General features: G+C 32.7%; 52 protein-coding genes and 2 riboswitches (1 of these 54 running past the window's edge). Of the genes, 48 read left to right on the plus strand and 4 right to left on the minus strand.

Annotated features, from left to right (window positions below; genetic code table 11):
• The first annotated feature begins 318 nt into the window (after nt 1–318).
• Together KQI85_RS12670 and KQI85_RS12675 are read left to right on the plus strand one after the other, a co-directional pair.
• Nucleotides 319–2,730 (plus strand): GH36-type glycosyl hydrolase domain-containing protein, encoded by a 2,412-nt coding sequence (locus KQI85_RS12670; RefSeq protein WP_216576449.1) that lies wholly within the window; start codon nt 319–321, stop codon nt 2,728–2,730.
• A 49-nt stretch (nt 2,731–2,779) separates the two neighbouring features.
• Nucleotides 2,780–5,488, plus strand: a complete 2,709-nt coding sequence (locus KQI85_RS12675; protein ID WP_216576450.1) for a GH36-type glycosyl hydrolase domain-containing protein — start codon at nt 2,780–2,782, stop codon at nt 5,486–5,488.
• Nucleotides 5,489–5,696: 208 nt separating this feature from the next.
• On the opposite strand, the gene KQI85_RS12680 is transcribed toward KQI85_RS12675, so the two are convergent.
• Entirely contained in the window at nt 5,697–6,437 is a 741-nt protein-coding gene (locus KQI85_RS12680) for an AraC family transcriptional regulator (RefSeq protein WP_216576451.1), read from the minus strand.
• 225 nt (nt 6,438–6,662) lie between these two features.
• Between KQI85_RS12680 and KQI85_RS12685 the strand changes: the two genes are divergently transcribed.
• The 6 genes from KQI85_RS12685 to KQI85_RS12710 all read left to right on the plus strand — a co-directional run bounded on the left by KQI85_RS12685 (nt 6,663) and on the right by KQI85_RS12710 (nt 14,805).
• Nucleotides 6,663–8,066 carry an ABC transporter substrate-binding protein gene (locus KQI85_RS12685; protein WP_216576452.1) on the plus strand — a complete coding sequence of 468 codons (1,404 nt, stop codon included), beginning with the start codon at nt 6,663–6,665 and terminating at the stop codon, nt 8,064–8,066.
• A gap of 206 nt (nt 8,067–8,272) precedes the next feature.
• Nucleotides 8,273–9,235, plus strand: a complete 963-nt coding sequence (locus tag KQI85_RS12690; RefSeq protein ID WP_216576453.1) for a carbohydrate ABC transporter permease — start codon at nt 8,273–8,275, stop codon at nt 9,233–9,235.
• The gene (locus KQI85_RS12695; protein ID WP_216576454.1) at nt 9,235–10,083 is read left to right on the plus strand and encodes a carbohydrate ABC transporter permease; all 849 of its coding nucleotides are present in this window, start codon (nt 9,235–9,237) and stop codon (nt 10,081–10,083) included. The genes KQI85_RS12690 and KQI85_RS12695 overlap by 1 nt, the downstream gene beginning before the upstream one ends.
• An 80-nt stretch (nt 10,084–10,163) precedes the next feature.
• On the plus strand, nt 10,164–12,503 hold the full coding sequence (locus KQI85_RS12700) for a glycoside hydrolase family 3 N-terminal domain-containing protein (protein ID WP_216576455.1): 2,340 nt from the start codon (nt 10,164–10,166) through the stop codon (nt 12,501–12,503).
• Nucleotides 12,504–12,631: 128 nt separating this feature from the next.
• The gene (locus KQI85_RS12705) at nt 12,632–14,482 is read left to right on the plus strand and encodes an EAL domain-containing protein (RefSeq protein ID WP_216576456.1); all 1,851 of its coding nucleotides are present in this window, start codon (nt 12,632–12,634) and stop codon (nt 14,480–14,482) included.
• Nucleotides 14,483–14,502: 20 nt separating this feature from the next.
• The gene (locus KQI85_RS12710; protein ID WP_216576457.1) at nt 14,503–14,805 is read left to right on the plus strand and encodes a Dabb family protein; all 303 of its coding nucleotides are present in this window, start codon (nt 14,503–14,505) and stop codon (nt 14,803–14,805) included.
• Nucleotides 14,806–15,030: 225 nt separating this feature from the next.
• Here the strand turns inward: KQI85_RS12710 and KQI85_RS12715 are convergent, their stop codons facing one another.
• The gene (locus tag KQI85_RS12715) at nt 15,031–17,076 is read right to left on the minus strand and encodes a methyl-accepting chemotaxis protein (RefSeq protein WP_216576458.1); all 2,046 of its coding nucleotides are present in this window, start codon (nt 17,074–17,076) and stop codon (nt 15,031–15,033) included.
• Nucleotides 17,077–17,490: 414 nt separating this feature from the next.
• Between KQI85_RS12715 and KQI85_RS12720 the strand changes: the two genes are divergently transcribed.
• The 12 genes from KQI85_RS12720 (at nt 17,491) to KQI85_RS12775 (ending at nt 32,269) form a co-directional block, all read left to right on the plus strand.
• Complete coding sequence (locus tag KQI85_RS12720) at nt 17,491–18,768, plus strand: M28 family metallopeptidase (protein ID WP_216576459.1); 1,278 nt, start codon at nt 17,491–17,493, stop codon at nt 18,766–18,768.
• 41 nt (nt 18,769–18,809) lie between these two features.
• Nucleotides 18,810–19,547: an ABC transporter ATP-binding protein gene (locus KQI85_RS12725; RefSeq protein WP_216576460.1), complete on the plus strand. Its 738-nt coding sequence runs from the start codon at nt 18,810–18,812 to the stop codon at nt 19,545–19,547.
• Nucleotides 19,548–19,550: 3 nt separating this feature from the next.
• Nucleotides 19,551–21,146: a hypothetical protein gene (locus tag KQI85_RS12730; protein ID WP_216576461.1), complete on the plus strand. Its 1,596-nt coding sequence runs from the start codon at nt 19,551–19,553 to the stop codon at nt 21,144–21,146.
• 237 nt (nt 21,147–21,383) lie between these two features.
• Nucleotides 21,384–23,015 (plus strand): M20/M25/M40 family metallo-hydrolase, encoded by a 1,632-nt coding sequence (locus tag KQI85_RS12735; protein ID WP_216576462.1) that lies wholly within the window; start codon nt 21,384–21,386, stop codon nt 23,013–23,015.
• A 237-nt stretch (nt 23,016–23,252) separates the two neighbouring features.
• Complete coding sequence (locus tag KQI85_RS12740; protein WP_216576463.1) at nt 23,253–24,089, plus strand: dimethylarginine dimethylaminohydrolase family protein; 837 nt, start codon at nt 23,253–23,255, stop codon at nt 24,087–24,089.
• A gap of 228 nt (nt 24,090–24,317) precedes the next feature.
• Nucleotides 24,318–25,418: a histidinol-phosphate transaminase gene (hisC, locus tag KQI85_RS12745; RefSeq protein WP_216576464.1), complete on the plus strand. Its 1,101-nt coding sequence runs from the start codon at nt 24,318–24,320 to the stop codon at nt 25,416–25,418.
• A 91-nt stretch (nt 25,419–25,509) separates the two neighbouring features.
• Nucleotides 25,510–26,625 (plus strand): C-terminal binding protein, encoded by a 1,116-nt coding sequence (locus tag KQI85_RS12750; protein ID WP_253293891.1) that lies wholly within the window; start codon nt 25,510–25,512, stop codon nt 26,623–26,625.
• 12 nt (nt 26,626–26,637) lie between these two features.
• Nucleotides 26,638–27,549 (plus strand): AEC family transporter, encoded by a 912-nt coding sequence (locus KQI85_RS12755; RefSeq protein ID WP_216576465.1) that lies wholly within the window; start codon nt 26,638–26,640, stop codon nt 27,547–27,549.
• Between the two features lie 140 nt (nt 27,550–27,689).
• Nucleotides 27,690–28,364 carry a response regulator transcription factor gene (locus KQI85_RS12760; protein ID WP_216576466.1) on the plus strand — a complete coding sequence of 225 codons (675 nt, stop codon included), beginning with the start codon at nt 27,690–27,692 and terminating at the stop codon, nt 28,362–28,364.
• A gap of 160 nt (nt 28,365–28,524) precedes the next feature.
• Nucleotides 28,525–29,277 (plus strand): HAMP domain-containing sensor histidine kinase, encoded by a 753-nt coding sequence (locus KQI85_RS12765; protein ID WP_253293892.1) that lies wholly within the window; start codon nt 28,525–28,527, stop codon nt 29,275–29,277.
• Nucleotides 29,278–29,502: 225 nt separating this feature from the next.
• A complete protein-coding gene (locus tag KQI85_RS12770; protein WP_216576468.1) occupies nt 29,503–30,273 on the plus strand; it encodes an ABC transporter ATP-binding protein in 771 nt (256 codons plus the stop codon).
• A complete protein-coding gene (locus KQI85_RS12775) occupies nt 30,263–32,269 on the plus strand; it encodes an ABC transporter permease (RefSeq protein WP_216576469.1) in 2,007 nt (668 codons plus the stop codon). Before KQI85_RS12770 ends, KQI85_RS12775 begins: the two co-directional genes overlap by 11 nt.
• A 65-nt stretch (nt 32,270–32,334) precedes the next feature.
• Here the strand turns inward: KQI85_RS12775 and KQI85_RS12780 are convergent, their stop codons facing one another.
• The gene (locus KQI85_RS12780) at nt 32,335–33,732 is read right to left on the minus strand and encodes an MATE family efflux transporter (protein WP_216576470.1); all 1,398 of its coding nucleotides are present in this window, start codon (nt 33,730–33,732) and stop codon (nt 32,335–32,337) included.
• Nucleotides 33,733–33,869: 137 nt separating this feature from the next.
• On the minus strand, nt 33,870–35,024 hold the full coding sequence (locus KQI85_RS12785; RefSeq protein WP_216576471.1) for a diguanylate cyclase domain-containing protein: 1,155 nt from the start codon (nt 35,022–35,024) through the stop codon (nt 33,870–33,872).
• 250 nt (nt 35,025–35,274) lie between these two features.
• Between KQI85_RS12785 and KQI85_RS12790 the strand changes: the two genes are divergently transcribed.
• From KQI85_RS12790 to KQI85_RS12925, 28 genes are all read left to right on the plus strand, one after another.
• Nucleotides 35,275–36,072 carry a hypothetical protein gene (locus tag KQI85_RS12790; RefSeq protein WP_216576472.1) on the plus strand — a complete coding sequence of 266 codons (798 nt, stop codon included), beginning with the start codon at nt 35,275–35,277 and terminating at the stop codon, nt 36,070–36,072.
• A 71-nt stretch (nt 36,073–36,143) separates the two neighbouring features.
• Nucleotides 36,144–36,232: riboswitch (glycine riboswitch) on the plus strand.
• Nucleotides 36,233–36,546: 314 nt separating this feature from the next.
• A complete protein-coding gene (locus tag KQI85_RS12795) occupies nt 36,547–37,245 on the plus strand; it encodes a DUF5058 family protein (protein WP_216576473.1) in 699 nt (232 codons plus the stop codon).
• An 18-nt stretch (nt 37,246–37,263) separates the two neighbouring features.
• Nucleotides 37,264–38,019: a hypothetical protein gene (locus KQI85_RS12800; protein ID WP_216576474.1), complete on the plus strand. Its 756-nt coding sequence runs from the start codon at nt 37,264–37,266 to the stop codon at nt 38,017–38,019.
• A 20-nt stretch (nt 38,020–38,039) separates the two neighbouring features.
• Complete coding sequence (locus KQI85_RS12805; protein WP_216576475.1) at nt 38,040–39,212, plus strand: M20 family metallopeptidase; 1,173 nt, start codon at nt 38,040–38,042, stop codon at nt 39,210–39,212.
• A 397-nt stretch (nt 39,213–39,609) separates the two neighbouring features.
• Nucleotides 39,610–40,998 carry an MATE family efflux transporter gene (locus tag KQI85_RS12810; RefSeq protein WP_216576476.1) on the plus strand — a complete coding sequence of 463 codons (1,389 nt, stop codon included), beginning with the start codon at nt 39,610–39,612 and terminating at the stop codon, nt 40,996–40,998.
• Between the two features lie 92 nt (nt 40,999–41,090).
• Nucleotides 41,091–42,158 (plus strand): hypothetical protein, encoded by a 1,068-nt coding sequence (locus tag KQI85_RS12815; protein ID WP_216576477.1) that lies wholly within the window; start codon nt 41,091–41,093, stop codon nt 42,156–42,158.
• 522 nt (nt 42,159–42,680) lie between these two features.
• Nucleotides 42,681–43,685 carry a ribosome small subunit-dependent GTPase A gene (gene rsgA / locus KQI85_RS12820; protein WP_216576478.1) on the plus strand — a complete coding sequence of 335 codons (1,005 nt, stop codon included), beginning with the start codon at nt 42,681–42,683 and terminating at the stop codon, nt 43,683–43,685.
• A gap of 149 nt (nt 43,686–43,834) precedes the next feature.
• Nucleotides 43,835–43,937: riboswitch (THF riboswitch) on the plus strand.
• 73 nt (nt 43,938–44,010) lie between these two features.
• Nucleotides 44,011–44,565 carry a GTP cyclohydrolase I FolE gene (gene folE, locus KQI85_RS12825; RefSeq protein ID WP_216576479.1) on the plus strand — a complete coding sequence of 185 codons (555 nt, stop codon included), beginning with the start codon at nt 44,011–44,013 and terminating at the stop codon, nt 44,563–44,565.
• Nucleotides 44,562–45,044, plus strand: coding sequence for an HD domain-containing protein (locus KQI85_RS12830; protein ID WP_216576480.1), 483 nt, complete (start codon nt 44,562–44,564; stop codon nt 45,042–45,044). Before folE ends, KQI85_RS12830 begins: the two co-directional genes overlap by 4 nt.
• Before the next feature lie 98 nt (nt 45,045–45,142).
• Complete coding sequence (gene folP, locus KQI85_RS12835; RefSeq protein WP_216576481.1) at nt 45,143–45,949, plus strand: dihydropteroate synthase; 807 nt, start codon at nt 45,143–45,145, stop codon at nt 45,947–45,949.
• Nucleotides 45,950–45,970: 21 nt separating this feature from the next.
• Nucleotides 45,971–46,786, plus strand: coding sequence for a 2-amino-4-hydroxy-6-hydroxymethyldihydropteridine diphosphokinase (gene folK / locus KQI85_RS12840; RefSeq protein WP_216576482.1), 816 nt, complete (start codon nt 45,971–45,973; stop codon nt 46,784–46,786).
• A gap of 370 nt (nt 46,787–47,156) precedes the next feature.
• Nucleotides 47,157–48,221, plus strand: coding sequence for a macro domain-containing protein (locus KQI85_RS12845; protein ID WP_216576483.1), 1,065 nt, complete (start codon nt 47,157–47,159; stop codon nt 48,219–48,221).
• Nucleotides 48,222–48,396: 175 nt separating this feature from the next.
• A complete protein-coding gene (locus KQI85_RS12850) occupies nt 48,397–49,203 on the plus strand; it encodes an ADP-ribosylglycohydrolase family protein (RefSeq protein WP_216576484.1) in 807 nt (268 codons plus the stop codon).
• A 99-nt stretch (nt 49,204–49,302) separates the two neighbouring features.
• On the plus strand, nt 49,303–49,965 hold the full coding sequence (locus KQI85_RS12855; RefSeq protein WP_216576485.1) for an SIMPL domain-containing protein: 663 nt from the start codon (nt 49,303–49,305) through the stop codon (nt 49,963–49,965).
• 161 nt (nt 49,966–50,126) lie between these two features.
• Nucleotides 50,127–50,462: a DUF3784 domain-containing protein gene (locus tag KQI85_RS12860; RefSeq protein ID WP_216576486.1), complete on the plus strand. Its 336-nt coding sequence runs from the start codon at nt 50,127–50,129 to the stop codon at nt 50,460–50,462.
• A 48-nt stretch (nt 50,463–50,510) separates the two neighbouring features.
• Complete coding sequence (locus KQI85_RS12865; protein ID WP_216576487.1) at nt 50,511–50,903, plus strand: pyridoxamine 5'-phosphate oxidase family protein; 393 nt, start codon at nt 50,511–50,513, stop codon at nt 50,901–50,903.
• Between the two features lie 42 nt (nt 50,904–50,945).
• Nucleotides 50,946–51,095 (plus strand): hypothetical protein, encoded by a 150-nt coding sequence (locus KQI85_RS12870; RefSeq protein WP_216576488.1) that lies wholly within the window; start codon nt 50,946–50,948, stop codon nt 51,093–51,095.
• Complete coding sequence (locus KQI85_RS12875; RefSeq protein ID WP_216576489.1) at nt 51,095–51,688, plus strand: rod shape-determining protein; 594 nt, start codon at nt 51,095–51,097, stop codon at nt 51,686–51,688. Before KQI85_RS12870 ends, KQI85_RS12875 begins: the two co-directional genes overlap by 1 nt.
• 342 nt (nt 51,689–52,030) lie before the next feature.
• Entirely contained in the window at nt 52,031–52,921 is an 891-nt protein-coding gene (locus KQI85_RS12880; RefSeq protein ID WP_216576490.1) for an Abi family protein, read from the plus strand.
• An 858-nt stretch (nt 52,922–53,779) separates the two neighbouring features.
• Nucleotides 53,780–54,214, plus strand: a complete 435-nt coding sequence (locus KQI85_RS12885; RefSeq protein WP_216576491.1) for a hypothetical protein — start codon at nt 53,780–53,782, stop codon at nt 54,212–54,214.
• 40 nt (nt 54,215–54,254) lie between these two features.
• The gene (locus tag KQI85_RS12890) at nt 54,255–54,470 is read left to right on the plus strand and encodes a hypothetical protein (RefSeq protein ID WP_253293893.1); all 216 of its coding nucleotides are present in this window, start codon (nt 54,255–54,257) and stop codon (nt 54,468–54,470) included.
• Between the two features lie 27 nt (nt 54,471–54,497).
• Nucleotides 54,498–54,839 (plus strand): arsenate reductase family protein, encoded by a 342-nt coding sequence (locus KQI85_RS12895; protein WP_015521632.1) that lies wholly within the window; start codon nt 54,498–54,500, stop codon nt 54,837–54,839.
• A complete protein-coding gene (locus KQI85_RS12900) occupies nt 54,840–55,364 on the plus strand; it encodes an O-acetyl-ADP-ribose deacetylase (protein ID WP_216576492.1) in 525 nt (174 codons plus the stop codon).
• A 100-nt stretch (nt 55,365–55,464) separates the two neighbouring features.
• Nucleotides 55,465–55,635 (plus strand): hypothetical protein, encoded by a 171-nt coding sequence (locus KQI85_RS12905; RefSeq protein WP_216576493.1) that lies wholly within the window; start codon nt 55,465–55,467, stop codon nt 55,633–55,635.
• Between the two features lie 17 nt (nt 55,636–55,652).
• Nucleotides 55,653–55,904 carry a hypothetical protein gene (locus tag KQI85_RS12910; protein ID WP_216576494.1) on the plus strand — a complete coding sequence of 84 codons (252 nt, stop codon included), beginning with the start codon at nt 55,653–55,655 and terminating at the stop codon, nt 55,902–55,904.
• A gap of 212 nt (nt 55,905–56,116) precedes the next feature.
• The gene (locus tag KQI85_RS12915; RefSeq protein WP_216576495.1) at nt 56,117–56,653 is read left to right on the plus strand and encodes a hypothetical protein; all 537 of its coding nucleotides are present in this window, start codon (nt 56,117–56,119) and stop codon (nt 56,651–56,653) included.
• 326 nt (nt 56,654–56,979) lie between these two features.
• Nucleotides 56,980–57,282 (plus strand): hypothetical protein, encoded by a 303-nt coding sequence (locus KQI85_RS12920; RefSeq protein ID WP_216576496.1) that lies wholly within the window; start codon nt 56,980–56,982, stop codon nt 57,280–57,282.
• Nucleotides 57,283–57,517: 235 nt separating this feature from the next.
• A protein-coding gene (locus tag KQI85_RS12925) for a hypothetical protein (protein WP_216576497.1) crosses the window boundary here: on the plus strand, nt 57,518–57,671 show its 5' portion. Its footprint extends 233 nt past the window's final position; the window shows 154 of its 387 coding nt (coding positions 1–154); the start codon lies at nt 57,518–57,520; its stop codon lies beyond the right edge, outside the window.

Below are 57,671 nucleotides of genomic sequence, written 5' to 3' on the forward strand. Positions count from 1 at the left end.
GTCTTTAATTTCTAGAAGATTTGATATAAAATTAGTATTAGGCATAAGCATTCTCCTTTGTTGATTATTTTGTGGTGATTTAATTATAACTTATGGGATTGTTTATGCCTATCTTTTTTTATAAAAATGAAAGGTTCTAAACTCTACCCCCAAGTAAAGTTTAGAACCTGTTTTTACAGTAGATAGTATGTAGTGAATTATTGAAAAAGTATAGGTCATGAATTTGATATTTTAAGAAAATATTTTATATATTGTAATGCTCCAAAAAGTTATATTATAAATGAAATGATTAAGAATAACAAGATTGGAGAGTTATATATGAGATATGGATATTTTGATGAAGTAAAAAAAGAATATGTTATTACAAGACCAGATACACCGGCACCTTGGGTTAATTACCTGGGATCTCCTGAATATGGAGCAATAGTATCTAACAATGCAGGTGGATATAGTTTTGCAAAATCTGGTGCGAATGGAAGAATATTAAGATATGTATTTAATCAATTTGATGAACCGGGAAGGTATATTTATATAAGAGATAATGAAAGTAAAGATTATTGGTCAGCTTCATGGCAGCCGGTTGGTAAAGATCTTAATGAATATGTAAGCGAATGTCATCATGGAACAGCATATAGTAAGATGGTTGCAGATTATAGTGAAATACATTCAGAAGTGCGATATTATGTACCTCTTAATCAGTCTTATGAAGTATGGAATCTTATAATTACTAACAAATCAGATAGAGTAAGAAAACTTAATATAACAGGATATGCTGAATTTACTAATAACAGCAATTATGAACAAGATCAGGTTAATCTTCAATATTCACAGTTTATTACAAAAACAGTATTTAAAGAGAACAGGGTTCGCCAGATGATACATGCTAATTTGGATAAAATAGAAAATGGCAGAGAGATAGATAGCAAAATAGTTGTTGATCGTTTCCTTGGACTTGCAGGACTAGAGGTAGCTTCATGGTGTGGTGACAAAGAGCAATTTGTTGGAAGATATCATAGATATTCTAATCCTTGTGGAGTTATAGAAGGCGAACTTAGTAATTCTGGTAATTATAATGGTAATTCTTGTGGAGCATTAACTGGAAGCATTGAACTTGCACCTGGTGAAACTAAAAAAATTGCATTTATAGTTGGAATGAAACCAGACTTAGAAGCTGAGAAAATAGTTAAGAGATATAATGATAATATTAATCTGTGTGATATGGAACTTGAAGAACTTATTACATACTGGCATGGACATCTTTCACATTTTCAGGTTGAGACACCTAGTGAAGAGTTTAATACAATGATAAATACATGGAATGCATATAATTGCTTTATGACATTTATATGGTCAAGAGCAGCATCTTTTACTTACTGTGGACTTCGTAACGGATATGGCTATCGTGATACCGTTCAAGATATACAGGGAGTGATTCATCTTGCACCAGATATGGCATTAGATAAGATAAGATTTATGTTATCAGCACAGGTTGATAATGGAGGAGGACTTCCATTAGTCAAATTTACACATAATCCTGGACATGAAGATACACCGGATGATGCTAGTTATGTGCAGGAGACAGGACATCCGCAGTATCGTGCAGATGATGCATTATGGTTATTTCCAACAGTTTATAAGTATATCGCTGAGACAGGTAATCTTGAGTTTATAGATGAAGTGATACCATTTGCTAATAGAGATGAAGCGACTGTATATGAACACCTTAAGAGAGCAATAGATTTTTCAGCCAATCATCTTGGTAAGCATGGAATGCCAGCGGGATTGTATGCTGATTGGAATGATTGTTTAAGACTTGGTAAAGATGGGGAATCAACATTTGTAGCATTACAATTCTATTATGCAATGACAATATTAAGAGAATTCGCAGAGTATAAAAAAGATAAAGAATATATAGAATATCTTAATAAAAAACAGGAAGAACTTGGAGAACTTATTAATAAATTGTGTTGGAATGAAGACAGGTTCGTAAGGGGCTATACAGAAAATGGCGAAATTATAGGAAAAAGAACAGATAGTGAGGCTAATATGTGGCTCAATCCGCAAAGCTTTTCAGTAATAAGTGGTCTTGCTACTAAAGAACAGGCTGATAAGGCACTTGATAATGTATATAATATACTTAATACAAAATATGGAGCTGTACTTATGGATCCACCATATCATGAGAATGCCTTTGATGGTGCACTGGCAGTTATATATAATGCAGGAACTAAGGAAAATGCAGGTATATTCTCACAGTCTCAGGGATGGATAATTCTTGCAGAGTCACTTATGGGACATGGAGAAAGAGCATTTACATATTTTATGGAAAATGCACCGGCAGCTCAGAATGATAATGCGGAAGTTAGAAAACTCGAACCATATTGTTATGGCCAGTTTACAGAAGGAAAAGCAAGTCCGAACTTTGGACGTTCACATGTGCATTGGCTTACAGGAACAGCATCTACGGTTATGGTAGGCTGCGTTGAAGGTATTCTTGGAATGAGACCTGATTTTTATGGACTTCGAATTGCCCCATCAATACCACAAGAATGGGAAAACTTAAAGATTAGTAAAGATTTTAGAGGAAAACATCTTAATATAACAATTAAGAATGAAGATCACAAAGAATCTGGTGTTGAAAAGATGATAGTCAATGGTGTAGAACTTGTAGATAATTATGTGAGAGAAGATATGCTTACAGATAATACAGAGATAGTTGTATATATGTAACTGATTAAAAGTTTGATTATTATAGTATGAGGAAGAAAGTTGGTTAAAAATGAGTAAAAAAATTACATTTATAGATAATAATGGCACGTTTACAATAGATAACCCGGAAAAATATAGTGGACTATATCTTCCTATGGCTGGTGAGCAAGGATTAAAGTCAGCTATAACACCAATGCTTGGTGGGGATGCGAAGACAGATCAGAATCATTTTCTTATGGAACCGGTAAGTATAGAAAATCTTCATAATAATCGTAGTACAAGAAATTTTTGGTGCGTATGTGATGAGTGTGCTTGGTCAGTATGTGGATCAAGCGCAACTCAGGAAGCAGAAAGATTTACTGCTAATATGGATGAGAGTAGATTAGAAGCTGGATTTATGTGGCAGAAACTTACAAGAATATCCAAAAAAAATGGGCTTAAAGCGGAAACAACATCATTTGTTACCGTCGATGGACTTATAGAAGTTATGAGAGTTAACATAACTAACATTAGTGAGAGCAATATAACTTTTAGACCTGTTGGAGCATATCCAATATATGGGAGAAGTGCAGATAATATAAGAGATCACAGACATGTAACATCACTTTTACACAGAATAGTTACTAATGAAAATGGTATAGTAGTAAAACCGGTGTTATCATTTGATGAGAGAGGACACCAACGCAATAATACAATGTATTTTGTATATGGTTTTTCAGGTGATGATAAAAAGCCACATAGTTATTATCCGACAGTGGATTCATATATTGGAGAAGGTGGAACATATACTAATCCTACTGCAATTAGAAATGTGATGTCAGATGTATCGGCTGGTGAGATGATTGAAGGAAAAGAAGCATTTGGTGGAATTAACTTTGATGAAACAGTTATAAGACCAAAAGAAGTTAAGACATATACGATAATTGCAGGAATAGCAGAGAATGAGAGTATGCTAAGTAGAATAGAGAAGAGATATCTGTCATCTTTTGAAATAGAAAAAGCATATGAGAAAGTTAGAGAATATTGGACTGATAAAGTAAATGTTACGTTTAGAACTGGAGATAGTGATATTGATAATTATCTTAAGTGGATATGCTTTCAACCGATTTTAAGAAGGATATATGGCTGTTCATTCCTTCCATATCATGACTATGGTAAAGGTGGGCGTGGCTGGAGAGATCTGTGGCAGGACTGCCTTGCATTACTGATTATGGAACCTTCTAATGTGCGAAGGATGATTGTAAGTAACTATGGTGGTGTGAGAATTGACGGAACTAACGCAACAATTATTGGAAGTGAGCCTGGAGAATTCATTGCAGATCGCAATAATATTGCAAGAGTATGGATGGATCATGCATATTGGCCTTTTTTAACAACAAGATTCTATATAGATCAAACTGGAGATATAGATGTTCTTTTTGAAAATACTACATATTTTAAAGACAAGCAGGTAATGAGAGGAACTCAGCATGATGATAAATGGAATGATAATTATGGTAATATGCAAAAAATTGCTAACGGTGACATATACCATGGAACTGTAATAGAACATATACTGTTACAGAATTTGTGTCAATTCTATGATGTTGGAGAACACAATGAGATGTATCTTCATGGAGCTGATTGGAATGATGCACTTGATATGGCATGGGATAATGGAGAGAGTGTTGCGTTTACATGTGCATATGCAGGCAATCTTAAGAGTATAGCACAGACTCTTGAAGAACTTGAGAGAATAAGTGGAATTAATAGGATTGAGATTATCAAAGAAGCGGAATATCTTCTTAAGGATAATGAGAAATTGTATGAGAATCCTTTTGAAAAAAAGAAACTCCTAGAAGAATATGCTAATCTATGCAGACACAATATAAGTGGAGAGAAGATTATTGTAAGAATTAGTCAATTAAGAGATAATCTTCTTCACAAAGCAGAGTGGTTAATGAAGAATATAAGAGAGCATGAGTGGATAGAGGAAACTGAGAATATCGGATGGTTTAATGGCTATTATGATAATAGTAAAAAGGCAGTTGAATACTATAAGACAGATGATGTCAGAATGATGCTCACAAGTCAGGTGTTTGCTATTATGAGTGGAACTGCAAGTGAGAAACAGATAGCATCAATATGTAAAAGTGCAGATAAGTATCTATATGATGAGAAAGCAGGTGGATATCGGCTTAATACCAATTTTAAAGAAGAGAAATTCGATTTTGGAAGAATGTTTGGCTTTGCATATGGAGAAAAAGAAAATGGTGCCGTATTCTCACATATGACAGTAATGTATGCTAATGCGTTATATAAGAGAGGCTTTGTTAAAGAAGGATATAAAGCTTTAAAAGCACTACTTGATGCTGCTAGAGATTTTGATAAAAGTGTAATGTATCCAGGACTTCCTGAATATTATAATAATAATGGGCGTGGAATGTATGCATATCTTACGGGAGCTGCAAGCTGGTATATGCTTACAATGATTACGCAAGTATATGGCGTAAGAGGTGAACTTGGCAATCTTGTCATTCAGCCAAAATTAATGCAGAATCAGTATGATAGTGAGAATAAAAGTGAACTGAAATTGTGTTTCGCAGAAAGAAAATTACGAATTATATTCCATAATGAGAATAATAACCGATGTGGCATCAAGACAGAAGACAATAATAGAAGTATAAGATGCGATATTGCAGGAGCAAAGATTATAGGTGATAAGATTGTAATAAACAGAGAACATATTAATAAATTCAGTAAAGATAATATGTATGATATTAATGTGTATATAGCATGATTTTGATACATATATGGTGATACAGGGTTACACATATAGTACAACGCTCATTTACATATTATATAATATAAAAACTGTATCATCAGGAAATATATAATACCTGATGATACAGTTTTTTGTACTTTCTATACATTGTAAGATATAAAAAACTATTATTATGTAATATCATAGTTATGTAATATTAACAGCATCTATATAATTTTGTATATTACCACATAGCTTTGTAATATTTGTCACGATACTTTTTAGGTGTAAGTCCGGTAAATTTTTCAAAAGTCTGTATAAAGTGACTTTGTGATGAAAATGAGAGATATGTGGATATATCAATAATAGATTTGTCCGAGTATTTTAATAGATGTGTAGCCTTCTCTATTTTTTTCTCACGAATGTAGTCGCTTATTGAGACACCAAGATTCTGTTTGAAGAGTCTTGAAAGATAACTTTCAGAAAGACCGGTATATTGAGCAAGTTCAGCAATAGTAATTCGTTCTTTTATATGAGAATATATATAATCGACACATTGTGTTATCGGTTTTGATATGATGTTATTCTTTTTTTTAAGAATCATTTTACCAGTGAAATCTTTAGCCATCTCATGATGAAGATCAGCAACCTGTCTTATAGTTGTACAGGAATCCATTTTGAGAATATAGAAGTCACTGAGTCTGTAAGCCTGTTCAGGTTCAAGACCTCCATCAATGCAATAACGTGTAAGCATAGCAGCTGTGACAACAAAATGATATTTCATATTATTTAGAGAGTTTCTAGAGAGAATTCCAGTTCCTTTAAGATCGATAAAAGCATCCTTTTTACAGTTTTCAATAACGTTGTCCATATCACCATTTTTTACTGCAGCATAGAATGAATATTCTACATCTGGTGCACGATGAAACAATTCAAGCTCACTATTTTTAAACTCTGTATTAACCCAATCTTTTGATAATGACATATAATGCACTCCTTTAAGTATAAAAATTGTTATTTTCGTAGATAACTTTGCAAGTTTTAAAATTATAATCCATAAAAATTGCATGAATTTATATGACTAATTAAGTCTGATTTTGTTTATTATATCATGAATTTAACATTTTTACAATTTATTTAGTATATTGAAGTGTCAAAATAAGATAATATATGACTATAAAAAATAATAAATCCAAGGGAGGAATTATCAATGAAGAGAAGAATAATTAGCACAGTGTTAACAGTTGCATTAGGAGCAACATTACTCGCAGGATGTGGAGAAGAAACATCAAATAATAGTCAGTCAGGAAATAATTCAAGTGATGTTAATTCATCAGCAGAAGAGGGGAAAATAATTAACATATACTCATGGAATGATGAATTTCGTACAAGACTTGAAGCAATATATCCGGAAGTCGAATCCACTTCAAAAGATGGAACGGTAACAACACTTAAAGATGGAACTGAGATTCATTGGATTGTTAATCCTAATCAGGACGGTGTATATCAGCAGAAGTTAGATGAGGCACTTGTTAATCAGAAGAGTGCATCAGCAGATGAAAAAGTAGATATATTCTTATCAGAAACGGACTATGTATTCAAATATACAGACAAGGATGCTAATGTAGCGATACCACTTAAGGATCTTGGGATTGATGTAGATGAAGCATTTGCAGATCAATATGATTTTACAAGAACGACTGCATCAGATGCTGATGGGGTTCAAAGAGGTTCAACATGGCAGTGCTGCCCAGGTCTTTTGGTATATAGAAGAGATATTGCAAAAGATGTCTTTGGAACAGATGATCCTGAGAAAGTTGCTGAAAAAACCAAAGATTGGGATACAATCAAAGCTACAGCTAAGGAACTAAAAGATAAAGGATACTACACTTTTTCATCATATGCAGATACATTCCGTCTATATGGAAATAGTATAAGTGATTCATGGGTTAAAGAAGGCTCAACAACAGTTAATGTAGATGAGAAAATTGTGAATTGGGTAAATGATTCAAAAGAATGGCTAGATGCAGGATATGTTGATTCTAATATAAAAGGTCAGTGGAATGACGATTGGAATAAGGCAATGGGATCTACTTCAAAAGTATTTGCATTTTTATTCCCAGCATGGGGAATTGACTTCACACTTGCACCAAATTGGGATGGAGAAGATGGCGCATGGGCTGTTACAACACCTCCACAGGAATATAATTGGGGTGGTTCATATATTCATGCAGCTACAGGAACAGATAATCCGGAACATGTAAAAGATATTATTCTTGCAATGACAGCTGACAAGGATAACCTGCTTAAGATTTCTAAGGATTATTCTGATTTCACAAATACTAAGTCAGGAATGAAAGAAGCAGCAACAGATGATACATTCGTATCTGACTTCCTCGGTGGACAGAATCCATTTGCTTACTTTGCACCTGTAGCTGAGAATATCAAGATTGCACCTCTTTCAGCATACGATCAGGGATGCGTAGAACTTATTCAGAACTCATTCAGTGATTATCTACAGGGTAATGTAACATTTGATAAAGCTAAGACTAACTTTGAAACAGCAATTATTGAACGTTATCCAGATATTACAGAAGTAGTATGGCCAAACTAATTAGATAATTAAAGATATACTAGATAACCAGAGATATGCATAGAGTTGAATAATCAGGATATTTCTGCCATATATTAAAATGGATATTTTTGATAATTATAAACAGAGATTTTAATAAAAGAGTAAATTTAATGTAATTATCAATTGGACTTTAGAACACATTTTGGTATATGGCAGGATGTTTAAGAATATAGGAAGGGATAGTTATGAAGAAAAGAAAAAAAGGAGTAGATTACTCAAAGTGGGGATATATTTTTATCCTTCCGTTTTTTATTACATATTTCATATTTTCGCTTATACCATTAGGTGATACGGTACGATTCAGTTTTTTTGAATATTTTCGTTCAGGAATAAAAGAAATAGGACCAAATTTTGTAGGAATGAAAAATTATGTCAGTTTGTTAAAATCAGATATGTTTACCTATGGGAAAAATACACTTATATTATGGGTTATAGGATTTATACCACAGATAGTTATAGCACTTATTTTAGCAAACTGGTTTACAGATACACGCTTAAAAATACATAAAAAACAGTTTTTTAAAGTAGTTATTTATTTGCCAAATCTTATTATGGCATCAGCATTTGCACTTTTGTTTTTTACACTTTTCTCTAATAGTGGACCTGTAAATTCAATATTACAATCAATGGGAATTATAAGTAAACCAATTGATTTTATGGGAAGTGTATTTGGAACAAGATCGCTTATAGGACTTATGAACTTCCTTATGTGGTTTGGTAATACAACAATAATGCTTATGGCAGCAATAATGGGAATTAGTATCGATATATTTGAAGCATCAGATCTTGATGGATGTAATAGTTTTCAGAGATTTTTCTATATTACATTACCTATGATAAGACCGATTCTTGCATATACACTTATAACATCAATTATTGGTGGACTTCAGATGTTTGATGTACCACAGATATTGACTAATGGACAGGGTAATCCTGACAGAACTTCAATGACACTTATAATGTTCCTTAATAACCATCTTAAGAGTAATAACTATGGTATGGCTGGTGCATTATCAGTTTACTTGTTTATAATTAGTGGAATTTTGTGTTTTATAGTATATAGAATGACTAATGATAATGATCCGGATGGAAGCAAAAAAGCAGCAAAAGAAGCTAAAAAACGTGCAAAGAGGGAGGCGCACAGATAATGAAAAAATCAGGTACAGGAAGAAAGGTAAGAACAGTTGTAGCCCATATTGTATTAATATTATTATCATTTTTGTGCTTATTCTTTTTCTTTATATTAATAATCAATTCAACAAGATCACATGCCCAATTACAAAAAGGTTTTTCGTTTATACCTGGCGGACACTTTATAGATAATTTAAAAAATGTTGCCAATGATGGAACATTTCCGATGTTTCGTGGAATATTAAACAGCCTTATAATATCAACAAGTTCAGCAATTCTTTGTACATATTTCTCATCACTTACAGCGTATGGGTTATATGCATATAATTTTAAATTAAGAAAAGCTGCATTTACATTCATAATGGCAATACTTGTTATGCCAACACAGGTAACAGCGATGGGATTCTTAAGACTTATTACAAAACTTGGTCTTTATGATACATGGGTTCCGCTTATACTTCCATCAATAGCATCACCTGCCGTATTCTATTTTATGTATAGTTATCTTCAGTCATCACTTCCAATATCACTTGTCGAAGCGGCTAGAATTGATGGTTCGAATGAATTTAAGACATTTAATAAGATTGTTATTCCAATAATGAAACCTGCAATAGCAGTTCAGGCAATATTTACATTTGTTGGTTCATGGAATAATTACTTTGTACCGGCACTTATTATTCAGACCAAAAAGAAGATGACAGTACCAATTCTTATAGCAACACTTAGAGGTGCTGATTATATGAATTTTGATATGGGCAAGATATATATGATGATAATGGTAGCAATTGTTCCAATTATCATGGTATATCTTCTTTTGTCAAAGTATATTATTGCAGGTGTTACACTCGGTGGTGTAAAGGAATAGGAAGATTATATGATAGGCAATTGTGAAGATCTATTTTTACAACTGCCTATTATTGAGTTTTGTTGAGAGGAATAAATGATATGGTAAGAAAAGAATATACAGGTACTATTAATAAAAGAATGTCAGAATGTGAAATTAAAAACGATAAGATTGCATATGAAATATCTAAAGAGTGCATAGTTTTATTGAAGAATGATGGGATTCTTCCACTTGATAAGAATGAAAAATTAGCATTATTAGGATGTGGAGCAGATAGGACAGTTAAAGGCGGAATAGGTTCAGGTGATGTTAATAATCGTTATAATATATCAATCTATAAAGGGATGAAGGATAAAGGGTTTAATATTATAAGTGAAGCATGGATTAAGGATTATGACGTGATATATGATAATGCAAGAAAAGAATGGAAAGATACTGTACTTAGTGAAGCTAAAAAAGTTAATAATCCATTTGATGCTTATGCAGAGAATCCTTTTGGAATGCCAGATGGAAGAATAATTACAGAGGAAGATATACAAGGTATTGATAAAGCGTTATATGTTATAAGCAGAATATCAGGAGAAGGACGAGACAGACGCAAGGAAAGAGGAGATTATTATCTGTCAAAAAAGGAAGAGGAAGATATAAAGTTTCTTGACAGTCATAATGTAAAGATTATCCTTGTTATTAATTCGGGCGGACCGGTTGAGATTACTGATATTATTGACATAACGCAGAATATATCAGCAGTATTGTATATGTCACAGTTAGGACAGCAAGGTGGCAATGCTGTTGCAGATATTTTGTCAGGTGAGATTAATCCATCCGGTAGACTTACATCTACATGGGGAAGAAGATATAATGATTATCCTGGAGCAGCCACTTTTGGATACTTAGATGGTAATGTTACGGAAGATACTTATGATGAAGGAATATTTGTTGGATATAGATATTTTGATAAGATGCATATTACACCATTATATCCATTTGGTTTTGGATTGTCATATACAGAGTTTGATATACAGTTCATTGATATGAAGCATACAGATGAAACTATGCAATTGAAATTTAAAGTAACTAATATAGGTAATAGATATTCTGGTAAGGAAGTGATTCAAGTCTATGCAAAACTACCTTCTTATGGAGAAGAAAAGGAAGAAAAGAGACTTGTAGCATATGCTAAGACGGATGAACTAAAATGTAATGAATCGCAATATATAGTAGTAGCATTTACAGAAAAAGAGCTTGCATCTTATGATGAACGACAAAAAATATGGTACATACAAAATGGAAATTATGAGATTTACGTTGGTAATAGCAGTGATTCGCTTGATAAGATATTCACATTGCAAAAAGATTATGAGATTATAGAAGATATATCAAAATGCCATAATGAAGTACAACAAGTGAAATCGGAAATTATCAATGAAATACCGGCAGAAGAACTTGTAGATCTGTTATATGGATATGTATCAGATAATGCAGGAACACTTGGTGCATCCGGAATAAGAGTTCCTGGTTCGGCAGGTGAGACTACATCAAAATATCAAAAAGAATATGGTATACAACCACTTATAATGGCTGACGGACCTGCAGGAATTCGTCTGCATATGCAATATGAAGTAGACAGAATAAGTGGAGATGTATATGGTAAGAGCGTACTTGGAGCACTTGAGAATGGATATCTTGAGCCATTTGAACAACACGATAATACAGATGTATACTATCAATATTGTACAGCGTTTCCGGTTGGCGTTGCTATTGCGCAGACATGGAATAGAGAATTGCAGGAAGCATTTGGAAAAGCAGTAGCAACAGAGATGCAGACATTTGGTATACATCTGTGGCTTGCTCCAGGTATGAATATACAACGCAATCCGCTATGTGGTCGTAATTTTGAATACTATTCTGAAGATCCATATCTTACAGGTGAGACAGCACTTGCAGTAGTGAAAGGTGTTCAAAGCAAACATGGATGCGGAGCTACAATCAAACATTTTGCATGCAACAATCAGGAAGATAGTAGAATGGAAGTTAATGTAAATGTATCTGAAAGAGCACTCAGAGAGATATATCTTAGAGGATTTGAGATTGTAGTGAAGAAAGGCAGTCCAAAAGCAGTGATGACATCATATAATCTTATTAATGGTGAGCATACTGCCAATAGTAGATGGTTGTGCAATGATATCTTGAGAAAAGAATGGCAGTTTGATGGTGTTGTTATGTCGGACTGGAATACAACTATTCCTGATAATGGTAGTAAATCATATATTTGTATTAAGGCAGGCAATGATCTTATTATGCCAGGTAATATAAAAGATAAAGAAGATATCTTAAAAGCTTATAGGGCGGGTAAGCTTAGTGAAGAAGAGATAAAGAGAAGTGCAGGCAGAATTATAAAACTAACATATGAATTAACTGAAAAATATGAAAACCTATAGGTGATTATTGTAAACTAAATATAAGAAACAAACGATATAACATATCATATATATTGTTTATGCTAATACTGTCATATTAGAAATGGAAAATTAAGATGATAGTGAAGCATTTTTAGAATGAAAGGGTTATGAAGTTTATGGGAGATTATTCGTTTGTTTTGGATGCAGCAGTACTGGTAGCATGCATTGTACTTATTATTTTATCAAAGGCAACTTATACTAAAAAAACCAACAGATATAAATATTTTCTATCATCTATAATAAGCCTTATGATAGCGGCTTCGGCTAATGTATTCTATCATGTATGTGTTAATGAAAGTTTTAAAAATGGTGTAATTGTATATATTGCAAAGATGGCATATTATATACCACTTATAACGGTACTTGCACTGTTTAATCTATATGTGGCAGATCTTATAGAACTTGGAAGCAAGGCTTTTGAACGGTTTGTACTTGGCTCATATTCAGTATTTATCTTACTTACAATGATTGAACCAATAACAACATTTGGATATAACATTGACAAAGAGGGTAATGTTGATTCTCCATATTATATTACAGTATTTGCAGCTGCATACGTAATGTATCTTATAATACTTGCAATTAACTTATATGGACATAAGAATATTGTTGTAAAACGAATTGTAAATAGTGTGGCGATAGTATTTACTATATCTATTATAATTATATTAATACAGGCGATTTTTAAAGGAGATTCGTTTACATGCTTTGCATTCTTCCTTCCGATATTGGCAGTATTTGTATTGTTACATAGTAATTCATATGATGTTGATTTTGGTACACTTGATTTTAATGCCTTTGTAAGTTATTTTGGAGAGATTCTTCAGAAAAAAGAGGAAGTAGTTGTAGTAAATATATATGTTGAGAATTTTACAACAGATATGTATATTAAGAAGAATAAGATAGCATTTCAGAAGTTTATAAATGATATAAAATATAATAATTTTGTATTCAAGATTACAGAAGACAGAATGATATTTATATACAAAAAATCTGAATTTGATGCAGAGCGTATAATGAATTGTTTTAACAAGTTACATGAAGAATATCAGCTTGATCAGAAGACAGTATTTACAACTAATATAGAGATGTTTAAGAGTGCCTATGATTATCAGAATTTTTATGAATTCATTGAAACCAGAATGAAATATAATACATATAGAATGTGTAATGAACAGGATATATATGCATATATTAATAATCAATATATCAAGCAGGAACTTAATGATATTGTAGAGAGAGGAGATCTTAATGATAAGAGAATTCTTGCATATTGTCAGCCGGTGCTTGATATTGCCAAGAATAGATATACATCAGCAGAAGCACTTATGCGATTAAAACTTGATAAGATTGGACTTGTATATCCGGATGTATTCATTCCAATGGCAGAAGAATTCAAGTATATTCATAAACTTAGCCTTATAATACTCAATAAAGTATGTGCATATATAAGTGAGAATCCAAAGATAGAGCGAATATCAGTTAACTTCTCTATAGATGAATTAAAGGATAGTAAGTTCTGTGATGATATAACAAGTGTAATCTCAAGATATGATATTGATTATGGAAAGATTGCGATAGAGATAACTGAGAGTAGAACACTTGATGATTTTGTCATTATAAAAGATAGAATAATAGCACTTAAAAAACTTGGATTCAAATTCTATCTAGATGATTTTGGAACAGGATATTCTAATTTTGAACGAATTATGGGATTGCCAATCGATATTATCAAGTTTGACAGATCGCTTGTTATATTTGCAAAGGGTAATAATGAATCAAAATATATGATTAGTAATTTTGCCGATATCTTTAAGAGACTTGGATATGATATACTGTTTGAAGGAATTGAAGATGAGACTGATGAGGAGATGTGTCGCAAGATGAAAGCAGATTATCTTCAGGGATATAAGTACTCAAAGCCAATTCCTATTGAAGAACTTAACAGATTTTTGTAGAAGAGAAGGAGACTTAAGAGATGGTAAAGCATGTTATTTTATGGACACTAAAAGATGAATTTAGTGAGAGTGAAAAAGAAGAGATTAAAAAAGGTATAAAAGAAGGTCTTGAAGGATTAAAAGGTCAGATACCGGGACTTCTTGATATATCAGTAAGAACTGAATGCCTTAAGAGTTCAACAGTTGATGTAATGCTTGATACAACATTTGAAAGTGCAGAAGCATTAAAGAATTATTCAGTACATGAGAAGCATGTAGAAGTTGCTAATACAAAAGTAAGACCTTATACAGCTACAAGAGCATGTATGGATTACGAGATATAATATAAAAAAGAATATAAAAAAGAGGAACACTTAAATGTTAAAAATACCGACCTTCCAAAAGTTAGATTTTTAGGTTTGACTTTTGGGGGCCGGTATTTTTTTAATAGATTAAATGTTCCTTGTATTTGATTATGATATTATAACTACAATTTTACAACTATAATGCTACAGCTACAATGCCGCAAATATGGCGTTGTAATTATGATATTACAATAATGACATTAATTACAGTTTGAACTGACCTATATATACTTTAAGTTCACTAGCTATATTATCAAGTTTCTTAGTATGATTTGCAATAGTTTCCATAGTATCATTAATCTCTGAAGCAGAAGCATTAACTTCTTCAGCGGCAGCTGCGGATTCTTCAGCAACAGATGCAATGTTCTCCATCTGGCTTACTACAGAATCTTTATTCTTAGTCATATTAGAATTGAGTTCATTAAGCTCATTCATACTCTTAATTATATCTGATATAAGATTTGACAGATTGTTGAATAATTCTTTTGTCTCATTAATTGAAGTCTGTTGTTCATTCTGAATTTTTTCACTTTCTATCATTGAACTTTCAGCAAGATGTGATTTGTCTGTAATCTCAGCAACGATTGCTTTAATCTCATCAGTTGAAGCTTTTGACTGTTCAGCAAGCTGGCGTATCTCGTCAGCGACAACAGCGAATCCTTTACCGGCTTCGCCGGCTCTTGCAGCTTCGATAGAAGCATTAAGTGAGAGCAGATTAGTCTGTGAAGTTATATCAGCTATTGCATCAGATATATAGTTAATCTTATCAATACTCTTAATCATCTCAGACATAACATCCATTGAAGTCTGTGATTTTTCACGACTAAGGCTGGATTTGCCTATAAGATGTTCAACAGTGCTTATACCCTGGTTACTAAGTTCAGTAGCATTAGATGATACTGAGTGAAGTTTGTCTACATAGTTAACTGTCTCGGTAAGGCTGTCGCTTAATACATCAACCTCACTATTTGCGTTCTGTGTGCTTGAAGCTTGCTCAGAAGCACCAAGTGCAATATTATGAATTGCTTCAGTTACCTGTATCATAGAGTCTTTTGCTGTAGATGTTATATTGGTTATTCCAGAAGATGTATCAAGTAATACAGAAGCAAGATTTTTAAGGTTACTTATCAGCTCTGATATAGAAGCTACCATATCATTGAAGTCATTTTCAATTGTACCAAATTCATCATTATATTTTACATCAATTCTGGCGGAAAAATCACCATTTTTAACACTTGCAATAGCAGTCTGGACTTTTGAAAGTTCTTTAGTTATAAGATATGCAATTAAAAATGCAATCAAAAAACCAATGATAACACTTATAACACCATTGATGAAGATAGAGCGTGTTATATTTGATACATCAGATGATATCTCATTGTCACTTATGATGCCAACGAGATACCAACCAGTAATACTTTCAGACAGAACAGTTGCATTATTATTAATACCATTTTTATTAAATGAGTAATTACCATCATTATTAACAGCTGTAGTCCAGAATGATAATTCATTAAGTGATGATGTAACGATATTATTATTGTCATTATTAATAAGGATGTTACCGGTATTATCAGCAAGGATTACATAACCAGTCTGTAACAGATTGATTCCTGTAATATATTCTTCAAGCTGAGTAGCAGATATATCCATTGCAACAACACCAAGATTGACATCATTAACTTTAATCTCCTGTGATACTGTGATTATATTATCGCCTGTCTCATCATCTTTATAAGGTGTAGATATATAAGCAAAGACACCATTACGTTTCTCAGTACCGATGGCATTGATATACCATTCTTTACTTGTATTATCAACGTTCTCATATAATTCCTTGATACCTGTTGTCTTACCATCAACTTCTTCAAGATGAGCAGTAATTAGATAACCTGATTTAGTGCTATAATAGCATCTTACTGGATTTTCAGTAACTTTAAGAGATGCTACAAGACTGTCTTGAATAGCTTTTATATTTGAATCAAAATTATCTTTCTCATCCTCATCTTCAAGATGTTTTATTTCATTTTTTCTGGTTAAAAGATCTACAGGAATACTTAATGACTTAAGATAGGTCTGAAATTGCTTTAATGTCTCATTTAGAGTCTGTGAACTTGTTATTGTCGCATTATTTTTAAGTGTTTTTTTGGAATTATAGGTTACGGTGGTAGCAGTAATGCTTATAACAATTATAAGCGTTGCCAGAAAACCAGCTAGTATTTTGAGCAAAAGTCCTCTTGATTTGTTCATTTATATACCTCCATTTATGATTATGTCAATACGAGAGACTGACACATATTTTTATAAATAATATATCGAACTTAGTATAAGAAGATCATAGCAATATTAGGCAAAATGTGTCTATTATATATAAAAATACAATCTTGTACCAAGCGAACATAATCGATATAGTAAAAATGATACTTGTAAAAATTTGTATCTAAATAGATTGATAATAAATATCAGATGATGTAATATTAATGTATTAAAGAATATCTGGCAATTATGAGATTAAGTTGTTTAAAGCTAGATGTTTTGTAATTGTTTGCGAAAAAGCAAGAAAATATATAAATATTCTTTAAGCAAGACACACAGAAGATTTAGCTTCGTGTGTAGCTAATATGTAAGATTAGTAATAAGTAAAAAGAGGAGAAAAGGGAAGATATGATAAAGATTGAAAAAGAATATCAATTATTAAAAGACTTAAGCTTTACAAGAGTAAGCACAACTAAAGAGGAAGAAAAAGCAGCGGATTTGATAATTGCAAGATTAAAAGCAGAAGGATTAGATGCTTATAAGGAAGAGTTTGAAGTAGATTCTTTTGATTCAGTCAGTTCACAGATAGAAGTTATAGAACCATTTCACAAGACATATGATGTTACAACGTATGCTAATTCAGGAAGTACTGGGGAAGATGGACTCACAGGCGAATTATATTATTATGAGAGTGATAATGAAGTTAATCTAAAAGATGCAAAAGGTAAGATTGTATTAGTTAATGGAATGATGAGAAGAGATCCATACAAGAAGATAGTTAAAGCCGGTGCTATTGGATTTGTATCATTTAATGGTAATGTTGATATTGAATATGATAAGACTGATATTGCAATAAAAGAGTTAAGAGAACCATTAAGAGAAGCAGGCGTTATTCCGGGTGTGAATATGAGAGTACATGATGTTCTTGAGATGGTGAATAGTGGTGCGACAAAAGTTAAGTTTAATATTAATCAGCCTTTAAGTAAAGCGGTATCACATAATGTCATCTGCGATATCAAGGGAAGTGAAGATACCAAAGAGACAATAGTATTCACTGCACACTATGATTCAGTACCATATTCAACAGGTGCATACGATAATGCTACAGGAAGTGTGAGTCTATATGCAATGGCTATGTATTTTAAAGAGCATCAGCCAAAGCGTAATCTCAGATTCATATTCTGCGGAAGTGAAGAGAGAGGGCTTCTTGGAAGTAAAGCATATTGCAAGAATCATAATGAAGAACTTGAGAATATAGTAATGTGTATTAACATTGATATGATTGGTTCTATTCTTGGTAAGAGAATTGCAGTTGCAACAGCAGATGAGAAACTTGTAACTTATACAGAGTATTTTGCTAATATGGCAGGATTCCCTATTGAAGCATCACAGGGAGTATATTCAAGCGATTCAACTCCATTTGCAGATTGTGGAATTCCGGCTATATCATTTGCAAGAATAACACCACAGGGTGGAGGTTCAATTCATAGCAGATTTGACAGCATGAATATTCTTAATGAACATTTTCTTGAAGAAGATACAGAATTTATCACAAGATATGCAGAAACATTCGCTAATGCTTATGTATTCCCGGTTAAGAAAGAGATGCCGGATAAGATGAAAGAAGAACTTGATAAGTATCTTGGACGTGAAAAGGAAGATAAAAAAGAGTTAAAAGAAAAATAATAACAGAGTGTGTTAGATTTAGTACGAGAGGAGATATAAAGATGTTAAAAATTGAGCATTTAACGAAAAAATATGGAGATAAGACTGCAGTTAAAGACATCACTATCCATATAAAGTCAGGTGAGATATATGGATTCATCGGTCATAATGGAGCAGGTAAGACAACAACACTTAAATCAGTTGTTGGAATTCTTGATTTTGAAGAAGGGGATATATTAATTGATGGTGAATCTATCAAAGAGAAGCCATTAGAGTGTAAGAGAAAGATAGCATATATACCTGATAATCCGGATCTGTATGAGTTCATGAGTGGTATAAAATATCTCAACTTTATAGCAGATGTATTTGGAGTAAGTGAAAGTGACAGACAGGAGAGAATCAGAAAATATGCAGATGCATTCGAACTTACATCAGATCTTGCACAGCCAATAGCATCATATTCACATGGTATGAAACAAAAACTTGCGATTATATCAGCATGGATACATGAGCCTAAACTCATTATTATGGATGAACCATTTGTCGGACTCGATCCAAAGGCAACACATATTCTTAAGACTATGATGCGTGAATTATGCGATAAAGGCGGAGCAATATTTTTCTCAACCCATGTTCTTGAAGTCGCAGAAAAACTGTGTGATAAAGTTGCAATAATTAAAAAAGGTGAGCTTATTCGCCAGGGAACAATGGAAGAAGTAAAAGGTGATGACAGTCTTGAAGAAGTATTTCTTGAACTTGAGGAAGAATCAGACAACTATAATGCATCAAAGGAGGTCTGATTAATGTTCGGAATATTATTAAAAAAAGAACTTATGGAGATCTTTCGTGCATATTTCTATGATGCTAAAAAGAATAAAAAACGTTCTAAGACATCAACAATACTTTTTATATGTATGTATGTACTTATTATGGTAGGAGTTCTTGGCGGAATGTTTGGATATTTTGCGTGTAATATATGTGAACCATTCAGTATAGTAGGCATGGGATGGTTATATTTTCTTCTGATGAGTATGATAGCGATAGCACTTGGTGCATTTGGAAGTGTATTCAATACATTTTCATGTCTATATATGTCTAAAGATAATGATCTGTTATTATCTATGCCAATACCGGTAAGAACAATAATGGCAGCAAGGATGATGACAGTATATATTATGGGACTTATGTATTCTGCTGTTGTAATTATTCCGGCAGTAGTTATATATTGCGTAGTAAATACACCGAATGCAGTTGTTATAATTGGTGGAATTATGCTGACATTTATAATATCAATGATTGTATTAATACTCTCATGTGTGTTAGGTTTTGTAGTGGCAAAGATTAGTACTAAACTTAAAAACAGAAGTTTTATTACAGTAATAGTCTCACTTGTATTTATAACATTGTATTATGTAATATATTTTAGAGCACAGGTTATAATACAGACATTAATCAGTAATGCAACAGTATATGGCAGTAAGATAAAAGGTGAAGCATATATTGTATATATGTTTGGACGAATTGGTGAGGGTGATATTAAGGCAATTATAGGTACGACAATTGTAATTGCGGCGTTATTTGCACTTACATATTATATAATGGCAAAAACTTTTATCGGTATTGTTACATCATCACCTAAGACTAAAAAAGTAGTATATAAGGAAAAAAAGACAGTTAAAAGAAGTATATCACAAGCATTGTTTTATAAAGAACTGGCAAGATTTACATCAAGTTCTGCTTATATGCTTAATTGTGGACTTGGAATAATTATGCTTATTATATGTGGTGGATTCATGGTAGTAAAAGCAGAACAGCTAAGAGCATTATTAGATGAAATTGCAACCAATGCAGGAAGTAGAATGGTTATTGTCGCAATAGTAGTGTGTGTTATAGCATCTATGAATGATATAGCAGAACCATCAGTATCGCTTGAAGGTAAGTCACTTTGGCTGTCACAGTCACTTCCGATAGATACATGGCAGATATTAAAAGCAAAACTTAGTGTGCATATAATCCTTACAACAGTACCATCAGTTATATGTATAATATGTGCAATGTATGTTGTAAAAGCTGATATTATTATGGATATACTGGCATTAATAATGGTTGTATTATATATAATTATAACAGCTATGTTTGATCTTATTATAGGACTTAAGAGACCTAATCTTACATGGACTAATGAGACAACAGTAATTAAACAGAGTTTTGGAGTTATGATTGCTATGTTTGGAAGTTTTATATATGCATTGGCACAAGGCTTTATATATATAAATTTTGCCATGAATATACCAGCATGGATATATATGGTTCTTGATATACTATTTGGAATTATATTGGCAGGATTATTAGGTATGTGGCTAAAGAAACGTGGAACTAAGATATATAGAAGCCTTTAATATATAGAGAACATATATATAAAGAAAACTTTTATTAATGCTTAATTGAAAAATTTAATATAGAAATTAAATGATGCTTTGTAAGAATTACAAAAATTACAACAAATATTTGTCTTTTCATATATTGCAATAACAGTTTTTAGCTGATATAAATATATGCGTGAAAAGCAAAGGCGCTTGCAGTGATATCTGCAGGCGCTTTTTTTGTTATCAGCCAAAGGAAGAGAGGATACATATATGAGAGATGAGATGCTTGAACTTACCAGACAGATGGTTGCAATACCAAGTGTCAATACAACAGAAGGTGAGAAGAATATCGGATTGTTTATTGAGAGCTATCTTAGAGATATACCATATTTTAAGAAACATGAGGAATATATTATAATACAGCCATTAAAAAATGATTCACTAAATAGAAGAAATGTATTCGCATTAATTCGTGGTGAGAAAGATGATAATAAGAATACAATTATCTTCCATGGACATACAGATACAGTCGGAGTCGAAGATTATGGAGTATTTGAAGATTATGCATTTGATACTGACAGACTTATGGAAGCACTTAGAGAAGCAGATATTGATGAAGATGTAAAAAGAGATCTTAAGTCAGGTGATTATCTGTTTGGAAGAGGTGCATGTGACATGAAGAGTGGAGATGCAGTATTCATGGTACTTATAAAGCATATTACCGAACATATAGGAGAATTCTCAGGTAACATATTATTATCACTTAATCCGGTTGAAGAGAATCTTCATACAGGAATAATTGAAGGAATAGAAGTGATAGAAGCACTCAGAGAACAATACCATCTGAATTATATTCTTGCAATTAACAATGATTATACATGTCCTATGTATTCTGGCGATTCTAAGAGATATATCTATACAGGAGTTGGTGGCAAAGTTCTTCCTTGTTTTTATATTCGAGGAAAAGAGACACATGTAGGACAGTGCTTTGAAGGATATGATCCAGCATTATTAGCATCAGTTATTAATGAAGAGATAAGTTACAATGCAGATTATCTTGATAATTACAAAGGAGAATATTCACTTCCTCCGGTTTCGTTAAAGTTAAAGGATCTAAAAAACTGGTATAATGTGCAGACTGCTAAAGAAGCTTTTATATACTTTAATTATTTTGTACATAACGCAGGAACAGATGAGATAATTGATAAACTTGTAGATGCAGCTAAAAAATCATCGCAAAAGACAATAGATAAAATGAATGAGAGATATAAAAAGTTCTGCGAATTATCTGGCAAGGAATATACAGTAATAGATAATATATGGTCTGTTATGACATACAATGAACTTAATAAGATTGCTCACAATAAAAATAGTGATATAGATAAAGAAATTATAGAAGTTACAAAAGAATGTATGAAAAATAATATAGATAAGAGAGAGATACCAATATTCATCATTCGTAAGATGCTTCAGACAGCTAAGATATATGAACCTGTTGTTGTTCTATATTATGCTGCACCATATTGTCCACATAATACATTAAAAGATGAGAAAGCAGAAGATGTGAAACTTATAAAACAGCTTAAGAATATTACAGATGAGATAACTAAAGAGACAGGCGAAGAATATGATATATGCAGATTTTTCCCAAGTCTGTCAGACAGTAGTTATCTTGCTATGGATGATAGTGAAGAATCAGCAGAATGTCTTTATCGCAATTTTCCACAGATGGATATGTTATATCCGTTACCACTTAGCAAGATAAGAAGTCTTAATATAAAAGCAATTAATTATGGTGTATATGGTAAAGATGCTCATAAGTGGACTGAGAGAGTATATATACCATACAGTTTTGAGATATTGCCAAAGCTTATAATAAAGACGCTTACACAATTATTATAAGTATAATCAGCTTAATATAAGTACAATTATTATGACTGTATCAGTCAATAAAAAACTAAACTTCTATAACTATCGTAAGGCGATATTAAAGAACATTATATAGATAAAGAATATTACGCAGATAAAGAGTATTACATAGCTAAAGAGTATTGCGTAGGTAAAGAGTATTACATAGCTAAAGAGCATTACGCAGATAAAGAATATTACATAGTAAAAAACAATTAGGAGGACATATATATGTTTGTAAAAAATGGAACAGGCAATTTGAAAAAGGTATTATTATCAAAACCTCAATTTTTAAAACCGGCACCAATTAATGAAATCGCAAAATTGTGGAAAGACACAACAATGGATGTATCTACAATGCTAAGAGAACATGAAGAATTCGTTAATGCATATAAAAAAGCCGGAATAGAAGTTGAATTCCTAGAACCTGATGAAGAAAGACCAAATTCAGTTTTTTCAAGAGATTTTGGTGGATGTGTAAAGGAAGGGTATATAATGGGCCGCTTTAAACTTGATATGCGATATAAAGAGCATGTTGATTATAAGAGACGTATGGAAGAACTTAATGTTCCAATGATTGGTGAAGTCAAAGAGGGCTTGTTTGAAGGTGGAGACTTTATGTTCATGAATGAGCATTGGGTAGCAGTCGGAATGGCAGACAGAACTAATGAAGCCGGTCTTAAAGAGATAAAAGCAATTCTTGAACCACTTGGTTATGAAGTTACTGGTGTACCAGTAAAACAAGAGTATCTACATCTTGATATGTGTTTTAATCTTGTAGATGATCATATCGCTGTTGCTTACAGAGATGGACTTCCATTAGAATTCAGAGAATTATTAACAAAGCGTGATATTGAGATAGTTGATGTTCCCGAAGAAGCAATATTCTTACATGGATGTAATCTTCAGTCAATCGGAAGCCACAGAGTAATGTCACTTAAGAGAAATACAAAAGTTAATGAAGAACTTGCAAAAAGAGGAATGGATATAATAGAACTTGATATTACTGAGATTCTTAAAGCAGGTGGTGGACCACATTGTATGACATTCCCGATTATAAGAGAATAGATTATCGTAAGAAGACTAAATTAATTACAAGTATCGATTATAAGCATTAATTACAGGTATTAATTACAAGTATTGATTATAATCATTAATTACAAGTATTGATTATAAGTATTAATTACAGGTATTAGTTATAAGTATTAATTACGGATATTAATTAGATATATTGTCAGAGATGTTGATAAAGTTAGAGAATTAAAAATATTGATAGTTAGATAGGAGAAGAAGAAAATGAGTATATTTTTAGTAGATGAATATAAAGATATGGAGCCTTATGTTCCAGGAGAACAGCCAAAAGATAAACCATATATAAAACTTAATGCCAATGAGACATCTGTACCACCTTCACCAAAAGTATTTGAAGCAATATCAAAGAGCGAGATATGGAATATGAGCTATTATGCAGATCCACATTGCCATGAGTTCAGACAGGCAGTTGCTGAAGTCTATGGAATAACAGAAGATGAAGTATTCGTAGGTAATGGTGCGGATGAAGTATTGAGTTTTGTTCTTATGAGCTTTTTCAGACGTGGTATGAAGATATATTTTCCAGATATAACTTATGGTTTTTATCGTACTTATGCTAAGACATACGGTCTTGATATGGAAGAGATTCCAGTCAAAGATGATTTTTCAGTAGATATTAATGATTATATGGAACTTGATGGAGATATTATTCTTGCTAATCCTAATAATCCAACAGGACTTATGGTACCGGTGGAAGATATAGAAAGATTAGTTAAGAAGAATCCTGATAGAATGGTTATTATTGATGAAGCTTATGTTGATTATTGTGGCGAGAGCTGTCTTCCACTTGCAATTAAGTATCCTAATCTTGTAGTAGTAAGAACTTTTTCCAAATCAAGAAATATGGCTGGTGCACATGTAGGATTTGCTGTTGCATCTAAAGAGATTATTGAAGATATGAATAAAATAAAATTCTCATTTAATCCATTTAATCTTAATTCAGTTACAATGGCAGCAGGAATAGCAGCAGTTAAAGATACAGATTATCTGAAAAAATGTGTAATTAGAGTTATTAATACCAGAGAAAGATTTACTAAAGAGCTTGAAAATATAGGATTTGAAGTTATACCATCTAAAGCTAATTTTGTATTCTGTAAGCATGAAGATATTAAATCTCAGGTTCTATGTGATAGATTAAAAGAAGAAGGAATATTAACAAGACATTTTGCAGATGAGAGATTAACAGATTATCTTAGAATTACAATAGGAACAGATGAAGAGATGATGGTTGTACTTATTACAATTAAGGAGATTCTTGCTGATATACATAAGACTCTGGTTACAGCACAAGAAGTTGCAATCTAATAGATTTGATTAGATAATAGAAAGATTATGTTCTGTTGCGATTTGGAATTAGGCAAGTAAGTGATTGTATTAAAGTAGTGTGAGGAAATATATGATTAAGAATAATAAAACTAGAAAAATAGTGATATGCGATTATGAAAATGCAATGGAGAATGATTATGAACCAACGATAAGAAGTATAAAAAAAGCTCTTAAAGAAAGTGATGAGAATTATTCAGTTAGTGAGATAAGAGAAGATGGTAAAGAGAATTGTAACATAGTCCATGCAAAAGATGATATTATAGATATTGTAACAGAAAAAGATAATATAAAAATAGATACAGTATGCTATAAAAATATAGAAGAATTGATTGAGAATATCAAAGATGCTGATGGAATAATTACAGGTTTTCTTGAGATTGGTGAAGATATCTTTAAGTATGCACCGAGATTACAATGTATATCAGTAAGTGGTGTAGGATATTCCAATATTGATGTTGAAGCAGCAAAAAGACATGGTGTTACAGTATGTCATATAAAAGAGTATTGCACAGAAGAAGTAGCTGAGCATACATTGGCACTTATTAGTGCACTTAATCGCAATCTGAAATATTATAATAAAAATATAGAAACAGAGTATGAATGGAAATATCATACAATTAGTGGTGGAAGAAATCTTAGTAGTCAGACATTAGCTATATTCGGTTTTGGCAAGATTGGAAAAAGAGTTGCAAAGATTGCAAAAGCTTACGGAATGGAAGTTATAGCAGTAGATCCCTATGTACAGTCAAATGATGCTCTGATAGAAGAAGCTGCTAATATGGGCATTAGTATAGTATCTTGTGATTATGCACTTCATAATGCAGATATTATTACTAATCATATGAACCTTACACAAGATAATTATCATTTTTTTAATAAAGAGAGATTTGAGAAGATGATAAAAAAACCACTTTTCATTAACGTAGGACGAGGAGGAAGTGTAAGCGAAGAAGCACTTATAAATGCACTTGATGAAGGAATGATAAGAGGTGCCGGACTTGATGTATTAGAAGAAGAGAATCCTATTCTTAAGGAGAATAGATTGTTAGGAAGAAGTAATGTGATAATCACACCTCATAGTGCGTTTTATAGTGAAGAATCAATGGAAAAATTGCAGACTATAAGTGGAGCCAATATGGGATATGTACTTGGTGGAAGAATAGAAAAAGCATACGAGACAGTATAAGGAGTGAGTAATATGAATCTTGTTATTACACTTACTTTTAAGATATTAATTCTTGTGATAATTGGCTATATAGCAAAGATTATAGGAATTATTGATGATGTAGGCAAGGATACATTATCATCGCTTTTAGTTAATCTTTTTCTTCCAGTAAGTATGATAGCATCATCACAGCAGGAGTTTGATATAACACATCTTAGAGGTGTTGCAAGTGTAGCTTTAATTGCATTAATATATTATATTATTACATTTTTAATCGGAAGAATAATCGCTAGAATATGTGGAATGGATACTAATAAGAGTGCAATGTTTATATTACTTATTGCATTTGCAAATACCGGATTTGTTGGGATGTCTGTTCTAACAGAGTTAATAGGTGAGACAGGTACATTATATGGAGCGATATATAATTCAGTATTTGATATATTATATTTTTCTTATGGAATTAGCATTATAAGTAGTGAAGGAAGATTTGACAGAGGAAAGATTATCAAAAATCCAATGATATGGATTGCGATTATAACAACAATTCTGTATGTGATACCATATAGAATGCCTGCAGTTATGACAGATTCGCTTAATCTTGTGGGTAATTGTATGATGCCGGTGTCAATGATTATAATAGGTGCAGAGATTGCTAATATGAATATCAGACAAGTCCTAACGGATAAGGCATCTTATGGAGTGAGTCTTATAAGAATGTTGATAATTCCATCTATCACATTAGGAATAATGAAACTTTTTAATGTGAATTATGAAGTTATGGTGACAGCGACAATACTTGCAGCGATGCCAAGCGGTTCACTTAATGTGATTATGGGACAAAAATATAATAATAATGCTCAATTTGCAGTTAAAGTGGTTATGCAAAATACAATAATTATGATAGTGACATTGCCGATATTTGCATATCTTATTATGCGTTGATATATCATGTTTGCTTAACTGGCGAAGAAAAGTATAATAAAATATGATTGACAAAAATATGGAAGTTGATAGAATGAAAAAGAATAAATTATACAATAAATTAAAAACTGGATTATACATTATACAGGAGAGTGAATAGTATGAACAGAGTATATATAGTTGAAGACGATAGAATAATCGCAAGAGAAGTCGCTACATATCTTGCGAAGTGGCAGTATGAGTGTATGTGTACTAAAGATTTTCAGAAGATAAATGAAGAAGTTAGTGAATACAAGCCGGATATAATACTCATGGATATCAAACTTCCATATTATAATGGATTCTATTGGTGTGCAGAAGTGAGAAAGACATCACAAGTACCAATAATATTCGTATCATCAGCAGATGATAATATGAATATTGTAATGGCGATTAATATGGGAGCAGATGATTTTATATCAAAGCCTTTTGATCTTCAGGTGCTGACTGCGAAGATTCAGGCTGTTCTAAGGAGAAGTTATGGTGCAGTTCTTACTTCACATACAATAGAATATGGTGATGTATCACTTAATCTTGATGATACAACAGCAACAGCTAATGGTAATAGAATAGAACTTACCAAGAATGAATTTTTAATACTTAAGATTCTTATAGAGAACAGTAATAAGGTTGTAAGCCGTGAAGAGATAATGGAACGATTATGGGGGAATGATGAATTTGTTGATGGTAATACACTTACTGTTAATATGACAAGACTTCGTAAGAAGATAGAAACAGCAGGTGTTAAAGATTATATTGTTACGAAGAGAGGAATGGGATATATAATTGGAGAATAAGCAATTTTTTAAAGATAATAAAGGTTTCATATATGTATTTCCATTTTTTTTAGTAATAACTATATTAGTTGCAAGTCTGTATGAAGTGAATAAGGAATATATATTTTATTTTATTACTTTTTATATAATATCGTATATAATTGCAATGGTAATGCAATATATGAACCACAGAAAAAATCTTGAATTATATAAACAGCAGATTGAATTAATTAATAAAGATAAAGATAACAGTGATATAGATAAGATAAGAGAGAATGAAGATTTTTTTGCACTTTGGACGCATCAGATTAAGACACCAATATCTGCACTTAATATACTTCTTCAGGCTGATGACATCAATAAGAGTGAATGTAGAGAAGAACTTATTAAGATAGAAGATTATGTGAATGTGGCACTTGGATATATAAGATATGACAATATGGGGAATGACCTTGTACTTGAAGAATATAGTCTTAATGAGATTGTAAAAAATGTAGTTAAGAAGTATGCACCGGTATTCATATATAATCATCTCACTATTAAGTTTGAGAATCTTGATTATAAGATACTTACAGATGACAAATGGTTTTCTTTTATACTTGAACAAGTATTATCTAATGCACTCAAATATACGAAAAATGGTGGAATAAAAGTATCAGCATCTGATTGTGATGGAGAAATAAAAGTTAGAATCAGTGATACAGGAATTGGCATTAAAAGTGAAGATATACAGCGAGTATTTGATAAAGGATTCACAGGTTATAATGGAAGAATGGATAAAAAAGCAAGTGGCATAGGACTATATCTTAGTAAGAAGATATGCGAGAGCCTTGGACATAAGATTAGTATAGAATCTAAGATAAATAGTGGAACAACTGTGATAATTACTATAACTAAAGACAGACTTAATAAGTCAGATCTTATAAAAAACTAATTGTTAGGTAATCAGGAGAGCTAATTAATAGATATCCTTACAAAATTGTAAGGTAGCTAAGAAGAAATGTAAGCTAATGAAAGTGCATTACATTTCTTTTTTTGCTATTATTAATGCTGTAAGACAGGTGTAAGAGAAGAGGCTGTTATGAAGTAAGATATAATTAAGGTATAGCCAAAAAACATCTGCAATCATATAAAGCATAGATAGATGGAGGAGAAATATATGTCACTTTTAGAAGTTAATCATGTTAAAAAGGTATATAAAACAAGAATGGGTGGTGATGAAGTCACTGCACTTAAAGATGTACATTTTACAGTAGAAAAAGGCGAGTTCGTAGCTATTATGGGTGAGTCAGGAAGTGGTAAGACGACACTTCTTAATATTCTTGCAGGTCTTGACAGCCCTACTAATGGCAGAGTATTAATTGACGGTAAAGACTATACAACACTTAAAGATAATGATAAAGCAATGTTTAGAAGAGAAAATCTTGGATTTATATTTCAGGATTTTAACCTGCTTGATAACTTCTCACTTGAAGATAATATTAAGTTACCGCTTGTTCTTGGCGGAGAGAATCATGCTAAGATGAATGACAGAGTAATTCCTATTGCTAAGACACTTGGAATAGATAGTATTTTAAAAAAATATCCATATGAAGTATCTGGAGGACAAAAACAAAGAACAGCAGTAGCAAGAGCAATTATTACAAGACCACATATATTATTGGCAGATGAGCCGACAGGTGCGTTAGATTCAAAATCTTCAACCAATCTGCTTAAGTTATTAAGAAAGATTAATAAAGAAGGTCAGACAATTCTTATGGTAACGCATAGTAATGTCGCTGCAAGTTATGCAGACAGAGTGATGTTTATCAGAGATGGAAAAGTATTTAACCAGATATATCGTGGAGACATAAGCAGAGAAGAGATGCTAGATAAGATATGTGATTCTGTCAGTGTGCTTATGAGAGGAGATGATGAGAGTGAACAGTAAATTGCTTACAAGACTTACACTAACAGGTATGAAGAATAATAGAAAGAGACTTATACCATTCTTAATGGCTGCAACTTTTACGATAATGATATTCTATATTCTTACATCACTTGCATATACTCCATACATAATAAGTAATGGGGAAGAAGCATTCTATGGAGCAGGGACAATAGCAATTATGCTTAAAATTGGAAGTCGGATAGTAGCATTCGTATCAGCGATATTTATAATATATGCTAACCAATTTGTTATGAAAAGCCGTAAAAAAGAGATGGCACTGTATGGTGTACTTGGAATGTCTAAGAGAAATATTACATTTATAATGATACTTGAAACAGTGATTAATATTCTTATAACTGTAGGAATAGGAATTCTTGCAGGAACTTTTCTTAATAAGATATCATTGCTTATATTATATAAGATAATAAAACAGACACCGGTTAATGGAATATTGTTTGAAACTAAGGCACTTATTAATACAGTAGTATTATTTGGAATAATATTCTTAATATGTCTTATAATTAATGTAGCATCAATTCGTGTTGGTAATCCAATTACTATGTTAAAAAGTGATAAGACAGGAGAAAAAGAACCAAAAGTAAAAGTATTCACATTTATAATTGGTATAATTACACTTGGAGCCGGATATTATATTGCACTTGCGACACATTCAACATTTGCAGCAGCGCAGACGTTAATTATAAGTATATTGCTTGTAATAATTGGAACATATTGTCTTTTTATAGCAGGAAGTATATTCATACTTAAGATGCTTAAGAAGAATGAACGTTTTTATTATAAGACAAGAAATTTCATAAGTGTATCCAATCTTATATATCGAATGAAGCATAACGCAGCAGGTCTTGCCTCAATATGTATACTTTCAACAGCCGTTATACTTCTTCTTACATGTGGTTCATCACTTATGTTACTTGGCGAGAATAATATTAATAATATGTATCCTACAGATGTAAGAGTAGAATTTGAAGATGATGAGAAGAAACCAGAAGAATATTATACTAATATTATTAATAATGCGATAAAAAAATCTGATGTTAATAATGCAGAACTTATATGTAGACAGTATGAGAGCATTATGTTAACAAAAGAAGGTGATTCGTATATATATATCAATTATTTGGGAGATATTGATAATAATAAAGATGTATATACGGTTGCACTTGATGATTATAACAGATATATAGGTAAAGATATAAAACTTGCAGATGATGAGATATTAGTATATACAACTGATGAAGAATACAAAGAGAATAATCAGAACATTATGAATATCTGTGATCATCAATATAATGTGGTTGGTGAAGCAGATTATAAGGCATTACATTATATATTTGATCCAACAATGGCTCTTTTTGAGAGATATATTATAGTATTTAAGAATGAAGAAGATATAGATAGTATTATATCAGGAAATACGCTTACTATGAATAATAGTGAGAAACAGACATATATAGGATATGATATTAAAGGTACTTTAGATAAAAATAGTATGAATATATTCAAAGAAACGGTTAATAGTATAGATGGCAATGCTACAGTAAGTTTTAAAGAAGAAGAGAGAACATTTTTTTATAATATATATGGAGGAGCTTTTTTCGTAGGAATATTCATGGCTATATTATTCCTTATTGCTACTGTTATGATTATATATTATAAACAGATGTCAGAAGGTTATGAAGATCAGAAGCGATTTGAGATTCTTGCGAAAGTAGGACTTACAGAGAGAGAAGCTAAGAAGACGATAAAAAGACAGGTTATGATATTATTCTTTATGCCGGTTATAGCAGCAATTATTCATTCGGTTGTGGCAACAGGAATTATAAGATTGTTCCTTAGAATGATATTAGTAGTCGATTCAACAGTATTTGCAGCAGCGATAGGAATTGTATGTATTATATTCTTTGTCATATATGCAATCGTATATAAGATTACATCAGGTCAGTATTATAGAATTGTATATGCGAATGTTAGATAAAACATAAAAATGTGTGAGATGAAAGTCTCACACATTTTTATTGTTAGATTATAAAAAACCGAGTTTTATAATAAATCGCTTCCGTCAGGAATCTTTGATATTATAGTGCGATTGATACGGAATAAGAATATCAAAGATACTATGAGAGATATAACCTCCGCAATAGGGAATGCCCACCATACAACATGAAGTCCACCAATCTTAGCAAGAATATAAGCTGCAGGTATTAATACAACAAGCTGACGCATAATTGACACAATCATACTGAATACTGCTTTGCCAAGAGCCTGGAATACTGTACCACATACGATACAGAACCATGCTATAAGGTAGTGGATACCAATAATTTTAAGTGCCGGAATACCGATTTTTAACATATCATCAGAAGCATCGAACATTCCAAGAAGTACCTGTGGAATCCTTTCAAAACATACAAAGCCTATGAATGTAAGACAAAAAGCAACTATAAGGCTTAACTTTATTGTCTTTAGCATACGTTTTCTATTCTGTGCACCATAGTTATATGCAATAATAGGTGTAATACCATTATTGAGTCCAAACAGAGGCATAAAGAAGAAACTTTGCAATTTGAAATATACACCGAATACAGCAGCAGCTGTTGATGAGAATTCGATAAGAATTTTGTTCATTGAGTAAGTCATAATAGAACCAATAGACTGCATAATTATTGAAGGAATACTTATTGAGTATATCATAGCAATAATCTTGCCACTTGGTCTAAATGAACTGAGATCAAGTTCAATCTCATCATTGAAATTGTGATTGCAACTACATGCAACAATAGCGGCAACACATTGTCCTACAACAGTTGCTATAGCAGCACCTGTTACGCCCATCTTAGGACATCCAAAAAGTCCAAAGATCATAATAGGATCAAGAATAATATTAGTGATAGCTCCACATAGCTGAGAAGTCATACTGAATATAGTTCGTCCTGTAGATGTAAGCAATCGTTCAAAAAATACCTGTGCAAGAAGACCAAAAGAGAACCACATAACAGTGCTTAAGTAGTCAATTCCCATGTTCATAATCTCTTTATCAGCATTTTTGATCTGACTTGCATAAAAAGGTTTTACAATTGTAAATCCGAGTATTAAGAATACAATATAGCTTAAAAAATAAAGAAATGCTGCATTAGAAGCAATCTTATTAGCTTTTTTGGTATCATGCTCGCCAAGAGCCTTAGAGAGTAATGCATTCATACCAACACCTGTACCGGTTCCGACAGCAATAAGAAGTGTCTGAAGTGGAAAGGCAAGTGATACAGCAGTAAGGGCATTCTCTGATAGTTTAGCAACAAAGATACTGTCAACAATATTGTAAAGTGCCTGTACAAGCATGGAAATCATCATTGGAAGCGACATATTAAATAATAGTCTGCCAACAGGCATGGTTCCCATTTTATTTTCTGCTACGACAGCAGATGTGTTATCCTGATTCATAATTTCTCCAATCTGTTATAAATAATTATAGTAAGAACAGATATATATCTTGTTCTTATATATCTATATAAGTTCTTATATACCTGCTCTAAATATCAATTAAGAATAATATCACGATAGTTAAGCAGTTACAAGAACTAATTAGCATAGTCAGGTTTAGTTGTCTGTTGCAATTCATAGATAGTATCAGTCATAAGTTTTCCAATTGTATGTATAGCTTCAATTTCACTTTGCAGCCAAAGTCTTTTATAACCACAGTTATTAATGCCTAATGTACCTATGATCTTTCCATTTTTGTGAATGAGAACCTGAAGAAGTGTCTTAACTTTCATACGTTTAAGTTCGCTTTTTACAGGTTCAACAGACTGTTCAATATCAGTACAGAAGAAGATGGAATTACTATTAAAACATTTTTTCTCATATTCATGCCCGGACATCCTAAGATTAGGCGTTATATTATAATCATCATTTTGTGAATAAAAATAAGATTTACCAATCTGCATCTCATCTTCTGTATAGCAGCTTGCATAAGCTCTTGTAACATCAAAAGCATCAACAATCAGTTTTGAGATCTTCTCGATTGTAGTCTTAGGATCTTCCCTTAGAGCAAGTTCGTCTATAACAGCATCGAGAAGAACTTTAGTAACAGAGAAACCACTATCACCAAGTTGTACAATATGATTACGGACACGTTTCGTCTGGCTGCTATTATTATAAGAAACATTTTTCTTATCAGTGTTTTTACCAAATAGTGAGAAGCAGTTCTTGCCTTCAAGTTTTGACTGATATAGCGCAAGATCAGCCATCTTATACAGCTCACCGTAAGTATGCCCTTTTTCGGCATCTGAGAATGCGATACCAATGCTTAGTGATATGTTATAATTTTGATGTTCTTTTTCATATTTCTCTTTAATAGTCTTGCATAGAGTATCAGCTTTATTACATAGAACATCTTTAGAGATGTTCATTACAAAGATCTGATATTCATCACCACCGATTCTGCCGCAGAAGAAATCTCCTATAAATAGAGATTTGATAGTATCTGCTATATCAATTAATAACGCATCGCCAAGCATATGACCGAATGTATCATTAACATATTTAAAATTATCGACATCAATAATAAGCATAGCAGCCTGATCAGTATCGCTCATCTTATTTAGCTGCTTGGTTATCCATGTCTCCATACCATATCTGTTATATAATTTTGTAAGGGAATCAATGTGTGCTGCTTCCCATAAAGCTCTTAAGGCATCTGGATCATTTTGATATATATTCCAGTTTATTTGCATTATGTTCACTCCCAGTATTATTTTCGCAACTGTTTTTATAACAATCGTTTCCATTGTAACACTTATTTAATAAAAAATCTTCACTTTTTACAAATATTTCTTGGATAGTTACTTATCGGCAGGAAAAATATGAAAAAAATAGGATGTTCACTTGTATGGATGAAAAAAGATATAGCTGACATTGATATTCTTAATTAGTGGTGATATACTCTAATTAGATGTGACTAATCAAAATTAGGAGGAATATATAATGAGAGTATATGAGTATGGAGATTTGGATAAACCAGTTATCATGTTGTTTCCCGGAACATGCTGTTATTGGAAGTCTAACTTTGGACATGTGATAGGAGAACTAGAGAAATATTTTCATACATTAATAGTAAGTTACAGTGGATTTGATGAAAATGAAAATACAACTTTTGTATCAGAGATTGATGAGACACAGAAGATTGAAGCATATATTAGAGAGAATTTTGGCGGAAAAATATATGCAGCATACGGATGTTCACTTGGTGGTTCTGTTGTGTCACTTCTTGTAAGTCGTAAGAATATACATATAGACCATGCGATTATAGGTTCTAGTGATATGGATCAGGCACCAAAGTGGTTAGCTAAGATAGAGACAGCTATCATGATGCCATTTTTTTATCCGTTTATTACTGGAAAAGGTGGAAAAGGACTTAAGAAGATATTCGATAAGAAGATGAATCAAGGCGGTGATAGTTCCGAATATATTAAGAAATTTGTAGAGATTATGGGAGTTGATGGGAAGACAGATCTATCATTTATAACGAAAAAGTCAATGAAGAATCAGTTTTGTACAGACCTATATACAAAAGTCGGTGAACATATAAGTGTACCGGGAACTGTGATACATGTATTCTATGCTAAAAAAATGGGTGAAAAATATCTTGAAAGATATAAACGATATTTTAATAATCCGGATATTATACCATTTGATTTACAACATGAAGAACTTCTGTTAGATGCTAAGAGATGGACAAAAGAAGTATGTAAAGCATGCAATATTGTAATAAATACTTATTAAAAAAATTAAAGTATAAAAAAAGGAAAATAACTTGACAGCATATTAATGATATGATACTTTGATAAAGTGTTAAATAACTCTCTGGAGAAACTCGATTAAGAGGGCCGAAGGTGTAAGGTCGAAAGACTGATCTCTCAGGCAAAAGGACAGAGTGCTAATAATTTATTATAGTTATTATTACGAGATTCCTGTAACTGATTAATTGAATTGATTACAGTTTTAAAGATAGTGTATCTATTTATATAGACGAATTAAAACTGTATTTACATCAAAGAAGATGTTCTCTTTTGTGAGAGCATCTTTTTTTATTATATTGTCAGGAATAGATAATTGATTTGTATTGTGACTAATAGCCAATTAATTATTGATATGTACTTACAATATAAGATGCAATTAAAATAAGATGTAATTAAACTGTAAGGGAGAACAATATTAACAATTGCTAAGAGAAAGATAATGAAGAAGGAGAACAATATGAAAGAAATTGCAAATTCAACTCTATTAATGGTACTTATTGTTATTGGTCTGGTATATATTGTCGGACTGTCACTGGCTTTTTTAAAGAAAGCGTATAAAAGATGTCTGGAACTTGGAATATCCAAAGAAAAGTTACATGATGTAATCAAATCCAGTGCAATATTCTCAGTCGTTCCAGCTATATCAATTGTAGTTGGATTCTTTGCACTTGTTGCTGTATTTCAAAGTGTAATCTGGCCATGGTGGAGATTATCAGTTATAGGTTCATTGTCTTATGAAACACAGATATCAGGTCTGCTTGCAAGTAGTTTTGGACAGACTATGGATGGATTAAGTGCTACACAGTTTGGCGCTGTGCTTATTCTTATGAGTGTTGGTATGCTTAGCGGTTTTATTATTCTCATTCCATTTGGTAAGAAGATGTGTATGTCAGTAACTAAAGATGAGAATGCCAGTACATGGAAATATGTATTTAGCGGGGTATTTATGATGACATTATTCGCAGTATATATCCCTGTTATATTAATAGGTGATACAGTGCAGGCATGTGTTATGTTAACAGGTCTTGTTGTAGCAGTTGTGCTTGGCATATTGTCTAAGAAGCCAGGACTTGCATGGCTTAACAATTTTATTATGGCGATTACATTAGTAGTCGGAATGGCATCTTCATTGTTATGGGTAAAGATATTTGGTTAAAGAAAGGCAGGAATTGTTATGAGTAAAAATAAAGATACAAAGATTATGGATCCATTTCAGAAATGGGCACATTCATGGGGAAGATTCGGAACTTTTATTGCATTATTATATATGATAGCATTACCTTTTATTATATGTATAGCTTTTGACTGTATGCCAAAAATCGGTGACATACTTAATACAAGTACAATCGGTATTCTTCTTATATATATACCTGTCGGATTCTCAGAAGCACTAAGCTATATTCCAATTCTTGGATCTTCAAGTTATCTTGGATTCATTACAGGTAATATTATGAATCTTAAGTTTCCATGTGCTGTAAATGGTATGAAAGTTGCGAATGTTGAGCAGAATACTCCAGAAGGTGATGCAGTTGCAACTGTATCAATCGCAGTTTCATCAATTGTAGCAATTGTAATTCTCGCAGCAGCAGCACTTTTATCAAGTTTTATCAGACCAATATTTGAGACACCAGCTATGAATACAGCAAAAGATTATGTAATTCCTGCTTTATTTGGCTCTATGGCATTAGGACTCTTTGCAAATACAGGAAATAGTGGTAAAGTAGTAAAAGGAGCTGTAAAAGGTGTAATTCCAGTACTTGTTATAGTATCTGTCATATCACTATTAGCAAGAATTGCAGGAGCTGGAAAGAGTCTGCTTGGACTTGTTGGTATTCTCATTGTATGTATGTTACCTGTAGGTATATTAAGCTCATACATTATGTGGAAAAAGGGTATTATAAAAGTTGTTGATGCAGATAAGACAAAATAGAGAAGAAAAGAGGAATCAGTATGAATTATTATGAACGTGCACTCGAATTAAAAGAAGAGATTATCGCAAACAGAAGATATTTTCATACAAATGCTGAAGTAGGATTAGATATGCCAAAAGCTAAGGCTTATGTTATGAAACAGTTAGAATCATATGGAATACAGGCAAAAGAATGTGGACATGGTGTTGTGGCAACACTTGGTAAAGGTGGAAAATGTATCTTACTTCGTGCAGATATGGATGCACTTCCTATGCCGGAAGAGAGTGGAGAAGAATTTGCATGTAAGACAGGTGATAAAGCTCATGCATGTGGACATGATTTTCATGCAGCGATGCTTCTTGCAGCAGCGAAGATGTTAAAAGAGACAGAAGATTCATTAGATGGTACTGTAAAACTTATGTTTCAGCCGGCAGAGGAGACTTTTGAAGGAAGCAAAGATATGATAGAAGCAGGTGTCTTAGAGAATCCATCTGTAGATGCCGCACTTGCGTATCATGTATCACCAGGTAAGATGCCTGTAGGACTTGTTATGTATAATAGTAAGAGTACTATGATGTTCTCAGTAGATGGATTTAGAATTAATATTAAAGGTAAAGGTTCACATGGAGCTTATCCTCATGCAGGTATTGATCCTATTAATATTGGTGTTCATATTCATCTTGCACTTCAGGAATTAATTGCAAGAGAAGCTGATCCTAATGTAGCCTGTGTATTAACAATAGGTAAGTTTCAGGGTGGTGCAGCAGCGAATATTATTCCTGATACTGCCGTCTTAGAAGGAACACTTCGTACTAATAATGCAAAAGAGAGAAAAAAACTTGTTGCACGTATAAAAGAAGTTGCAGAATTGACAGCAGCAGTATATGGCGGAAGTGCACAGATAGAATCTCTATCAAGTGTGCCACCACTTGTATGTGATGAGACATTAACAGAAGAGATTATAGGATATATGAGAGAGATGTCAATTCCAGGTTTTGCAGAGTATCCCGGAGTTAGTGCAAGTGCATCAGAAGACTTTGCGACAATAGCAGAGAGAGTTCCTAGTACATTCATGTATCTGTCAGCAGGATATATGGATGAGAGAGGTGCATATTCTGCACATAATCCAAAAGTACGTTTTAATGAAGATGTCTGTCCAATAGGAGCATCATGTCTTGCATATTGTGCAGTACAGTGGCTTAAAAATCATTAGAATAGATTAATATAACTACGAATAATTAAAATTAATAAAGGCGATGCCTGATATAGTATATAGAATAATCGGTGACAGTTAAAAATAATTGTCAGATAGAATGATTATTGTAGATGTTGTATGTCAGGCAACGTCTTTTTGTATTTTCGGATTATTGATTGACAAATTTGCTTGACATAAAACAAAAAGAATGTTTTAATCAAACAAGTATAGATATGTAAATTACATATAATTATTGACGATATCCTCGTTGTAAGACGGGGATATTACTATGTCTGGAAAGTAATTGATAATTATATAAATGATTAGATAATGTACAGATAATAAATGAAATATAATGTCTAATATTAAAAATGTAATTTTACAAGTGTCTATAAAAAATATAAAGGAGAGCATTATGAAAGGAAGATTAAAAGAAAAATATATTGGCGATAAGGCATTTTATCGCAGATATCTGCTTCTTGCATTGCCAATGATAGTACAGAATGCAATTACCAATCTGGTAAGTTTTCTTGACAATATTATGGTAGGTCAGCTTGGAACTGAACAGATGTCGGGAGTTGCTATTGTCAATCAGCTGATTTTTGTATATAATCTGGCAATTTTTGGTGCAGTGTCGGCAGCAAGTATTTTTGGAGCACAATATTATGGAAAAGGTGATCATAAAGGTCATATGTATTCATTTCGCTTCAAACTGTATTCAACTATTATAGTTACAGCAATTACAATTACATTATTTTTGACAAAAGGAAGTAATCTTATATCACTATATCTTACTGATACTGCCGGTAATGGTGCAACTGAGCAGGCACTTAATTATGGACTTCGCTATCTATCAATTATGGTAATAGGTCTGATCCCGTTTGCAATAAATCAGTCTTATGCAACTAATATTAAGGAGACAGGGCAGACATTTATTCCGATGATTGCAAGTTTTGTTGCAGTTGGAACTAATGCATTACTTGATTATCTGTTAATATTCGGTATTGGCCCATTACCAAGATTAGGTGTTATGGGGGCAGCACTTGCTACGGTAATAGCACGTTACATTGAGGCATTTATTGTTATTGTATGGGCACATATTCATAAGGAACAAAATAGATATCTTTGTGGTGCATATCGTGGATTTGGCATACCGGGGAAGGAGTTAAAAGCGATTATTATAAAAGGATTTCCTCTTATGCTCAATGAAGTAATGTGGGCAGCTGGAATGACAGCCGTAACACAGTGTTATTCTGTAAGAGGGCTTGATGTTGTAGCTGGACTTAATATTGCTACTACTATTACGAATCTGTTTAATATTGTATATATTCAACTTGGTGCATGTATAAGTATTGTTGTCGGACAATATCTTGGAGCAGGAAAGCTTGAAGAAGCAAAAGATGCTGATAATAAGATGATAGTATTTAGTGTATTCTGTTGCGTGATTATGGCTGTGATTATGCTTTTTATTGGTGGATTCTTCCCGACAATATATAATACATCTAAAGAGATTAAAGAACTTGCAACAAGTTTTATTGCTGTAGCAGCAATGATTATGCCATTTTGTTCGTTCAGTCATGCGTCATATTTTACTCTAAGGTCTGGCGGAAAGACGCTTGTAACATTCTTGTTCGATTCAGTATTTACATGGATAGTTGTAGTGCCAACAGCATATCTTTTGGCACATTTTACAGGGCTTGGAATTGTAAGCATATATTTTTTTGTACAGGCAACAGAGATGGTAAAAGTGATTATTGGATATAAGATGGTACATAGTAATGTATGGCTTGTTAAGATGGTATAGATTATTGTCATTATGTGAAACTTGATTTGTGATTACAATATATGAATATGTAGCCTATATAGCCGATATACATCGAAAAGGAGGTATTAGTTATGGCTTATTTTAGGCAGACAGATTCATTGGAAGATTTAAAAAATCAATACAGAATATTACTTACAAAGTTTGATTATAAAGATCCTAAGAATGCTAAGCTTCTAGCTGCGATTGATAAAGAGTATAAGAAATGTCAGGCATATGCGAAGATGGCACCGCTTAGAAAAGCAAAAGATGATTTTGTAAGAAAAATGGATGAAGAAGAGAGACAAAGAGTATCAGAAGAACAGAAAAGAGCTGAGTATAATGAACAGATAAAGAGAAGAACACAGGCACATTATACGAAAGCAGACTGTCATAATTACTTAGATGAAGCAGTTAGAGAATTGAAAAAATATGCGTATATGCAAGTTAGAGATAATATAAAATCAGGAAGTGCAAAAGCATGTCGCAATGAATTAGATGTTTTTCGAATGAATGGATATCGTAAGACTTATATAAATTTAAGAACACTTGGAAAATTAACTAAACAAAGTGATTTGGCAGGAATAGTAGAAACTGGAGATAATGTAGAGATTGCATTGGTTTCTTTGGCAAATGATAATAATAAAGAGCAGATCTTACATAAAATGGAAGAAAAACTAGGAGCTGTATATGTAAACGCATACAAGGAAGCATGCGAAAAATATATGGATGATGTTGAGTATGCAAGAGTTATTGCTAATGAGAATAAAAGAGACAGAGAAGACAAGAGAATAGAACCATTTAGAAAAGTTATCTATATGATTACAAGAGTAATGGCTTCGATAATATTTGGTGCGGTTGCGTTTTTGATAGTAATGGCAATATTTGCGATGTTAACAACTCTCACAGGACGTGGAATTGTTAGTAATATTATAACTATAATAGGTGTTGTTGTAGGAATTATGGTGGTAGTACTGGTGGTAAAGATTCTAAACAGATTACTTGATTTTGATCAATATCATGAAGTTACAACCAAAAAAACAGCATATAGTAGAGTGACAGAAGGCGAGAAGTATGATGAACTTGAGAAAAATGAGAATATATCAAAGAATACATCAGGTATTATTAGGCTAATCTTCAGACTTCTAGGGATAAGAATATAGAAAATATGGATATATGGCATACAGAAATAAGATGTAGAACATATAGAGATAGAAAATAAAAAATAAGAAACATATGATTGTGAGGTAACTGATAGATTGACATAAATAATATATGGTGATATGATAAAAAAGATCTAGAAAAAGTAATAAGATTAATATGAATGAAAGAGAGGTAATGCAGGATGGCTATTGTAAGAAGAGAGAATAATAGAACTGAATATGTTGTTTTTACCTCGGTATGTGCGTATTAATCAGATTAATAGAGAATATATAGAATGTATATCTAAAGTATATTTAGCCGTGGCTTATTTTGCTACGGCTTTTTTATTAAAATAATTCTATTGTACAAAGTGAGATTATAGCTTTGTATGTCTGTTTGATTAATATCAGAGGAACATATTCATACAAGAAAAAATGCACATAAAATGTAGCAAAAAAAATGTATAGAATATGAGCCAGAATGATATTTTGTTAGATTAGAGAAAAAATATATCTAAAAATATCCTGGTATAAGGAGAAAAAATGAGTCAGATTATTATTCAAAAAGAAACAAAAAATGATTGTGAAGCAAAAGAAAAAATTGGAACTATTTGCGAAGTACAGAAGAACAGCTATGTAATAAAGTATTTAAAAGAAGAGATAAATGCGAAATTAAAAGGTTCTTTTTATCATACAGAAAGTGAGTTTCCTGTAGTTGGCGATTATGTAACATTCATATATAATCCTAATGGTGACAGTATTATCACGTCAGTATGTGAGAGAAAGAGTGTGATAAAAAGACCATATCCTTCTGACCATTCAATGACGTATGGAAGAAATATAAATGGGCAGGTAATGGTTGCTAATTGTGATTATGTATTTATAGTTGCGTCACTTAATAACAATTATAACTTTAATAGAATTGCACGATATGTATCCATAACACTTCAGGGAAAAAGTATTCCTGTAGTCATTCTTACAAAAGTTGATCTATGCAATAATCCGGGAAGATATGTAAGAGAGATTGAAGAACTTTCAGACAAAGTTAAGGTTCATACAATCAGTGCATTGTATGGAATCGGTCTTGAAGAACTTGATGAGTATCTTAAACCTGATAAGACGATAGCAATACTTGGTTCATCTGGTGTTGGTAAATCAACTTTAGTGAATGCTATATGTAAAGGGGAGGTTATGAAGACTTCAAAGATACGAGAAAGTGATTCTAAAGGACGTCATACAACTACTTACAGACAGATGATTGAACTTGAAAATGGTGCAAGAATAATAGATACACCTGGTATGCGTGAACTTGGAATGTGTGATGTGGATGATGGAATTGATGAGACTTTTTCTGATATTGCAGAACTTGAAACTCATTGTAAATTCAGCGATTGCAAGCATGATACAGAGCCTGGATGTGCAGTAAAAGAAGCACTTAAGAGAGGTACTTTATCTAAAGAGAGATATGAGGTATATAAGAAATTACATAAAGAGAGCAATCATGCAGCAAAGATGAAGAAGATTGCGAAGATGAGAAGAAAACTGTAAGTAAAAATAACAAAAGTAAATTACAACAAGTTATGGAAGTTATGTTTTTTTAAAAATTAATCTTATAAGATGCTTATTTGGCTAAAAACAGGATTGACAATTGGTAACGTAACGGATATAGTAAAAAATGTAAAAAATAAATATATGTGAACAGAGTAGAAGTCATGCGTAAAGTGCCAATGGACGGGAAGTTGCCATTGGACGAAGAATTCCTGTAAAGTGAATTTGCGATGTGCCTTCGCATCCGCTGTCAGAAAATATAAAGCATTCATTTCCTGAGAACGGTTTTGAATGCTTTTTGTTTTGCATAAGAAAAGAGGAAAAGATGGATAGTGAAAAAATAAAAGAAGGTGTCCGGCTTATATTAGAAGGAATTGGTGAAGATGTAGAAAGAGAAGGATTACTTGAAACACCGGAGCGTATTGCCAAAATGTGTGAGGAGATATTTGGAGGATTGTGTCAGGATCCGGCGGAACATTTGAAGAAACAGTTTAGTGCTGAGAATAATAATATTGTACTAGAAAAGAATATAACATTTTATTCAGTATGTGAACATCATTTGTTACCTTTTTATGGAAAAGCACATGTAGCGTACATTCCGAATGAAAAAGTAGCAGGACTGAGCAAACTTGCAAGGACAGTAGAGGTATATGCAAGAAGACCGCAGATACAGGAAAATATGACAGTACAAATTGCAGATGCAATTGAAAAATATCTTGAGCCAAAAGGTGTAATGGTGCTACTTGAAGCTGAGCACATGTGTATGACAATGAGAGGTGCTAAAAAACCAGGAACGCTTACGTCAACTATCGTGACAAGAGGTGTGTTTGAACATGATTATTCATTACAGCAGACATTTTTACAGATGGTGAAAGCATGAAACGTGTGAATTCGATATATAGACATCCACTATATCAGAAAAAATATAATACGTTGCAAAAGGCAGAGGAACATCGAAGATTTTGTAATCATACATTAGAGCATTTTTTAGATGTAGCAAGACTGATGTATATATATTCGATGGAACATGAATTGTCTATATCTAAAGAGGTTATATATGCAACAGCATTTATGCATGATATTGGAAGAATAGATCAGATAGAAAAGAACATCCCACATGAAAAGGCGGGTGCAGCTCTGTGTGACATAATCTTGCCAGATTGTGGTTTTACAAAAGACGAAATTGGCATGATAAAGGAATTTATCATACATCATCGTACAAAAGATACAGAATCTTATCAGCCTTTATATCAAATGTTGTATTGGGCAGATAAGAAATCAAGAAACTGTTTTGCATGTGCTATGCAGGCAGAATGTAACTGGAACAAAGAGAAGATGAATCTGGAAATTGATTATTAATAATTGGCAGGCATTATAATACTATTATTATCGTGGAATTGATTTAATTTGGTTTGCGATTAGCTGGTAATTAAAGTGCCTGCGGAATGGAGAGCAGGATGAAAATAGGAAACAAAGAATTTGACTTAAACAACCACTGTTATATAATGGGAATTTTAAATGTAACACCGGATTCTTTTTCGGATGGTGGTAAATTTAATACACTAGATGCAGCATTAAGACATACAGAAGAGATGATACAGGATGGAGCGGGTATCATTGATATCGGAGGTGAATCCACAAGACCAGGACATATAGTGATTTCTGAGGAAGAAGAAATTGCAAGGGTGACACCAGTAATTGAGGCAGTGAAAAAGCATTTTGATATTCCGGTTTCAATTGATACTTATAAAGGAAAGGTTACACTTGCGGCATTACAGGCCGGTGCAGATCTTGTAAATGATATCTGGGGATTTAAGCATGACCCGGAAGTCGCAGCATATACAGCAAAATATAATGCGGCATGTTGTCTTATGCATAACAGGAATGAAGCAGTATATGATGATTTTCAAAAAGATTTTATTAGAGATCTTAGTGAGTGTATTGCAATTGCAAAGAAAGCTAATGTACCCGATGATAAGATTATGTTAGATCCAGGTGTAGGATTTGGTAAAACTTATGAAATGAATCTTGAGATTATTAATCATCTTGAGATTATGAAACAGCTTAATTATCCTATATTACTTGGAACATCTAGAAAATCTGTGATTGGTCTGACACTTGATTTGCCGGCGAATGAGCGTGTAGAGGGAACATTGGCAACGACAGTTATCGGTGTCATGAAAGGCTGTTCTTTTGTAAGAGTTCACGATGTAAAAGAAAATTATAGAATTATTAAGATGACAGAGGCAATTTTGTCAAAATAACAAAGGAAAATGGAGTTTAGAATGGATAAAATTTCAATTGATAGATTAGTTGTGTTTGGAAAGCATGGTGTTTTTGAAGCTGAGAATATATTAGGACAGAAATTTCTTGTTTCTGTTGTGCTATATGTCGATACCCGAAAAGCAGGATTAACAGATGATTTGACATGCTCTATAAATTATGGAGAAGTAAGCCAGGATATTATAAAGTTCTTTCAGGATAATACATTTAAACTGATTGAAACAGTTGCCGAACAACTTGCAAAAGAATTATTGCTTAAGTATGATTTGGCAGAAAAAGTGGATGTGAAAATAGAAAAACCATGGGCACCAATTGCAATTCCGGTAGATAGTGTTAGTGTTGAAATATCAAGAGGATGGCACAAAGCATATATTGCTACTGGTTCAAACATGGGTGATAAAAAAGCATATCTTGACGAGGCTGTAGAAAAATTAAAAAAACATCCATATTGTAAGGTAATAAAGGTGTCAGATTATATTACTACAGAGCCTTATGGCGGTGTTGAACAGGATGTATTTTTAAATGGAGCATTAGAGATTAAGACATTACTGTATCCGGAAGAATTGCTAAAGCTTCTTAACAAAATTGAGGCAGAGGCTGGACGTGAACGTATTATACATTGGGGACCTAGAACATTGGATTTGGATATTTTATTTTATGATGACTGTATCATAGATACACCAACATTGACAGTGCCACATATAGATATGCAGAATCGAGATTTTGTATTAATTCCAATGGCACAGATTGCACCATATCACAGACATCCGGTTTTAGGCTGTACGGTAGGTCAGCTGTTAAGCAGACTGAATGGTTAATTATCATAAATTTAAAATAAGGGAGGAAGAAGAATGGAATCATTGAAGTATTGTGTGTGCATGAAAAGAGGGTATAAAATTTTTTGTATTATATGTATTATAGTAAGCCTGATTTGCACACTTTGTATTTGTGCTTTTGGATTACCTAAATGTAAAACACTGGCCAATTATTTAGCTACTTTATTTACTATTTTTTTCTTCCTTAGTATGATAATTTTTGGATGTAATGAAGTTACGAAGAAAGTTCAAGTATATAAGGGAAAAATAATATTTCGCAGAATGTTCAAAAGCTGGCGAAAACTGTAACAAATAACAGGAAAAGTATAAGGCAGAACAGACAGGATAAGAATTAGAAGATAGGTGGTGTATAATGTCATTTAAGATAATCCGCAATGATATAACAAAGGTAAAAGCAGATGTGATTGTGAATACTGCTAATCCGAATCCGATATGTGCAAGTGGCACGGACTTAGCAATATATAAGGCAGCAGGAAAAGAAAAACTTCTCGCTGAAAGAGCAGGTATTGGTAAGATTGAAAGAGGTGACATTGCTGTTACCGGTGCATATAACTTACAGGCAAAATATATCATCCATACAGTAGGACCGATATGGATAGATGGACTTCACCATGAATTTGAAATCCTAAAGGACTGCTATCGTAAATCATTGCAAAAAGCGTTGGAGCTTAAGTGTGAGAGCATTGCCTTTCCATTAATTTCGACAGGAGTGTATGGATTTCCAAAGGATAAGGCATTACAGGTTGCTGTGTCAGTATTCAGCCAATTTCTTACTGAAAATGAGATTGAAATTATACTTGTAGTGTTTGATAAAAGGTCTTTTCAGCTTTCTAGTCAGATTGTAGGTGATATTGATTCATATATAGATGCTAATTATGTCAGGGAAAGTCATAGAAAAGAATATCCATTGCGAAACATAAGCAGTGTCCGTATGAGAGAATTGCCAGGAAAGGCGTTCTATGAGAAGATGCTTCAAAGAAAGGCAGAAGATAACTATCCACCTGATGAAGATACAAGGTTAGCACAGCCCGATATGCCATCAGCAGATATTTCTTTGGAAGAGCAGCTTGCAAATATTGGAGTCTCATTTCATGACAGATTATTTGAGCTGATAGATGAAGCACATCTTGATAATAAGGATGTGTGGAAAAGGGCAAACCTTGATAGGAAACATTTTTCAAAGATTCAGTGTGACCAGAACTATCATCCAAAGAAAAAGACTGTGATGGCACTCTGTATTGCACTGCACCTTGATCTAGAACAGTCAAAAGACTTGCTTGCCAGAGCAGATTGGGCATTTAGTCCAAGTAGTAAGGTGGATTTGATTGTACAGAAAGCTATAATAGATAAGCAGTATGATATTATACAACTGAATGTGACTTTGTTTAAATATACGAATGAAATTCTTGGAGTATAAATGCTCATTAGTAAATATTGATTAGTAAATGTTACGTCGGTACTTATGGTATCGGCGTTTATTTTTTTCTAAAAGTGTCGCCAAGACAGCGACCATATAAAGATGATATTAAGTTATACTTATATTGTGACAAAGAAAGAGAGTTGCCGGAGTAATTCGGGGATTGGAGGTATATATGTACGGAGCAATTTTAGGAGATATTATTGGAAGCCCATTTGAATTTGACAGAGGTGATAAAACAAAGAACTTTGATTTATTTAGTAAAGGCTGCGGCTTTACAGATGATTCTGTTATGACAATAGCAGTTGGAGAGGCTCTTCTTGCAGTCGGAACTAAAGCTACAGTAAAGGAAATTGAAGAGGCGGTAGCATCTAACATGCAGAATTGGGGAAAAAGATATCCACATGCAGGTTATGGTGGAAGCTTCAGACATTGGCTTAAAGAAAAAAATCCAAAGCCATATGGAAGTTATGGTAATGGTTCAGCCATGAGAGTATCAGCAGCAGGATGGCTTTATAATTCAATTGAAAGAACAAGAGAGGTGGCAAGAGCTACAGCGAATGTGACACATAATCATCAAGAAGGTATAAAGGGTGCAGAGGCTACAGCCAGTGCAATATATATGGCAAGGAATGGTTCTTCAAAAGAAGAAATCAAAGCTTATATCGAGAGAGAATTTCATTATGATCTGAATAGAACATTGGATGATATCAGACCTTACTACCATCATGTTGAAAGCTGTCAGGAAACAGTGCCAGAAGCAATTATTGCATTCTTGGAATCCAGAGATTTTGAGGATGCAGTGCGTAATGCAATATCACTTGGTGGAGATACGGACACACTTGGAGCAATTACTGGTAGCATTGCCGAAGCATTTTATGGAATACCTAAAGTGCTTATTGAAGAGTGTAAAAACATGATTGATAAGGGACCGATGACTGATGTTCTTAAAGAGTTTGAACATGTGATTGCCAGGGTGTGAACATTTATTCAAATGATAGTGGGTAGACTTAGACAAATCAGATGATTGAGCTTTTAAACAACAGATATGAATATTATAAGAATGAAAGGAAGAGCAGAGATGATGAGAACAATTAAAGTTACTGGAAAAGGGAAAATAGCTGTAAAGCCGGATATGATTAGGTTATATATTAATATGGAAGAACTTTGCAAAGAATATGAAGATACACTTCGCAGGTCAACTAAAGATACAGAATTACTCAAAGATTTATTCGAAAAACTTGGATTTCAAAGAAAAGACCTTAAAACAGTATATTTTAATGTTGATACAGAATATGAAAGCTATCAAGATAAGCACTGGAAAAAAAGATTTAAGGGTTATGAATATAATCACCGAATGAAAATAGAGTTTGCATCTGATAACAAAAAGCTGGGACAGGTGCTATATGCTTTGGTTCACAGTTCATTAAAACCAGAGTTTTCTATTGAATATACAGTAGCTGATGTAGAAAAATGTAAAAATGAACTGTTACATAAAGCGATTGAAGATTCTATTCAAAAGGCACAGGTGCTTACAGCAGCAGCAAACGTGAAATTAGGTGAGATACAGACAATTGATTATTCATGGGGAGAGATAGATTTTGTGACAAAGCCATTGGATGAAATGAGATTAATGGAGTGTACTGAATTAAAAATGAGAGCACCAGAGGCATATGATATAGATATCGAGGCAGACGATATAGATGTTACAGATATAGTTACTGTGGTCTGGGAAATATACTAGGAGGGAATATACTGGAATTGATGAATATATGGAATTGTATTTGCTTAAGAGGGAAGACGGTGGTATAATTCTATTATTGATATATTATGGTATAGTTGGTAAATTTTACGAAACAACGAAGGCAATTGCTGTACAAATTGGAATATGTTGAGGTATCTATTATGAATGAAGGATTTTGGATGTGTGGAGTGTTGGCTATAATATTTGCTATTATAGGAGCATTATTTGCAATATTGAAAGAGAAAGCGGCTATATTTGTTTCAGGATTTAATTCACTGCCTAAAGAAGAACAAGCTTTGTATGATAAAGCATACATTTCTCGTGATATTAGAAATCAGTGTCTGGTATGGACTGTCATAATGTTAATAGGAGCTGTAATGTCATTTTTTATATCACCATATATGGCTATTCCGGCTTTCATCATTTGGTTAATTTTGTTTTTTAAAGAGGTTCATTTTGACACTCGCAAAGCATTTGAAAAATATCTATTGAAGTAAATTTTAATATAATGGATTTATTCAATCAAAACATAGGAGGATTATATTATGGAACAGGTGGTAAAATTTTTAAAAGAGGCAGGAACATATTATTTAGCAACAGTTGAAGGCGACCAGCCAAGAGTAAGACCATTTGGAACAGCTCATATTTTTGAAAATAAATTGTATATTCAAACTGGTAAGATAAAGGATGTATCAAAGCAGATTCACGCAAATCCAAAAGTAGAAATCTGCGCATTTAAAAATGACGAATGGCTACGTGTATCAGGAGAACTTGTAGAAGACGATAGAAAAGAAGCAAGACAGTCAATGCTTGATGCATATCCATCTTTACAGAAGATGTATTCAGCAGATGATGGAAATACAGAGGTGTTCTATTTTAAGAATGCGACAGCGACATTCTCATCATTTACACATGAACCGGAAGTAGTGAAGTTCTAATGATTAGGGTTTAGAACATGAATTGAGAAGGAGAAAAATACAATGATTCAATATATTGAAAAAGCATATAAATTGGCACTAGATAATACTAAGTATAATTCTGACGGAGAAGCAGTAATTCCAGAAAATGATGAGTGGCGTGATGAGAAAGAATGGGATGAAATATTTGAGCAGTTGCAGGAGGTGTCCTAATGGAAATGTTTAATCCTACAGAGCTTTGTGCAGATATTAAGATCTATGATTATAAGAAAAAAGTAAAATATGATGAGAAATCTCTGATCATTTTTGAAAAAACAGGGAAAATAATAAAAGTCGGAAAAGAGTGTGAGGACATTATTTACACTCTTCCGGCTAATTCTATTGTTTCTTCTCCAATTATATTGGGAAGAGTCAGCGACTATACATGTGCAGAAAAAATGTTAAAGCAGATGCTATGCCAATATCTGGGTAAGTCTTCTTTTATGGGATACGGCGAAGGGCTTATTTTTATTCACGAGAAGCTAAATGAAGTGGAAAAGAAAGCTTATCTTGATCTTATGTATCAAGCAGGAGCCAAAAACGTGATTTATATGGATGAATCGGTGCAGGGAATTCCCGAAGGAACGCCATGTGAGGATGTCATCTGGGCAATGAAGAATACCTATAAAAATCTTCGTTTCGCCGTAGAGATTACCAAGGAACAGCCAATGGATTACTTCAGATATTCTCTGGCGAAATTGGCAGAGAACTGCAAGCGGTGGGGACTAGAAGAGGAATATAACAAAAGCGTAATGGAGAAAAAATAATGCATACCCTCGCAGATTTGGGTAACACAGAACAGAATGTGGCGGAAAGTATTGAAAATACTACGATTTCAACTACTAATGGTTGAGCCGGAGATGAAATGAAGGCAAATGTTTTGGGATAATTCTTTAGTAGTAATAGACTACTTAGAGACAGGAATTGCAGATTTTTAATAAATTAGATTTTAATAAATTAATAAATTACGCGGTAAAAAATTACAAAATCTATTGCATTTTTCTGCGCTTTTGAATATACTATATGTAACAGAGTTGCCCGAAGTCTTTTGGACATTGGGGACCAGGCTGAGTCTTGTGCTCAGCTTTTTTACGTTAAGGAGTGATTTTATGGATTTGAAAAAGCCATTGACCTTCGATGAACAGTTGAATAAGTTGGTTGCACATGGGATGGTTATTTCAGATAGAGAAGAAGCCAAGGACATTTTGAAGAAAGTAAATTATTATCGGTTTACAGGTTATGCTTTACAATTTAGGAAAGATCCTTCTGGCAGCGATTATATAGATGGAACTACATTTGAAACGGTGTATCATCTTTATAAAGTGGATGAAATATTACGTGATACATTTCGCCGGTATATTGAAAAAGCAGAGGTTTATTATAGGACGCAGATAGCCTATGGATTTTCAATCGCAAAATGTACAGATGCACCTTATGATCAGCATTACGATGAAAACAATTTTTATAATAAAAAAGGTTACAAAGAAGTGATGGAGACCTTTGGAAGAGAGCAGAATTATTATAAAGACAGTCTGATTGTAAAGCATCATAAAACAAAGTATTCTAGTAAAATGCCACTGTGGGTTATTGTGGAATTGATGTCATTTTCTAATATGTCCAAGCTGTACAGTTCTATGTATTATTCAGAAAAGGATGCCATAGCCAGTATGGTCGGAGTAAGTAAGGATACATTAGAAAATCATCTGCACTGTCTGTCGGTATTACGAAATAAATGTGCGCATGCAGCAAGAATGTATAATACGGATTTTAATCCACCGGCAAAGTTTACAACATCCTTTTTACGGAAACACCCAGAGATAAAGAATAATTCATTGTTTGCGTATACACTGGTTTTACTAAAAAGGCTCCCAGATGAAGAAAGTAAGAAATCTTTGGTACAGACAGTGGAAACGGTGATAGATGAATATAGAAGTGATATTGATTTGAATTTGATTGGTTTCCCGGAGAATTACTTGGAAATTATGAAGAATAATTTGTAAGAATAAGCAGCTACTTTTCGTTAGTAATCTATGCAAAGTGGATGTTATTTTATATTAAGGTTGTGGAGAATTGTATTGTAAATGTTGCACGCAAATGATATATTTTTTGTCATAGGAGGGCTTGGGAATGGACAAAACAATTTCTATGAACATAAGGGTGTACTGGTCAATTTTTATTAAAAAACGGCAGACACCGCTCTGGTAAGATGTGGTACAGCTACCTCTATAACATCATGATGCATGGGATTTGTCCTATAAATCCGCCCTACGAAAGTTGATTTTAGAAGTGGTATAATCTTTTGGTTATTATACATTTTTTTAGACATAGCGACAGTTGTGTCTGTTTCTAATACTCATCTATTCATTTCGAATAATATTCACTTTTCAATGTTCATCACCAGCTATGCTGGATATAATTACTCAGGATTACGAGAGAGGAATTCTGGCTAGAGACTGAACAGTAACATAAGGGAAATTTTTTCTAATTAAGGTATTTTTATTGGACACATTATATGATAATCTAAAATTACTAGGAACCTAGATTGAAAAAAATAACTTTTAACTCAAAAGTTATTGCAACAAAAGCGAACAAGCAGAGAAAGCTAAAAGAGCAATTTAGTGTAGTGAAATTAAGGCGATTTTTAAATAATGGCTTAAATAATAGTAGCGAATATAAGTTGCGTTTTAAACGGAATATTGACAGAGAAGGCAGGCTTAAGAAACTAATTATTTAGAGAGTGGTTTTTTTCGTTGCGATAATTGTGATTGGGATAGTATATAATGAATAGAGCATGCAATCGAGGTTGGAAATTATGAATAATAGAAAAATACAAGTAATAAAAAATGTGGAGGTACATAGTGGTTAATTTAATAAATAAAAAAGTAAAACATACAGGCGCTTTAGGGATAGGGATTGTTACAGAACAGGATGATAAATATATTACAGTCCAGTTTACAAATAAAGTGATCAAGTTCGCATATCCTGCAGCATTTGAAGAAAGTGCAAGACCAGATCATACTACAGGTGATTGGACTAACTGGGAAAAAGCTGGACGTAGAGTTGATTGTGATTATCATGTGTTAAAAAAACCACTTAAACATGGTGCATATAAAGATACTATTTTGGAGTATTGTAATGTGAAGTATTCGCCATTTGATAAATGTGGAAATGGCAATATGGGTTATCTTTTTGAACTAAACAAGAACTTGGCAGCCTTTTTTATTCAGAAAATAGCTGAGAAGAATCCAGAAGTAATGGATATTGAATATTTGCAGTTCATTCTTGAAAAGTGAGAATATAGCAGTTTGGGTTTATTCGAAAGTGTCAATATATATGAGAATGATGGATATAAGACAAGGTAATGTAATAATGACTGAGGGGCTTGTGTTGCAGGATGTAGATGTATGGTATGATAGTACAAAAATATATACAACTCCACATAACAATATGACAGAACTTTATTTTGAAGATAATGATATAGAAGGTATTATTGAAAAAATGGAGTCTGGCAAGTATGTTGTAAGTTATGTTAAGAAATTAATGGAATAGATGGAGAAATAGAGGAGAAATACTGATATGAATATACAGATATTTGGAACAAAGAAATGCAATGATACTAAGAAGGCGGAGCGCTTTTTTAAGGAGCGGGGCATAAAGTATCAGTTCATTGATATGAAAGAAAAAGGTATGAGCAAAGGAGAATTTAATTCGGTAGCTCAGGCAAATGGTGGATTAGAAAATATGGTTAACTGGGATGGCAAGGATAAGGATTTACTTGCTCTTATTAAGTATATCGCAGATGAAGATAAGCTCGAAAAGGTGCTTGAGAATCCACAAGTAATTAAAACACCAGTAGTAAGAAACGGAAAGCAATCAACACTTGGTTATCAGCCGGATATCTGGAAAGGATGGAACTAAATGTACTTAATTAAGACTTTAATGGGAGATATAACAAAAGTAACAGATGTGCAGGCAATCGTGAATGCAGCAAACAACTCACTTCTTGGCGGAGGCGGTGTAGATGGTGCAATTCATAGAGCAGCAGGACCAGAGCTTCTGGCGGAGTGCAGAACACTTCACGGATGTGAGACAGGAGAAGCAAAGATAACAAAAGCTTATAATCTGCCATGTGATTACGTGATACATACTGTCGGTCCTATATGGAACGGTGGAAGAAATAGAGAAGAGGAACTTCTTGCTAATTGCTATTCTAATTCCATGAAGCTGGCAATGGATAATGGAATCAGGTCTATTGCATTTCCTTCTATATCAACGGGAGTATATAGTTTTCCGGTTGAGTTGGCAGCAAAGATTGCAGTACATACAGTAAATAGGTTCTTGCAGGATAATCCGGATTGTTTTGAACTGGTGGAGTGGGTGCTATTTGATACTCATACTGAATCGGTGTATGAAGCTGAGGTTGATAAATTATACGATAAATAAAATGAAAAAAGGGAGCTTTTATGTACGCTGAAAAAACAGATTATGATGATATTGAAATGTCGAGCAGGTTATGGAATATTCTCAGAAGATCTGAAATGATATGGAGCATGGAGTCAGATTTGATGACTTTTTATGTATGGATGCATTTAGAATTGGAATAAAAAGCAAAGATGATTTGAGAAGATATAGCCTTGAGAAACTTGAAAAGGTGTGTCCGAAGGATAAAAGGTTGTTTGTAAGATTAAAGAAGTTGAAATCCATTTATGGTTAATTCGTGAAAGGAGAATTATGGAAAAAAGATACTATATTGATGGTAAATGTGTTTTAAGTTATGAAGACGATGTGTTTTCCACTGATGATGATTATACAAATATTAAAGAATTGTTTATTTATCCAGCAGTTGATAAAGTGTATGTTAAATATTATGAGAAGCAATTGGTTCAACAAGTCCTTGAAAAAACCTTTAAAGAGAACGCTTCAATATTTAATACATACTGTGCTATAAAAGAATTAATAAAAGGCGAATCAATAAGTGTATAAAGCCTTCTAGCTTCTATCAAAATGAGCTTGGAAAGCAAAAAATAAAGTATAGTGTAGTATAGTGTATAGTGGTAAAATATCACAAAAATTGAATAAAAATTTTGTAGTGGGTTACACGTTTAACCTTTGTAAAAATCATATTGCTATTGTAATATTGAATTAAAATAGCAAAAAGTAGAAATTAATATGATACAGAACAGAGGAGATAATACATGAATAAAGAAATGACGGTAAATGGGAAAAGCTATACAATAATTAAATTACTAGGAAAGGGTAAAGGTGGATATTCTTATTTGGTAGAGTCTGGGAATAATAGGTATGTTTTGAAACAGATACATCATGAACCTTGTAATTATTATCAATTTGGAAACAAGATTGAGGCAGAAATCCGTGATTACAAGAAATTGAAAGAAATCGGAATAAAGATGCCTGCTATGTTTGAAGTAGATGTGAAAAACGAACGTATTTTGAAAGAGTTTATTGATGGTGACACGATTTATCAGTTGGTTTTAGAAGACAAGATGAAAACAGATTATATCAAGCAATTGCATAGGATGTGTGAAATGTTATATCCTGCTAATACAAATATTGATTATTTTCCAACGAATTTTGTTGTACATAACGAAGAAATATATTATGTTGATTTCGAGTGCAACGATTACATGGAGGAATGGAATTTTGAAAACTGGGGGATAAAATATTGGTCGAAGACACCAGAATTTATACAATATGTGAAAGAACATTCATGATATAAGTCATTTATTAAGTGAATTTATTCAAGTATATATATTTGATGCATTTATGATTTTGGTGGAAATTATTATACATTCCGTTATTATAAAGAAGCTTTCAATAAGAGACAACTTTAAATGATTCCTAGGAACAGTATTTCAATTTTTATGAGGAGTATTAACATACTTAGCTATATATTATGTACTAAAGTAGAAAAATTTTACAGCAATTCTAATTGAAAGCAGCAGTATATATAGTGTATAATTATGGTAATTGTGGGATGAAGTGTTTATATGAAACATATGTGCTGAGAAAATCAGAAGTTGAAGGAGAAATTTGTGCAATGCAAGAGAAAATATCTGCCAACAAAATATTGTCTTCTATACCACTTATGTTTGGTATACTATCATTATTTTCATTTGTGATTTACTTTTACAGTGCAAATCATGCACCATATACCTATATTGATGTTATATTTTTGGGACCATTTTTCTCATTTGTTGGAATAGTGATTTCTATTATCACACGAAAGAGTCGAAAAATATATCCTGCACTATGGACATCAGGGATTATTAGTTGCATGCTTGGCTTTATTGTATGTATGTTGGTTTTTATTGTGTTGATAATGCTAATGGCAGCTAAATAGAATATAATGATAGATATTTACAATGAAATCGTTGATATCATAATTCATTCGAGCTTGGATGGAATTGAAGAAGTAGTAGGTATTATGCAATGATAAATAATATAGTGTGCGAAGTGTTACTTCGTGTCAAAATCCAGTTTACGATATTGAGAGATAACTGCTTGTTTTCAAAATTAAGATGAAGATGTTGAATTATTTTAGAATTAAATTTTTAATAATAAAGGAGAGAATTATTATGAAAGAAACAAATTGTAAAATAAGATTGATGATTGGAAGTGTTGCTTTAATATTAGCAGGTGTATTAGTTTCCTGTATTTTGTTAAGATATCAAAAAGATTGGATAATGCTTGTGGGAATCATTACCTTTATAATTATATTTTTAAAGTGTT

This window comes from Falcatimonas sp. MSJ-15 (genome assembly GCF_018918265.1).
Classification (GTDB): domain Bacteria; phylum Bacillota; class Clostridia; order Lachnospirales; family Lachnospiraceae; genus Falcatimonas.

What these genes read in the sequence shown, in the direction of transcription:
- KQI85_RS12710 (WP_216576457.1), top strand. Translation starts at nt 14,503, where the DNA reads ATGGTAAAGCATGTTATTTTATGGACACTAAAAGATGAATTTAGTGAG.
- rsgA (WP_216576478.1), top strand. Translation starts at nt 42,681, where the DNA reads ATGAGTCAGATTATTATTCAAAAAGAAACAAAAAATGATTGTGAAGCA.
- KQI85_RS12675 (WP_216576450.1), top strand. Translation starts at nt 2,780, where the DNA reads ATGAGTAAAAAAATTACATTTATAGATAATAATGGCACGTTTACAATA.
- KQI85_RS12905 (WP_216576493.1), top strand. Translation starts at nt 55,465, where the DNA reads ATGGAGCATGGAGTCAGATTTGATGACTTTTTATGTATGGATGCATTT.
- KQI85_RS12760 (WP_216576466.1), top strand. Translation starts at nt 27,690, where the DNA reads ATGAACAGAGTATATATAGTTGAAGACGATAGAATAATCGCAAGAGAA.
- KQI85_RS12860 (WP_216576486.1), top strand. Translation starts at nt 50,127, where the DNA reads ATGAATGAAGGATTTTGGATGTGTGGAGTGTTGGCTATAATATTTGCT.
- KQI85_RS12740 (WP_216576463.1), top strand. Translation starts at nt 23,253, where the DNA reads ATGTTTGTAAAAAATGGAACAGGCAATTTGAAAAAGGTATTATTATCA.
- KQI85_RS12790 (WP_216576472.1), top strand. Translation starts at nt 35,275, where the DNA reads ATGAGAGTATATGAGTATGGAGATTTGGATAAACCAGTTATCATGTTG.
- KQI85_RS12800 (WP_216576474.1), top strand. Translation starts at nt 37,264, where the DNA reads ATGAGTAAAAATAAAGATACAAAGATTATGGATCCATTTCAGAAATGG.
- KQI85_RS12725 (WP_216576460.1), top strand. Translation starts at nt 18,810, where the DNA reads ATGTTAAAAATTGAGCATTTAACGAAAAAATATGGAGATAAGACTGCA.
- KQI85_RS12690 (WP_216576453.1), top strand. Translation starts at nt 8,273, where the DNA reads ATGAAGAAAAGAAAAAAAGGAGTAGATTACTCAAAGTGGGGATATATT.
- KQI85_RS12890 (WP_253293893.1), top strand. Translation starts at nt 54,255, where the DNA reads ATGAGAATGATGGATATAAGACAAGGTAATGTAATAATGACTGAGGGG.
- KQI85_RS12720 (WP_216576459.1), top strand. Translation starts at nt 17,491, where the DNA reads ATGATAAAGATTGAAAAAGAATATCAATTATTAAAAGACTTAAGCTTT.
- KQI85_RS12830 (WP_216576480.1), top strand. Translation starts at nt 44,562, where the DNA reads ATGAAACGTGTGAATTCGATATATAGACATCCACTATATCAGAAAAAA.
- KQI85_RS12735 (WP_216576462.1), top strand. Translation starts at nt 21,384, where the DNA reads ATGAGAGATGAGATGCTTGAACTTACCAGACAGATGGTTGCAATACCA.
- KQI85_RS12915 (WP_216576495.1), top strand. Translation starts at nt 56,117, where the DNA reads ATGAATAAAGAAATGACGGTAAATGGGAAAAGCTATACAATAATTAAA.
- KQI85_RS12880 (WP_216576490.1), top strand. Translation starts at nt 52,031, where the DNA reads ATGGATTTGAAAAAGCCATTGACCTTCGATGAACAGTTGAATAAGTTG.
- KQI85_RS12770 (WP_216576468.1), top strand. Translation starts at nt 29,503, where the DNA reads ATGTCACTTTTAGAAGTTAATCATGTTAAAAAGGTATATAAAACAAGA.
- KQI85_RS12910 (WP_216576494.1), top strand. Translation starts at nt 55,653, where the DNA reads ATGGAAAAAAGATACTATATTGATGGTAAATGTGTTTTAAGTTATGAA.
- KQI85_RS12810 (WP_216576476.1), top strand. Translation starts at nt 39,610, where the DNA reads ATGAAAGGAAGATTAAAAGAAAAATATATTGGCGATAAGGCATTTTAT.
- KQI85_RS12715 (WP_216576458.1), bottom strand. Translation starts at nt 17,076, where the DNA reads ATGAACAAATCAAGAGGACTTTTGCTCAAAATACTAGCTGGTTTTCTG.
- KQI85_RS12850 (WP_216576484.1), top strand. Translation starts at nt 48,397, where the DNA reads ATGTACGGAGCAATTTTAGGAGATATTATTGGAAGCCCATTTGAATTT.
- KQI85_RS12695 (WP_216576454.1), top strand. Translation starts at nt 9,235, where the DNA reads ATGAAAAAATCAGGTACAGGAAGAAAGGTAAGAACAGTTGTAGCCCAT.
- KQI85_RS12765 (WP_253293892.1), top strand. Translation starts at nt 28,525, where the DNA reads ATGAACCACAGAAAAAATCTTGAATTATATAAACAGCAGATTGAATTA.
- KQI85_RS12870 (WP_216576488.1), top strand. Translation starts at nt 50,946, where the DNA reads ATGATTCAATATATTGAAAAAGCATATAAATTGGCACTAGATAATACT.
- KQI85_RS12900 (WP_216576492.1), top strand. Translation starts at nt 54,840, where the DNA reads ATGTACTTAATTAAGACTTTAATGGGAGATATAACAAAAGTAACAGAT.
- KQI85_RS12865 (WP_216576487.1), top strand. Translation starts at nt 50,511, where the DNA reads ATGGAACAGGTGGTAAAATTTTTAAAAGAGGCAGGAACATATTATTTA.
- KQI85_RS12875 (WP_216576489.1), top strand. Translation starts at nt 51,095, where the DNA reads ATGGAAATGTTTAATCCTACAGAGCTTTGTGCAGATATTAAGATCTAT.
- KQI85_RS12855 (WP_216576485.1), top strand. Translation starts at nt 49,303, where the DNA reads ATGATGAGAACAATTAAAGTTACTGGAAAAGGGAAAATAGCTGTAAAG.
- KQI85_RS12895 (WP_015521632.1), top strand. Translation starts at nt 54,498, where the DNA reads ATGAATATACAGATATTTGGAACAAAGAAATGCAATGATACTAAGAAG.
- KQI85_RS12805 (WP_216576475.1), top strand. Translation starts at nt 38,040, where the DNA reads ATGAATTATTATGAACGTGCACTCGAATTAAAAGAAGAGATTATCGCA.
- KQI85_RS12750 (WP_253293891.1), top strand. Translation starts at nt 25,510, where the DNA reads ATGATTAAGAATAATAAAACTAGAAAAATAGTGATATGCGATTATGAA.
- KQI85_RS12700 (WP_216576455.1), top strand. Translation starts at nt 10,164, where the DNA reads ATGGTAAGAAAAGAATATACAGGTACTATTAATAAAAGAATGTCAGAA.
- KQI85_RS12785 (WP_216576471.1), bottom strand. Translation starts at nt 35,024, where the DNA reads ATGCAAATAAACTGGAATATATATCAAAATGATCCAGATGCCTTAAGA.
- folP (WP_216576481.1), top strand. Translation starts at nt 45,143, where the DNA reads ATGAAAATAGGAAACAAAGAATTTGACTTAAACAACCACTGTTATATA.
- KQI85_RS12795 (WP_216576473.1), top strand. Translation starts at nt 36,547, where the DNA reads ATGAAAGAAATTGCAAATTCAACTCTATTAATGGTACTTATTGTTATT.
- KQI85_RS12705 (WP_216576456.1), top strand. Translation starts at nt 12,632, where the DNA reads ATGAAGTTTATGGGAGATTATTCGTTTGTTTTGGATGCAGCAGTACTG.
- folK (WP_216576482.1), top strand. Translation starts at nt 45,971, where the DNA reads ATGGATAAAATTTCAATTGATAGATTAGTTGTGTTTGGAAAGCATGGT.
- KQI85_RS12780 (WP_216576470.1), bottom strand. Translation starts at nt 33,732, where the DNA reads ATGAATCAGGATAACACATCTGCTGTCGTAGCAGAAAATAAAATGGGA.
- KQI85_RS12670 (WP_216576449.1), top strand. Translation starts at nt 319, where the DNA reads ATGAGATATGGATATTTTGATGAAGTAAAAAAAGAATATGTTATTACA.
- KQI85_RS12815 (WP_216576477.1), top strand. Translation starts at nt 41,091, where the DNA reads ATGGCTTATTTTAGGCAGACAGATTCATTGGAAGATTTAAAAAATCAA.
- KQI85_RS12845 (WP_216576483.1), top strand. Translation starts at nt 47,157, where the DNA reads ATGTCATTTAAGATAATCCGCAATGATATAACAAAGGTAAAAGCAGAT.
- KQI85_RS12680 (WP_216576451.1), bottom strand. Translation starts at nt 6,437, where the DNA reads ATGTCATTATCAAAAGATTGGGTTAATACAGAGTTTAAAAATAGTGAG.
- folE (WP_216576479.1), top strand. Translation starts at nt 44,011, where the DNA reads ATGGATAGTGAAAAAATAAAAGAAGGTGTCCGGCTTATATTAGAAGGA.
- KQI85_RS12730 (WP_216576461.1), top strand. Translation starts at nt 19,551, where the DNA reads ATGTTCGGAATATTATTAAAAAAAGAACTTATGGAGATCTTTCGTGCA.
- hisC (WP_216576464.1), top strand. Translation starts at nt 24,318, where the DNA reads ATGAGTATATTTTTAGTAGATGAATATAAAGATATGGAGCCTTATGTT.
- KQI85_RS12755 (WP_216576465.1), top strand. Translation starts at nt 26,638, where the DNA reads ATGAATCTTGTTATTACACTTACTTTTAAGATATTAATTCTTGTGATA.
- KQI85_RS12685 (WP_216576452.1), top strand. Translation starts at nt 6,663, where the DNA reads ATGAAGAGAAGAATAATTAGCACAGTGTTAACAGTTGCATTAGGAGCA.
- KQI85_RS12920 (WP_216576496.1), top strand. Translation starts at nt 56,980, where the DNA reads ATGCAAGAGAAAATATCTGCCAACAAAATATTGTCTTCTATACCACTT.